The organism is Streptomyces beigongshangae (assembly GCF_019710745.1).
Lineage (GTDB): Bacteria > Actinomycetota > Actinomycetes > Streptomycetales > Streptomycetaceae > Streptomyces > Streptomyces beigongshangae.
On the sequence record NZ_JAHKJW010000042.1, the window covers coordinates 1 to 57,671 of the forward strand.

Consider the following 57,671-nt stretch of genomic DNA (forward strand, 5'->3'; position numbering starts at 1 on the left):
GGCCGTACGCACCGGGTCCCCGGCCCTGACCGCGAGCGCCGCCGGGGCCCGTTCGCACAGGCCGAGGCAGGGGCTGCGCCGGACGCCCACCCCGCTGCCGGGGCCGAGGCGGGCCTCGGCCCCGGCGCACAGCTCCGGGGCGCCCGCCGCCGCGCACGCCAGGTCCGTGCACACGTGCAGCACGGTGGCGGGGCGCGGCTTCACCGAGAACATCGCGTAGAAGGTGGCGACCCCGTACGCCTGTGCCGGCGGCACGGTGAGCCGCCGGCACAGGTAGCCGAGGGCGCCCTCGCTGATCCAGCCGACCCGGTCGTTGAGGGCGTGCAGCCCCGGCAACAGCAGATCGCGGCGCTCCCGGGCCTCCCGTCCGCCGCGTGCCCACCTGAGATCGGCGTCGGACCGGTCGGCGCCCTCCCAGGAGGACTCCGGGGGGCCGAGCAGCGCGTCGACCGCCGCCCGCTCCTCGTCCGTCGGCTTGCCGTCACCGAAGTGCAGGTCCACTGACGATCACCTCGTTCGCGTCGCGGCCGGCAGCTTCTCGATCCGGATCGCCGACGCCTTGAACTCCGCCGTCCCCGCGATCGGGCAGTTCGCCTCGATGGTGAGGGAGTTGGTGTCCACCTTGTCGGGGAAGTGCATGGTCATGAACGCGAGCCCCGGCCGCAGCGCGGTGTCGATCCACACCGGCGCCGTCACCGAGCCGCGCCGCGAGGACACCCGGACCCGCTCGCCGGCCGCCACTCCGTGGCGCTCCGCGTCCTCCGGGCACAGCTCGACGAATTCGCCGCGCCGCAGCGGCGAGGCGAAACCACCGCTCTGCACCCCGGTGTTGTACGAGTCCAGCCGCCGCCCCGTGGTCAGCCGGATCGGGTACTCCTCGTCCGTCAGGTCCGCGGGCGGGTCGTGCCGGACCAGCCCGAAGGGCGCGGGACGCCCTCGCGCGGCCGGGTCGGACTCCCACAGCCTGCCGTGCAGATAGGTGGGTCCGAGCCGGTCCGTCTCCGGGCAGGGCCACTGGAGGCCCCGGTGCTCCTCAAGGCGCTCGTACGTCATCCCGTAGTGGTCCGGGGACACCGACCGCAGCTCGTTCCAGACGGCCTCGGAGTCCGCGTACTTCCACTCGTGGCCGAGCCGGGCGGCCAGGTCGCAGAGGATGTCGATGTCCTCGCGGGCCTCCCCCGGCGGGGTGACCGCCCGGCGCACCCGCTGGACCCGGCGCTCGCTGCTGGTGGTCGTGCCCTCGGTCTCCGCCCAGCCCGCGGTCGCGGGGAGGACCACGTCCGCGAGCTCGGCCGTCCTCGTCAGGAAGATGTCCTGGACGACGAGGAAGTCGAGCTTCCGCATCCGGCGCACGGCCTGTCCGCTGTCGGCCTCCGACTGCGCCGGGTTCTCCCCGATGCAGTAGACGGCCCGCAGCGAGCCCTCCTCCATGGCCTCGAACATCTCCGTCAGGTTCAGCCCGTGGTGCGGCTGGATGACGGTGTCCCACGCGGACTCGAACTTCAGCCGGGTGCCGGGGTCGAGGATGTCCTGGAAGCCGGGCAGCCGGTTCGGGATGGCGCCCATGTCGCCGCCGCCCTGCACGTTGTTCTGCCCGCGCAGGGGCTGGAGCCCCGAGCCGAAGCGGCCCACGTGGCCGGTCAGGAGGGCGAGGTTGATGAGCGCGCGCACGTTGTCCGTGCCGTTGTGGTGCTCGGTGATGCCGAGCGTCCAGCACAGCTGGGCGCGCTCGGCACGGGCGTAGGCGTGCGCCAGCTCCCGTATCGCGGCGGCCGGCACGCCCGTCACCTTCCCGGCGAGCGAGAGCGTCCACGGTTCGACGAGCTGCCGGTACTCCTCGAAGCCGGTGGTGGCCCGCTCGACGAACGCCTCGTTCACGAGGCCCGCGCGGATGATCTCGCGGCCGATCGCGTGCGCCATCGGGATGTCCGTGCCGACGTCCAGTCCGAGCCAGCCCTCGGCCCACTCGGCCGTGGAGGTGCGGCGCGGGTCGACCGCGTACATCCGGGCGCCGTTCCTGATCCCCCGCAGGACGTGCTGGAAGAAGATCGGGTGCGCGAAACGGGCGTTGGAGCCCCACATGACGATCAGGTCGGTGTGCTCGACCTCGCCGTACGAGGAGGTGCCGCCGCCCGACCCGAAGGCCGCCGACAGGCCGGCCACGCTGGGCGCGTGGCAGGTGCGGTTGCAGGAGTCGACGTTGTTGGTGCCCATGACCACGCGGGCGAACTTCTGCGCCACGTAGTTCATCTCGTTGGTGGCGCGGGCGCAGGAGAACATGCCGAACGCGCCGCGCGCGGCGCCCAGGCCCCGGGCGGCCCGGTCCAGGGCCTCGTCCCAGGAGGCGCGCCGGAAGGGCTCGTCCCGGGAGTCACGGACCAGCGGGTACTGGAGACGCTTGTAGACGGGGGGAGTCCGGTCTCGCTTCCTCATACGGGGCTCCTCGGGTTCCTCGTGCGGGCCTTCGTGCGGTTGCTCACGCGGCGGTAGCTCATGCGGCGGCAGCTCATGCGGCGGTCCTCAGGGCGAGCAGGTCCGAGATGGCGTGGACGGTGCGGAGCGTGGGCACCGGGACGCCGGTGATCTCCGCGAGTTCGACGACGGCGGCGAGCAGCACGTCGAGTTCGAGCGGCTTGCCGCGCTCCAGGTCCTGGAGCGTCGAGGTGCGGTGGTCGCCGACGCGCTCCGCGCCGGCCAGGCGCCGCTCGATGGAGACGCCCACCCGGCAGCCCAGCGCCTCGGCGACCGCGAGCGTCTCGGTCATCATGATCTCGATGACCCGCCGGGTGCCGCCGTGCAGGCACATCTGCCGCATGGTGGCGCGGGCCAGGGCGCTGATGGGGTTGAAGGAGATGTTGCCGAGCAGCTTGAGCCAGATGTCGTTGCGCAGGTCGGGTTCCACCGGGCACTTGAGCCCGCCGGCCACCATGGCTTCGCCGAACTCGACGCAGCGCACCGAGACCGTGCGGTCGGGCTCGCCGACGGAGAACCGGGTGCCTTCGAGGTGGCGGACCACCCCGGGTCCCGCCAGCTCGGTCGCCGCGTAGACGACACAGCCGACGGCCCGGGAGGGCGCGATCACCGCACTGACCGCGCCGCCGGGGTCCACGCTCTCGACGCGGTGGCCGTCGTACGGGCCGCCGTGCCGGTGGAAGTACCACCAGGGGATGCCGTTCTGGGCGGCGACCACCGCCGTGGAGTCGTGGAGGAGAGGCTCGATGAGCGGCCCGCACGCCGCGTACGAGTTGGCCTTGAGGCCCAGGAAGACGAAGTCGGCCGGGCCGACCTCGGCCGGGTCGCCGGTGGCGTGGGTCCGGGCGGTGAAGTCGCCGCGCGGACTGAGCACGCGCACTCCGTGCCGCCTCATGGCCGCGAGATGCGGTCCACGGGCGATGAGGTGCACATCGGCACCCGCGCGATGCAGCGCGGCACCGACGTAGGCGCCGATCGCACCGGCGCCGAGAACTGCCACTTTCACCGGAGGGCTCCGTTCGGTCGAGGGTACCGAGGAGACGCTGGACAGCGGTGGACCGTGCCGGATCATGTCGACATCATGCCGTCATCGTGTCGACTGAATATTGTCTACAGTATGGGGGTTGGGGCGGCAAGGGTTCGCGCAGCACCCGGCGCGCGGTGACCGCCACCCCGGTGCCGACCGCCACCCCCGGTGCCGACCGGGGCCGGCCGGCTCCGGGGATCGCCGGGTGTTGCCTCACGGACACCCGCCGTGGAACGGCACGGCGCGGCCGGAAAGGCCGTTCGTCGGCCGGAACCGACCGTTCACCGCACCCGGCATACCGTTCACCGCATACGGTCGACGAGTCGGGGTGCCCCGCCTTCCCAACCGGACGGCCGCTTCCTATCGTCCGGATCATGAGTCCCCCTGTAGCCCCACCGGGCTGGAGCCGCTGGCTGGTCCCGCCCGCGGCCCTGTCGGTCCACCTCTCCATCGGGCAGGCATACGCCTGGTCCGTGTTCAAGCCCTCCCTGGAGTCCGCGCTCGACCTCAGCGGCACCCAGAGCGCCCTGCCCTTCCAGCTCGGCATCGTGATGCTGGGCCTGTCCGCCGCGTTCGGCGGCACGCTCGTGGAGCGCAACGGGCCGCGCTGGGCGATGACGGTCGCCCTGGTCTGCTTCTCCTCGGGCTTCCTGCTCTCCGCCCTCGGCGCCGCCACCGAGCAGTACTGGCTGATCGTGTTCGGCTACGGCTTCGTCGGCGGCATCGGCCTCGGCATCGGCTACATCTCGCCCGTCTCCACGCTCATCAAGTGGTTCCCGGACCGGCCCGGCATGGCCACCGGCATCGCCATCATGGGCTTCGGCGGCGGCGCGCTGATCGCCTCGCCGTGGTCCGCGCAGATGCTGGACTCCTTCGGCTCCGACAGCTCGGGCATCGCGCTGGCCTTCCTCGTGCACGGACTGACGTACGCCGTCTTCATGTCGCTCGGCGTACTGCTGGTGCGTGTGCCGCGCCCCGTGAAGACCGCGGCCGACGGCACCCCGGCCCCGCTGGAGGGCGTACAGGTCTCCGCGAACAGCGCCGTGCGCACCCCGCAGTTCTGGCTCCTGTGGATCGTGCTCTGCATGAACGTGACCGCGGGCATCGGCATCCTGGAGAAGGCCGCGCCGATGATCAGGGACTTCTTCGCGGACACCTCCACACCCGTCTCGGTGCCGGCCGCGGCCGGCTTCGTCGCGCTGCTCTCGGCGGCCAACATGGCGGGCCGCATCGGCTGGTCCTCCACGTCCGACCTGATCGGACGCAAGAACATCTACCGCGTCTACCTGGGCGTCGGCGCACTGATGTACGCGCTCATCGCCTGGGTCGGGGACTCCTCGAAGCCCGTGTTCGTCATCGCCGCACTGGTGATCCTCTCCTTCTACGGCGGCGGCTTCGCGACCGTGCCCGCCTATCTGAAGGACCTCTTCGGGACCTACCAGGTCGGCGCGATCCACGGACGGCTGCTCACCGCCTGGTCCACGGCCGGTGTGCTCGGCCCCCTGATCGTCAACTGGATCGCGGACCGGCAGGAGGAGGCCGGCAGGTCCGGGGCGTCCCTGTACGGACTGTCACTGATCATCATGATCGGGCTGCTCGTGGTCGGGTTCGTCGCCAACGAACTCGTCCGGCCCGTCAGCCCCCGCCACCACGTGACCGACCGGAAGGAGACCGCCGATGTCCACGAGCGACAGCAGTCCGCCTGACCGCGGCGTGCCCGACGGCGGCGTGCCCGACGGCGCTCCGGCGGACGGCGCGGCGCCCGACCGACGCCCGCTGATCGCCCTCACCTGGGTCTGGGTGGGGGCTCCGCTGGCCTACGGTCTGTACGAGCTCGTACGGAAAGCCACCCAGTTGTTCACCGGGTAGGCGCTCGCACGCCTGTGGGACGGACGCTCGTACGTCCGCGGGACAGGTGTCCGGGCGTCCGGGGGTCTGACGGAAGCCGACAAGGGCGGCACGGCAATCCTGTGACTTCACATGTCCTCGTACCCGCGAGTACCTGGTCAGACTGGTGAGTCCCGCTACCCATGCACCCCAGGGGGACCGCCCATGACCGGCTCACGTATCACCGCCGTCGGCCACTACCAGCCCGCCAGGGTTCTCACCAACGAGGACCTGGCGGAGCTGGTCGACACCAGCGACGAGTGGATCACCAGCCGGGTGGGCATCCGCACGCGCCACATCGCCGGACCCGACGAGCCCGTCGACGAGCTGGCCGCGCACGCCGCCGCCAAGGCCCTGGCGTCCGCGGGACTCGCCCCCGAGGACATCGACCTCGTCCTGGTGGCCACCTCCACGGCCGTCGACCGCTCGCCGAACATGGCCGCCCGGGTGGCCGCCCGCCTCGGCATGCCGTCGCCGGCCGTCATGGACCTCAACGTGGTCTGCGCGGGCTTCACCCACGCGCTGGCCACCGCCGACCACGCCGTGCGGGCCGGCGGCGCGACCCGGGTCCTGGTCATCGGCGCCGACAAGATGTCCGAGGTGACCGACTGGACGGACCGCACGACCTGCGTCCTGGTCGGGGACGGGGCGGGGGCCGCCGTCGTCGAGGCCGCCGAGGAGAGCGCCATCGGGCCGGTGCTCTGGGGATCGGTGCCCGAGATGGGGCACGCGGTACGCATCGAGGGCACCCCCGCGCGGTTCGCCCAGGAGGGCCAGAGCGTCTACCGGTGGGCCACCACCAAGCTGCCGGCCATGGCGCGCAAGGCATGCGAGCGGGCCGGCCTGACGCCCGAGGACCTCGCCGCCGTCGTGCTGCACCAGGCCAACCTGCGGATCATCGAGCCGCTCGCCGGGAAGATCGGCGCCGTGAACGCCGTCGTCGCGCGGGACGTCGTCGAATCCGGCAACACCTCCGCCGCCAGCATCCCGATCGCCCTGTCCAAACTCGTCGAACGCGGCGAGATCTCCACCGGCGACCGCGTCCTCCTCTTCGGCTTCGGCGGCAACCTCTCGTACGCGGGTCAGGTCGTCCACTGTCCCTGACCTGCTGTCGCGGTCCGGTGTGACGAGGCCGACGCCCCCTTGGCCTGGTCATTGTGCGCCGTAGACTGTAGACGAAAGACAATCGATGCCGAATACGGTTACCGGAGCGGATGCCGGGTGCCGGATGCCGGGCTGCCGTGCCGCCGCGCGCAGACGCCGCGGCCGCCGCGGCCGCACAGGAGGGGGACCGCGATGTTGTCGACCGGACTGCCGCAGGGATCGGTGCCGAAGCTCGAACGGCCGGGTCCGCTCAGGGACCGCGTCTACGAGGCCCTGCTCGAACTGATCACGACGCGCGCCCTGCAGCCCGGCCAGCACCTCGTCGAGAGCGAGCTCGCCGGACACCTCGGGGTCTCCCGGCAGCCCGTGCGCGAAGCCCTGCAGCGGCTGAACACCGAGGGGTGGGTCGACCTGCGGCCCGCGCAGGGCGCGTTCGTGCACGAACCCACCGAGGCGGAGGCGGACCAGCTCCTCACCGTGCGCACGCTCCTGGAGGCCGAGGCGGCCCGGCTCGCGGCGGCCAACACGGGCACGTCGGGCATCGCCGCCCTGGAGGAGCTGTGCGCCCGGGGCGAGGAGTCGGTCGCCGCCGACGACGTGGACGCCGCGGTCGCGACCAACGCCCGCTTCCACGCCAAGGTCATGGAGCTCGCGGGCAACGCGGTCCTGGCCGAACTGGCCGCGCAGGTCGACCGGCGCGTGCGCTGGTACTACACCCCGGTCGCCCGGCAGCGCGGGCGGCAGTCCTGGATCGAGCACCGCGACCTGATCGCCGCGATCTCCGCCCGCGACGAACAGCGCGCGACCGAGGTCATGCGCGCCCACACCGAGCACACCCGCAGGACGTACCACGCACGGCCGCGCGACTAGCGACCCCGCAACGGGGCCGTACGGAGCCGCACGGAGCCGGGGGCCGGGGCCGGCTGGGGAGGGCGGCCGGGGCGGCCGGGGGTGGTCGGGCTCGTCAGAACGCGTCCGCGTGCTCCCGCGCCCACTGAAGGAACGTGCGCGGCGGGCGGCCCGTGACCTCCTCGACCGTCGGCAGGACCTGCGACTCGTCCAGGACGCCGTCGCCGAAGAAGCGCAGGAACGCCTCGGCGTACGGGGCGGGGAAGGCCGCCCGCAGGGCCTCCCGCGTCTCCTCGTCCGTGAGCCCGACGGCCCGCAGGTCCCGGCCCAGCACCTCGGCGAGGACGGCGACCCGGTCGCCGGGCAGCAGGGACTGGGGCCCCGTCAGGCTGTAGGCGCGGCCCCCGTGCTCGGACGACAGCAGCGCCCGCGCGGCCACCCGGGCGATGTCGTACGGATCGATGTCCGCCGTGCGCACGCCGGGGAACGGCACGCGCACCTCGTCGCCCTTGCGGAGCTGGTCCGCGAACGACAGCGCGTTCGACATGAAGCTCGCCGGCCGCAGGAACGTCCAGGCGAGCCCGGACTCCCGCACCTCCTCCTCCGCCGCCCGCAGATAGCGGGTGACCGCGTTGTGGTCCGCGGCCTTCGCCGCCATGCCCGACAGCATCACCACCCGCTCCACCCCCGCGGACCGCGCGTCGGCGAGCACGGCACGCTGTCCCTCGTACCCCGGCATGAGGAACAGGGCGCGCACCCCGTCGAGCACCCCGCGCAGCGTCCGCGGACTGTTCAGGTCCGCCGCGACCGCCTCCGCGCCCGGCGGCAGTCCGGCACCCTCGCCCGAGCGGCTCAGCGCGCGCACCGGCTCGCCCTCGGCGGCCACCGCGCGCACGACATGGGCTCCCACGTTCCCCGTGGCACCCGTCACCAAGATCACGTGTTTTCCCCCTTCCGCCGCGGACCACGGCGGCCCCGGCCACGCCGTCCATCCTGCTGCGCCGGGCGGCTCCCGGCCACCGTCCGCCCTTCCTTTGTCCTGTGAGTGGAAAAAGTCGTGGGCAATTCCTGCGCAAGTTCTTCCCAGGTGCGGCAGCCACTGCTACGTTCCCCTCGAAAGACAACGACGGCGGTGCCGATGAGGCGGGGAGGGGCTCGTGAGACGTATGACAGCGCGACCCGGGAACGCCCATCAGGCGCGGCTGCTCAGACTGCTGCGCGACGGCGGCCCCAACTCGCGGGCACAGCTCGGGGACCAGGTCGACCTCTCCCGGTCCAAGCTGGCCGTGGAGGTCGAACGGCTCCTGGAGACGGGCCTGGTGGTGGCCGACGGACTCGCCGCGTCCCGCGGCGGCCGCCGGTCCCACAACATCCGCCTCGCCCCCGCGCTGCGCTTCCTGGGCGTCGACATCGGGGCCACCTCGATAGACGTCGCGGTCACCAACGCGGAGCTGGAGGTGCTGGGCCACATCAACCAGCCCATGGACGTGCGCGAGGGCCCGGTCGCGGTCTTCGAGCAGGTCCTGTCCATGGCGCAGAAGCTGAAGGCGTCGGGGCTCGCCGAGGGGTTCGACGGCGCCGGCATCGGGGTACCCGGACCCGTTCGCTTCCCCGAGGGCATCCCGGTCGCCCCACCGATCATGCCGGGCTGGGACGGGTTCCCGGTGCGCGAGGCGCTGAGCCAGGACCTCGGCTGCCCCGTCATGGTCGACAACGACGTGAACCTGATGGCGATGGGGGAGCAGCACGCGGGCGTGGCCCGCTCCGTGGGCGACTTCCTCTGCGTCAAGATCGGTACCGGTATCGGCTGCGGGATCGTCGTCGGCGGTGGGGTCTACCGCGGTACGACGGGCAGCGCGGGCGACATCGGCCACATCCAGGCCGTACCGGACGGCCGTCCGTGCGCGTGCGGCAACCGGGGCTGCCTGGAGGCCCACTTCAGCGGTGCCGCACTGGCCCGTGACGCGATGGAGGCCGCCCAGCAGGGGGTCTCCGAGGAACTCGCGGCACGGCTGGAGGCGGCGGGCGCCCTGAGCGCCGTCGACGTCGCCGCCGCTGCCGCCGCGGGCGACGCCACCGCGCTCGACCTGATCCGCGAGGGCGGCAACCGCACCGGCCAGGTCATCGCCGGACTCGTCAGCTTCTTCAACCCGGGCCTGGTGGTGATCGGCGGTGGGGTGACCGGACTCGGCCACACCCTGCTCGCCGCGATCCGCACCCAGGTCTACCGCCAGTCGCTGCCTCTCGCGACCGGCAACCTGCCCATCGTGCTGGGGGAGTTGGGCCCCACCGCCGGAGTCATCGGCGCGGCCCGGCTCATCAGCGACCACCTGTTCTCACCCGCGTAACACCCGCGTCCGTACACCCACATCTGCACACCCGCACCCGTACACACCCGCGTCCGTACACCCGCACCCGCACACCCTCACCACCCGACCGCTCCGCCCTGCCCTGCTCCGCCCTGCCCTGCAACCGGCCCGCATGCCGAGGGGAACCGTCATGGCACCAGAACCACCCCTTCTCACGATGTCCGGAATCACCAAGTCGTTCCCCGGTGTCCGGGCCCTCGACGGCGTCGACCTCGACGTCCTGCCCGGTGAAGTGCACTGCCTGCTCGGCCAGAACGGCGCGGGGAAGTCCACACTCATCAAGGTCCTGGCCGGCGCCCACCAGCCGGACGACGGCACGATCGGCTGGCGCGGCGAGCAGGTCGTGCTCCGCTCGCCCATCGCCGCCATGCGCCTCGGCATCGCCACCATCTACCAGGAACTCGACCTGGTGGAGGGCCTGTCGGTCGCCGAGAACGTCTACCTCGGCCACGAACCGACGTCCGCCGGGTTCGTCGTGCGCGGCAAGGAGGCCAGGGCGTCGACCGCCGCCCTGCTGAAGCGGCTCGGCCATCCGGAGATCGACCCCGGGCGGCTGGTCGGCGAGCTGTCCGCCGCCCACCAGCAGATCGTCTCCATGGCCCGGGCGCTCTCCCACGACGTACGCCTCATCGTCATGGACGAGCCGTCCGCGGCCCTGGACCCCGACGAGGTCGACAACCTCTTCCGCATCGTCACCGACCTCACCGCCGAGGGCGTCGCCGTCGTCTACATCTCGCACCGCCTGGAGGAGATCCGCCGCATCGGCGACCGGGTCACGGTGCTGAAGGACGGCCGCGCGGTGGCCGGCGGCCTGCCCGCCGACTCCACGCCGACCCGCGAGGTCGTCGCGCTGATGACGGGGCGCAACGTCGAGTACGTCTTCCCGCCGCGCCCCGCGCCCCGGGACCTGCCCGCTCCGGTGCTGGAGGTCCGGGGACTCTCCCGCGAGGGCGAGTTCGAGCCGCTGGACCTGGTCCTGCGTCCGGGTGAGATCGTCGGTCTCGCGGGACTCGTCGGCTCCGGCCGCTCCGAGATCCTGGAGACCGTCTACGGCGCCCGCAAGCCGAGTACCGGCCAAGTCCTGGTCGACGGGAAGCAGTTGAAGCCCGGCAGCGTCCGGACGGCCGTCGCCGCCGGTCTCGGCCTCGCCCCCGAGGAGCGCAAGGCGCAGGCCCTGCTGATGCTGGAGTCCGTCACCCGCAACGTCTCCGTGTCCTCCATGTCCCGCTTCTCGTACGGCGGCTGGCTGGACCGGAACGCCGAACGGGACGCGGCGCGCAAGGCGACCCGCGAGCTGTCGCTGCGCCCCGACAACCCGTCCGCCCTCATCCGCACGCTCTCCGGCGGCAACCAGCAGAAGGCGGTCCTCGCCCGCTGGCTGCTGCGCGGCTGCCGGGTGCTGCTGCTCGACGAACCGACCCGCGGCGTCGACGTCGGCGCCCGCGCCGAGCTGTACGCCGTCATCCGCCGCCTCGCCGACGAAGGCCTGGCCGTGCTCATGGTCTCCAGCGAAGTACCCGAGGTCCTCGGCCTCGCCGACCGCGTCCTGGTGCTCCGCGAGGGCCGGGTCGTCCACACGGCGCCCGCCCAGGAACTCGACGAACACCGCGTACTCGACCTCGTCATGGAAGGAAGCCCGGCGTCATGACGCAGCCCGTGTCCCCGCCCAGGGACGACACCCCGAAGCTGTCACCGCAGGTGGAACCCAGTCCGTGGCGGGTGGTCGTGGCACGTGCCGACGTCCGCACCCTGTCACTGCTCGGTGTGCTCGCCGCCCTGATCCTCATCGGAGGCATCACCAAGCCCGACGAGTTCCTCGACACCCGCAACCTCCAGCTCGTCCTCACCCAGGCATCGGTGATCGGCGTCGTCACGGTCGGGATGACCTTCGTCATCACCTCCGGCGGCATCGACCTGTCCGTCGGCGCGATCGTGGCGCTCGCCTCGGTGTGGGCGACCACCGTCGCCACCCAGGAGTACGGCTTCACAGGCGTCCTGTTCACCGCGGTGATCGTCGGTGTCGGCTGCGGCCTGGTGAACGGACTGCTGATCGCGTACGGCGGCATGGTGCCGTTCATCGCGACCCTCGCCATGCTGGCCTCGGCCCGCGGCCTCGCCCTCCAGATCACCGACGGCAACACCCAGGTCGTCACCATCGACGGCATCCTCGACCTCGGCGAGCGGGACTCCTACGTCCTCGGTATCCCGCCGCTGGTCCTGATGTTCGCGGTCGTGACGGTCATCGGCTGGCTCGTGCTCAACCGCACCACCTTCGGACGGCGCACGGTGGCCGTCGGCGGCAACGCGGAGGCGACCCGGCTCGCCGGCATCGACGTACGCCGCCAGCGCCTCTACCTCTATCTGCTCTCCGGACTGTGCTGCGGCATCGCGGCCTTCATGCTGATCGTCCTGTCCGGCTCGGGCCAGAACACCAACGGCAACCTGTACGAACTCGACGCGATCGCCGCGGCCATCATCGGCGGCACCCTCCTCAGCGGGGGGCGCGGCACCATCGTCGGATCGGTGCTCGGGGTCCTGATCTTCACCACGATCACGAACATCTTCGCCCTGAACAACCTGCAGAGCGACGTCCAGCAGATCGCCAAGGGCGCGATCATCGTCGCCGCCGTGCTCGTCCAGCGCCGCACCGCGAACACCACGTAGCGCCGCGCGGCACCCGACCAGCACTCGATCACCGCTTGATCAGTACTCCATCACTGCTCGATCAGCACGTGATCGGCACCCCGCACCACCCCGTACGACCCGAGGGACACGCCTTGAGGAAAGGGACCACCGCCATGCCAGAGCTCACGAGCCGCAGAGGACTTCTCTTCGGCACCGCCGCCGTCTCGGCCGGTGTCCTCCTCGCCGGTTGCACCAGCAACGAATCCGACGACGAGCCGGCCTCCAACGACCAGCCCGCCGCCGACGACAAGCCCGGCAAGCAGGTCACCATCGGCTTCGCGGGTCCGCAGGCCGACCACGGCTGGCTCAACGCGATCAACGACAACGCCAAGAAGCGTGCCGAGAAGTACGAGGACGTGACGCTGGAGATCACCGAGGGCTCCAACGACACCGCGGCCCAGATCGGCCAGATAGAGACGCTGATCAACAAGAAGGTCGACGTCCTGGTGATCCTGCCGGCCGACGGCAAGGCCCTCACCCAGGTCGGTCTCAAGGCCATGCGCGCCGGCATCCCGGTGGTCAACCTCGACCGCGTCTTCAACTCCCCGCAGGCCTACCGCTCCTACATCGGCGGCGACAACTTCGGCATGGGCCTCAACGCCGGCCACTACATCGGCGAGCAGCTCAAGGACAAGAAGAACGCCAAGGTCATCGAACTGGCCGGACTCGACAACCTGGAACTCACCAAGCAGCGCACGGCCGGCTTCGACGCGGCCCTGAAGAACTACCCGAACATCAAGAAGGTGGCCCGCCAGGCCGCCGAGTTCACCGTCGAGTCGGGACAGGCCAAGATGTCCCAGCTCCTGCAGGCCCAGTCGAAGTTCGACGCGCTGTGGAACCACGACGACGACCAGGGCGTCGGCGCCCTGCGCGCCATCGAGCAGGCCGGCCGGGACGACTTCATCATGGTCGGCGGGGCGGGCGCGCTCTCCGCCATGCAGGCCATCGAGGCGGACAACGGCGTCCTCAAGGCCACCGTCCTGTACCCGCCCACCATGGCCGCGTCGGCGATCGACCTCGCCCGCGCGCTCGGCCAGGGCAAGGGCGTCAGCGGCCTCGCGGAGTTCGAGATCCCCTCGTCCCTGACGCTCTACTCGGCGGTCGTCGACAAGGAGAACGTCAAGACGTACCTGCCCACCGGTTTCAAGTAGAGCCGGACCCCGTCGGGGCCGCCCAGCAGGGGCGGCCCGTCAGGGGCGCGGGGAACTGCGCGGCCGGCCACGACGGACCCGCAGGTCCCCAGGGCCCTTCAAGGGGCGTGAGGAACTGCGCGGCCGGCCACGACGGACCCGCAGGTCCCCAGGGCCCTTCAAGGGGCGTGAGGAACTGCGCGGCCGGCCACGACGGATCCGCGGTTCCTTCTCCGCGCACAGCGGAGCGCCCCCCCACCGCGCCACGACGAAGAGGAGGACCTCCGTATGGCACAGCCGCAGCAGCCCGACGAGGCACAGGCCGGGGCACGGCCCGGGGCGGCGGCCGGACGGCCCCCGCTGGGCGTGGGCATGGTCGGATACGCGTTCATGGGCGCCGCCCACTCCCAGGGGTGGCGCACCGCGGGCCGCGTCTTCGACCTGCCGCGCCGACCCGTGCTCGCGGCCGTCTGCGGCCGTGACGCGGAAGCCGTGCGGGGGGCCGCCGACCGGCTCGGCTGGGCGGCCACCGAGACCGACTGGCGCGCCCTGATCGCCCGCGACGACGTCGACATCGTCGACATCTGCACCCCCGGCGACAGCCACGCCGAGATCGCCGTCGCCGCACTGGAGGCCGGCAAGCACGTGCTGTGCGAGAAACCCCTCGCCAACACGGTCGAGGAGGCCGAGGCGATGGCCGGGGCCGCCGAGGCCGCCGCCGCCCGCGGCCAGGTCGCGATGGTCGGCTTCAACTACCGCCGGGTGCCCGCCACCTCACTCGCCCGCAGGATGGTCGCGGAGGGCCGCCTGGGCGCCCTGCGGCACGTACGGGTGACGTACCTCCAGGACTGGCTGGTCGACCCGCAGTTCCCGCTCACCTGGCGGCTGCGCAAGGAGTCGGCGGGCTCGGGCGCCCTCGGAGACCTGGGCGCGCACATCGTCGACCTCGCGCAGTACCTGGCGGGGGAACCGGTGACCGGGGTGTCCGCCATGACCGAGACGTTCGTCAGGGAGCGGCCGCTGCTCTCCGGGGCGTCCGACGGTCTCTCGGCGACGGCCGACGGTGCCGGGAAGGGGCCCGTCACGGTCGACGACGCCGCCCTCTTCACCGCACGGTTGGCGTCGGGAGCCCTCGCCTCCTTCGAGGCCACCCGGTTCGCGACCGGCCGCAAGAACTCCCTGCGCATCGAACTCAACGGCGAGAAGGGCTCGCTGGCCTTCGACCTGGAGCGCCTCAACGAACTCCAGTACCACGACGGCACGGAACCCGGCACGTACGCGGGCTTCCGCCGCATCCTGGTCACCGAGCCCGACCACCCCTACCTGGACGCCTGGTGGCCGCCGGGCCACGGCCTGGGCTACGAGCACACCTTCGTGCACCAGGCCCGCGACCTGGTCCACGCCATCGCCGGGGGCAGCCGGCCGCTGCCCTCCTTCGCCGACGGACTGCAGGTGCAGCGCGTGCTCGCCGCCGTCGAGGAGAGCGCCGAGAAGAACTCCGTCTTCACCCCCGTAGCGAGCTGAGGAGGACCAGTACCGTGCCGCGCACCTTCACGCTGTTCACCGGCCAGTGGGCCGACCTGCCCCTGGAAGAGGTCTGCCGCCTCGCCCGCGACTTCGGCTACGACGGCCTCGAACTCGCCTGCTGGGGCGACCACTTCGAGGTCGACAGGGCCCTGGCGGACCCCGGGTACCTGGACTCCAGGCGGGAACTGCTCGACAAGTACGGCCTCAAGTGCTGGGCCATCTCCAACCACCTGGTCGGCCAGGCCGTCTGCGACGCCATCATCGACGAACGCCACCAGGCGATCCTCCCGTCCCGCATCTGGGGCGACGGCGACGCGGAAGGCGTACGGCAGCGGGCGGCGGCCGAGATCGCCGACACCGCGCGCGCCGCGGCGGCCTTCGGGGTCGACACCGTCATCGGCTTCACCGGTTCCGCGATCTGGCACCTGGTCGCGATGTTCCCGCCGGCCCCCGAATCGATGATCGAGCGCGGCTACGAGGACTTCGCCACCCGCTGGAACCCGATCCTCGACGTCTTCGACGCCGAGGGCGTACGGTTCGCTCACGAGGTCCACCCCAGCGAGATCGCGTACGACTACTGGACGACCCAGCGGGCGCTGGAGGCGGTCGACCACCGGCCCGCCTTCGGGCTGAACTTCGACCCGTCGCACTTCGTGTGGCAGGACCTGGACCCGGTCGGCTTCCTGTGGGACTTCCGCGACCGGATCTACCACGTGGACTGCAAGGAGGCGCGCAAGCGCCTCGACGGCCGCAACGGCCGCCTCGGCTCGCACCTCCCGTGGGGCGACCCGCGCCGCGGCTGGGACTTCGTGTCCGCGGGCCACGGCGACGTCCCCTGGGAGGACGTGTTCCGGATGCTGCGCTCCATCGACTACAAGGGACCGATCTCGGTCGAGTGGGAGGACGCCGGCATGGACCGGCTCCAGGGCGCCCCCGAGGCGCTCACCCGGCTGAAGGCATTCGACTTCGAACCGCCGACGGCCTCGTTCGACGCGGCGTTCGGCGGCAACGACTGAGCCTTTGAACGACTGAGCCTTCGAAGGAACGGGCCCTTCGCACCGGGGTCCACCAGTTCCGGGGTGCCCGGCGCACCCCGGCGTATCGCACCCGCATGAACCACCAGCCCCATCCTGGAGGCATCCGTGCACGCGAACGACCACACGAACGACCACACGAGCACCACCAGAACCGAGGGCCACGGAGAGCGCCCGAAAATACGATTCCGCAAGGCCCTCGCGCTGCTCACCGGCGCCCTCCTCGCCGGTGCCTCGCTGACCCTCGCCACACCCCCGGCGGGCGCGGCCGTCGCGGACCCCGGCGCGGCACCCGCCGCGCCGGCCGCCGCCGAGGACTTCCAGCAGGTCACCCTCGCCAAGGGCGAACCGGAGGTCGGCGAGCCCATGTCGCTCGCCGTCCTCCCGGACCGCTCCGTGCTGCACACCTCGCGCGACGGCGAACTGCGGATCACCGACAGCGCCGGCAACACCCGCCTCGCCGGCGAGCTCGACGTCTACTCGCACGACGAGGAGGGCCTGCAGGGCGTCGGCGTCGACCCCGGCTTCGCCGACAACCGCTTCATCTACCTGTACTACGCCCCGCCGCTCGACACCCCGGCCGGCGACGCCCCCGAGACGGGCACCGCGGCCGACTTCGCCCCCTTCGACGGCGTCAACCGGCTCTCCCGCTTCGTCCTGAACGCCGACGGCACCCTCGACAACGCCAGCGAGAAGAAGATCCTCGACGTCCCCGCCACCCGCGGCATCTGCTGCCACGTCGGCGGCGACATCGACTTCGACGCGGACGGCAATCTCTACCTGTCGACCGGCGACGACTCCAACCCGTTCCAGTCGGACGGCTACACGCCCATCGACGAGCGCGCGAACCGCAACCCCGTCTTCGACGCCCAGCGCACCTCCGGCAACACCAACGACCTGCGCGGCAAGATCCTGCGCATCAAGGTGAACGCCGACGGCTCGTACTCCGTCCCCGACGGCAACCTCTTCGCGCCGGGCACGGAGAAGACGCGTCCCGAGATCTACGCGATGGGCTTCCGCAACCCGTTCCGCTTCAGCGTCGACAAGAAGACCGGCATCCTCTACGTCGGTGACTACGGCCCGGACGCGGGCGCCGCCGACCCCGCGCGCGGACCCGCCGGACAGGTCGAGTTCGCCCGCGTGACCGAGCCCGGCAACTTCGGCTGGCCGTACTGCACCGGCGACAACGACGCCTACGTCGACTACGACTTCGCGACGAAGACCTCGGGCGCCGCCTTCGACTGCGCCGCGCCGAAGAACACCTCGCCGAACAACACCGGTCTCACCGACCTGCCCCCGGCCCAGGCCGCCTGGATCCCCTACGACGGCGGGTCCGTGCCCGAGTTCGGCACCGGCTCCGAGTCCCCGATGGGCGGTCCGGTCTACGACTACGACGCCTCGCTCGACTCCCCGGTCAAGTTCCCGGAGGCGTACGACGGGGACTTCTTCGCCGGTGAGTTCGGCCGCCAGTGGATCAAGCGGATCTCGTCGGACGACAGCGGCACCGTGCAGTCCATCGCCGACGTGCCGTGGACCGGCACCCAGGTGATGGACATGGCCTTCGGCCCGGACGGCGCGCTGTACGTCCTCGACTACGGCCTGGCCTGGTTCGGCGGCGACGAGAACTCCGCGCTGTACCGCATCGAGAACGCGACCGACGGCCACTCGCCCGTGGCGCAGGCCGCCGCCGACAGGACGTCCGGACAGGCGCCGCTCAGGGTGCGGTTCTCCTCCGCGGGCACCACGGACGCCGACGGCGACGCCCTCACCTACAGCTGGGACTTCGGTGACGGCACCACGTCCACCTCGGCCAACCCGACGCACAGGTACCGGACCAACGGCACCTACACCGCGACCCTGACGGCGAAGGACCCGGACGGCCGCACCGGCAGCTCCAGCGTGCAGATCGTCGTCGGCAACACCGCGCCCACGGTGACGCTCCAGCTCCCCGAGGACGGACAGCTGTTCGCCTTCGGTGACGCGGTGCCCTTCAAGGTGAAGGTGACCGACCGGGAGGACGGCACCATCGACTGCGCCAAGGTGAAGGTCACCTTCATCCTCGGCCACGACAGCCACGGCCACCCCGTGACCTCGGCGAACGGCTGCTCCGGCACCATCCAGACCAGCGCCGACGGCGGCCACGACGAGAACGCGAACATCTTCGGCGTCTTCGACGCGGAGTACACCGACGGCGGAGGCGGCGGCCAGCAGGCCCTCACCACGCACGACCAGGCCGTCGTCCAGCCCGAGCACCGCCAGGCCGAGCACTTCGGCGCCTCCGAGGGCGTACAGGTCACGGACCGGGCCGGCGCGCACGGCGCGAAGACCGTCGGCGACATCCACGACAAGGACTGGATCTCCTTCGAGCCGTACGTCCTGGGCAACGCCACGAAGCTCACGGCCCGGGTCTCCTCCGCGGGCGAGGGCGGCAGGCTGGAGGTCCGCGCGGGCTCGCCCACCGGGCGTCTGCTGGGCAGCGCGGCCGTCCCGGTGACCGGCGGCTGGGAGACCTTCCAGGACGTCAGCGCATCCCTGTCCAGGGCACCGCGCGGCACGACCACGCTCCATCTCGTCTTCAGGGGCAGCCGCACCGGTGCCCTCTACGAGGTGGACGACTTCACCTTCACGACCCGCGCGACCCGCTGAGAAAGGCCCGCCATGCAAGCAACAGGACGCATCGTCACCGCGGTCGTCGGCGCCGCCCTGCTCATCGGGTGCGTGTCGGGACCGGCCTCGTCGAAGCAGTCGCAGGAACCCACGGGAGGACCGACGGGATCCCAGGGCCGTCCGGGGAAGGGGTACACATCCCTCTTCGACGGGAGCGCCGAGTCGCTGGCGGACTGGAAGCAGGCCGGACCGGGCTCGTTCTCCCTCTCGGACGACGGGACCCTCACGTCCTCCGGCGGCCTGGGCATGCTCTGGTACGGCGCCCAGGAGTTCGGCTCGTACTCGCTCAAGCTCGACTGGCGGATGGCGAGCGCCGGCGGTGACGACAACTCCGGTGTGTTCGTGGGCTTCCCGGCCTCCGACGACCCGTGGTCTGCCGTCGACAAGGGGTACGAGATCCAGATCGACGCGTCCGACGCCCCCGACCGCACCACCGGGGCCGTGTACAGCTTCCAGTCCGCCGACCTGGCGAAGCGCGACCGCGCGCTGAACCCGCCGGGGGAGTGGAACACGTACGAGATCCGCGTGGAGGGCGAACGGCTCCGCGTACGGCTCAACGGCGTGAAGATCAACGACTACACCAACACCGATCCGGTGCGCAGTCTGCGGGACGGCCATGTGGGCATCCAGAACCACGGTGCCGAGGACAAGGTCTCCTTCCGCGACATCCGGATCAAGCACCTGCCGGCGCGAACCGCCGCGCAGGGCGACTGAGCGACGGCGGGCGGGGGACGCCGGACCCCCGCCCGCCGTCTTCACCCCCACCCCTCCGGCACCGTCCCCGCCGATTTTCCCCGGATGCCCCACAGTTCCCGGAACGCGTACGACCACGCCTCCGGTCCGCGTGCGGATTCGTGCATGAGTCCGCATGAGTTCACGCATGGATCCACGCATGAGTTCGCGCACGAATTCGCGTACGAGCACGAGTTCGCGTACGAGCACGAGTTCGCGTACGAGCACGAGTTCGCGTATGAGAGGGAGGCCGCCCATGTCCGCCGAACCGTCTGTTTCCCCTTCTCGGATCGGGGTGTGGCTGATCGGAGCGAGGGGCTCCGTCGCCACGACCGCCGTCGCGGGCTGCGCGGCCGTCACGGCCGGGCTCCATCCGCCGACCGGCATGGTGACCGAGACCGGCCTCTTCCAGGACGCCGGCCTGCCCCCGCTGTCCTCGCTCGTCTTCGGCGGCCACGACGTGGTCGACTGCCCGCTGCCCAAACGGGCCGAGTCCCTCGCCGCCGGCGGGGTCCTGCCCCACGACCTGCCGTCGGCCGTGAGCGCCGAACTGGCTGCCGCCGACCGGGAGATCAGGATCGGCGGCCCGCTGCGCGGCGACACCCGCAGCGAGGACGAACTGATCGCGGACCTCTCCCGCGACATCCGCGACTTCGTCCGCCTGGGCGGCCTGTCCGGAGCCGTCGTGGTGAACGTGGCCTCCACGGAACCCGTCCCCGAGGGCGACGCCCTCCCCGCCAGCTCCCTGTACGCGGCGGCCGCGCTGCGGGCCGGCTGCCCGTACGTCAACTTCACGCCGTCCATGGGCCTGCACCACCCGCGGCTCGCGGCGCGGGCCGCCGCGTCCGGGCTGCCGTACGCCGGCCGGGACGGCAAGACCGGCCAGACCCTGCTGCGGTCGGTCCTCGGCCCGATGTTCGCGCAGCGCGCGCTGACGGTCCGGGCCTGGTCCGGTACGAACCTGCTGGGCGGCGGTGACGGCGCGGCCCTCGCCGACCCGGCCGCCGCCGCCGCGAAGAACGCGGGCAAGGAACGCGCCCTCGCCGACACCCTCGGCACGGTCCCCCAGGGCGAGACGCACATCGACGACGTACCGTCCCTCGGCGACTGGAAGACCGCCTGGGACCACATCGCCTTCGACGGCTTCCTCGGCACCCGGATGGTCCTCCAGACGACCTGGCAGGGCTGCGACTCCTCCCTGGCCGCCCCGCTGATCCTGGACCTGGCCCGTCTGATGGCCCGGGCCCACGAGGCCGGTCTGTCCGGACCGGTCGGCGAACTCGGCTTCTACTTCAAGGACCCGCTGGGGGAGGGGCCCGCCGCCCTGGGCGAGCAGTACGCGGAGCTGGTGCACCTGGCCGGCCGCCTGCGGGCACCGGGGCGAGGGCCGGGCGCTGGGGAGCGACCCATCGAGGACCGCCTCGCCGGGGAGCGCCGATGAGCGGCGCTCCGCGCGGGCTGAGTGTTCTGAGCGGGCTGAGTGCTCTGAGCGGGCTGAACGGGCTGATACGGCCCGGGCGGCGCGGGGTGCTCGCGCGGCGGAAGCCGCGGTCGCCGCGGTCGCCGCAGCCGGGGCCGCCCTCCCGTGCGGCGGTGAAGAGGGGCGGGGACCTGCGCGCCTGGGCGGAGCTCCTGCGCCTGCCCGCCCTGTTCACCGTCCCCGGCGACGCGCTCGCGGGCGCCGCGGCCGCCGGGGTCCGCCCGAACTCCCGCACCCTGCTGGCCATCGGCTCCTCCCTGTGCCTGTACGAGGCCGGTATGGCCCTGAACGACTGGGCCGACCACGCCGAGGACGCCGAGGAGCGCCCGCACCGCCCCCTGCCCTCCGGCCGTATCCGCCCGGCCGCCGCACTGACCGCCGCCGGGGTCCTGACGGCGGCGGGGCTGGCCCTGGCGTCCCGGGCCGGCCGCCGGCCCCTCGCGGTCGCCGGGGCCCTGGCCGCCACGGTCTGGTCGTACGACCTGGTCCTCAAGCGGACCCCCGCCGGTCCCCCGGCGATGGCCGCGGCCAGGGGCCTGGACCTCCTCCTCGGCGGGGCCGCCTCCGGCGGCGACACCCGCAAGGCCGTACCGTCCGCCCTGACCCTGGCCGCCCACACCCTGGCCGTCACGACGGTCTCCCGCCACGAGACCCGGGGCGGCTCCCCCCTGCCCCCGCTGACGGCCCTGGCCGCGACAACGGCCCTGACCTGGTCCCTGACGCGGGACACCGGCAAGGACACGAGCAGGGACACGGCCTTCACGGACCGCCCGTCCCTCACGGACCGCCCGTCCCTCAAGCCCGTCCTGAACATCGCCTCCCTCGGCGGAGCGCTCACCGCCCTCTACGCCGCGACCTCCGCCCGCCCGCTCGTCCACGCCGTCCTCAACCCGTCGCCCCCGCTCACCCAGAGAGCCGTCGGCGGCGGTGTCCGGGCCATGATCCCGCTCCAGGCGGCGCTCGCGGCCCGCTCCGGGGCCCCCGTCACGGCCCTGCTGACGGTGGCCCTCGCCCCGGCCGCCCGCAGGTTCGGCCGGAAGGTGAGCGTGACGTGAACCCACAGCCGGGCACCCGTCCCGCCGCCGGACCGGCCCCCCACCCCCTCCGCTTCTCCTACGGCACCAACGGCCTGACCGACCTCCGTCTGGACGACGCCCTCTCCCTCCTCGCCGACCTCGGCTACGACGGTGTGGGGCTGACCCTCGACCACATGCACCTCGACCCGTTCGCCCCCGACCTCGCGGCCCGCACGCGTCGGCTCGCCCGCAGACTGGACGGACTCGGCCTGGGCGTGACCCTGGAGACCGGCGCCCGCTACGTGCTCGACCCGCGCCGCAAGCACGGCCCGTCCCTGCTGGACCCGGACCCGGAACAGCGGGCCCGGCGCGTCGACCTCCTCGTCCGTGCCGTGCGGATCGCGGAGGAAGTCGGCGCCCACGCCGTGCACTGCTTCAGCGGCGTCCTCCCGAAGAAGCCGTCCGGCACCGCGCACGGCAGAGACGCTGAGAACGCCGAGGACACCGAGAACGCCGAAGAGGCAGCCTGGAAGCGCCTCGCCGAAGCCCTCGCCCCCGTCGTCGACGCCGCCACCGCCGCCGGCATCCCGCTCGCCGTCGAACCCGAACCCGGCCACCTCCTCGCCACCCTCGACGACTTCCACCGCCTGCGCACCTCGCTCGGGAGCCCGGACGCCCTCGGCCTCACCCTCGACATCGGCCACTGCCAGTGCCTCGAACCGCGCTCGCCCGCCGACTGCGTGCGCGAGGCCGCCCCCTGGCTGCGGCACGTCCAGATCGAGGACATGCGCCGGGGCGTCCACGAGCACCTCCCCTTCGGCGACGGGGAGATCGACTTCCCGCCCGTGCTCGAAGCCCTCGCCGCCACGGGCTACCGGGGTCTGGTCTCCGTCGAACTGCCCCGCCACTCCCACGCCGGCCCGCAACTCGCCCAGCAGTCCCTCCCGTTCCTCCGGCAGGCCGCCCCCGGAGAGGGCGGCGACGCCTCCGAAGGGAGAACCCCGTGAACGACCTCCACGACGCCCCCGGCACGGCCCACACCGCCCGTACCGCCCCCACCGCCCCGGCGGAGACCCCGCCCGTCCTCGCCGTCCTGCACTCCCGCCTGAACTCCTCCCTGGGCGGTGCCGCCCGCGCCTGGCTGGACCAGGCCCTCGACGAGGCGGCCGCCCACCCGGGCACCGACGGCCCCGTCCCCGTGTGGGAACTGCGGATGGCCGAGGCGGGCCGCCGCTGCGGACCCGAGCACGCGGAGGCCGCCCGAGTCCTCCTCCTGCACGCGGCCCGGGCCGACGCCCCGACCCTCGCCCGCGTCTACCGACAGGGCACCGCCGACGAACGCCGCGCCGTCCTGGAGGCCCTGCCCCACCTCGTGGACGGTCCCGAGGCCCTGCCGGTCGTCGAGGACGCCCTGCGCACCAACGACACCCGCCTGGTGGCCGCCGCCGTCGGCCCGTACGCCGCCCGGCACCTGGATGCCCACAGCTGGCGGCACGCCGTCCTGAAGTGCCTGTTCACCGGCGTTCCCGTGGACACCGTGGCAGACCTCCCCCGTCGTGCCCGCGCCGACGCCGAGCTGGCCCGCATGCTCGTCGACTACGCCGCCGAGCGCACCGCCGCGGACCGCCCGGTCCCCGACGACCTGCACCGCGTCCTGGCCCTCACCGGTCACCCGGCCACCCCCACCGGAACCGACACCGGCACCGGCACCGACGGCAAGGAGTCCTGATGCGCATCTTCGACCCCCACATCCACATGACCTCACGGACCACCGACGACTACGAGGCCATGTACGCCGCGGGCGTCCGCGCCGTCGTCGAACCCGCTTTCTGGCTCGGCCAGCCCCGCACCTCACCCGCCTCCTTCTACGACTACTTCGACGCGCTCCTCGGCTGGGAGCCCTTCCGGGCGGCGCAGTACGGCATAGCCCACCACTGCACCATCGCCCTCAATCCCAAGGAGGCCAACGACCCCCGCTGCGTCCCCGTCCTCGACGAACTGCCCCGGTATCTCGTCAAGGACCACGTGGTGGCCGTCGGCGAGATCGGCTACGACTCGATGACGCCCGCCGAGGACACCGCGCTGGCCGCGCAGCTCCAGCTCGCCGCCGACCACGGGCTGCCCGCCCTCGTCCACACACCGCACCGCGACAAGCTGGCGGGCCTGCGCCGCACCCTCGACGTGGTCCGGGAGTCCGCGCTGCCCCTGGACCACGTCCTGATCGACCACCTCAACGAGATCACGGTCGAGGAGGCCAAGGACGCCGGCTGCTGGCTCGGTTTCTCCGTCTACCCGGACACCAAGATGGACGAGGAGCGCATGGTGGAGGTGCTGCGGAAGCACGGACCGGAGAAGGTGCTGGTCAACTCCGCCGCCGACTGGGGCAGGAGCGATCCCCTGAAGACCCGCAAGGTCGCCGACGCCCTGCTGGCGGCCGGTTTCACCGACGACGACGTGGACCGGGTGCTGTGGCGCAACCCGGTCGACTTCTACGGCCTCAGCGGCCGTCTCGACCTGGACGTCGCCGGTACGGACGCCACCCACGAGGGCAACTCCATCCTCCGGGGCGTCCCCAAGACCGCGGAGGCGTGACCGATGCGCTTCCGCCACCCCGACGGCTCCACCGTCCACCTCGCCTACTGCACCAACGTCCACCCCGCCGAGACCCTCGACGGCGTCCTCGCCCAGCTCCGGGACCACTGCGAACCCGTACGCAGGCGGCTCGGCCGCGACCGGCTCGGCATCGGGCTGTGGCTCGCCAAGGACGCCGCCCGCGCCCTCGTCACCGACCCGTCCGCCCTGCGCGGCCTGCGCACGGAACTCGACCGGCGCGGCCTGGAGGTCGTCACCCTCAACGGCTTCCCGTACGAGGGATTCGGCGCCGAGGAGGTCAAGTACCGCGTCTACAAGCCGGACTGGGCCGACCCCGAGCGGCTGGACCACACGACCGCCCTCGCCCGCCTCCTCGCCGGGCTCCTCCCCGACGACGTCACCGAGGGCACCGTCTCCACGCTCCCGCTCGCCTGGCGCACCGCGTACGACGGCGACCGGGCCGCGCTGGCCCACGCGGCCCTGCGCACGCTCGCCGAACGCCTCGACGCGCTGGAGGAGCTGACCGGGCGCTCCGTCCGGGTCGGCCTGGAGCCGGAACCCGGCTGCACCGTCGAGACCACGGCCGACGCCATCGCCCCGCTCACCGCCGTCGGCCGCGACCGCATCGGGATCTGCGTCGACACCTGCCACCTCGCCACCTCCTTCGAAGATCCGCACACCGCCCTGGACCGGCTGGCCGCCGCCGGCGTCCCCGTCGTCAAGTCCCAGCTGTCGGCCGCCCTGCACGCCGAACACCCCCACCTCCCCGAGGTCCGCGAGGCCCTCGCCGCCTTCGACGAACCCCGCTTCCTGCACCAGACCCGCACCCTCACCGCCGCCGGGCTCCGCGGCACCGACGACCTCGGCGAGGCCCTCGGGCAGGACGCGCTGCCCGACGCCTCCCCCTGGCGCGCCCACTTCCACGTGCCGCTGCACGCGGCCCCCGCCCCGCCCCTCACCTCCACCCTGCCGGTCCTCAAGGAGACCCTCGCCCGCCTGGTCGGCGGCCCGCAGCCACTGACCCGCCACCTGGAGGTCGAGACCTACACCTGGCAGGCGCTCCCGCCGGAACTGCGCCCCCGCGCCCGGGCCCAGCTCGCCGACGGCATCGCCGCCGAACTCGCCCTCGCCCGGGACCTGCTGACCGACCTCGGCCTGAAGGAGCTGCCGTGAGCACCGACGAGACCCCGGCCGCACCGGCCGCCGCCGACAGCCCTCCGTCCCCCACCCCGCTCCTCGTCCTGGACGTCGTCGGCCTCACCCCCCGTCTCCTCGACCACATGCCGCACCTGAAGTCCCTGGCCCGGTCCGGGTCGAAGGCGCACCTCGGGACCGTCCTGCCCGCCGTCACCTGCGCCGCCCAGTCCACCTTCCTGACCGGCACCCACCCGTCCGAGCACGGCATCGTCGGCAACGGCTGGTACTTCCGCGACCTCGGCGACGTCCTGCTGTGGCGCCAGCACAACGGCCTGGTCTCCGGGGACAAGCTCTGGGACGCCGCCCGGCGCGCCCACCCCGGCTACACGGTCGCCAACATCTGCTGGTGGTACGCCATGGGCGCCGACACCGACTTCACCGTCACCCCCCGTCCGGTCTACTACGCCGACGGCCGCAAGGAACCCGACTGCTACACCCGGCCCCCGGCCCTGCACGACGAACTCACCGAGAAACTCGGCACGTTCCCGCTCTTCCACTTCTGGGGCCCCGGCGCCGACCTGGTCTCCAGCCAGTGGATCATCGACGCCACCCGTCATGTCATCGCCACCCGCCACCCCGACCTGACGCTCTGCTACCTCCCTCATCTCGACTACGACCTGCAGCGCTTCGGCCCCGACGACCCGCGCTCCCTGAAGGCGGCCGCCGATCTCGACAGGGCCATGGCCCCCCTGCTCGACGACGCCCGCGCGGAAGGCCGTACGGTCGTCGCCCTGTCCGAGTACGGCATCACCCGCGCGGACCGCCCCGTCGACATCAACCGCGCACTGCGCCGCGCCGGGCTCCTCGAAGTGCACACCCAGGACGGCATGGAGTACCTCGACCCGATGGCCTCACGTGCCTTCGCCGTCGCCGACCACCAGATCGCCCATGTCTACGTACGCCGCCCCGAGGACCTGGAGGCCACGAAGGAGGCGCTCGCCGGGCTGCCCGGCATCGAGGAGCTCCTCGACGACGAGGGCAAGAAGGCCCACCACCTCGACCATCCGCGCTCCGGCGAACTCGTCGCCGTCGCGGAGCCGGACGCCTGGTTCACGTACTACTACTGGCTCGACGACGCCCGCGCGCCCGACTTCGCGCAGCTCGTCGAGATCCACCGCAAACCCGGCTACGACCCGGTCGAACTCTTCATGGACCCGCTCGACCCGTACGTCAAGGTCAAGGCGGCGGGCGCGCTGGCCCGCAAGAAGCTCGGCATGCGCTACCGCATGGCGGTCGTGCCTCTCGACCCCTCGCCCATCCGGGGCAGCCACGGCCGCCTCCCCCTGAGCGACGACGAAGGTCCGCTCCTCATCTGCTCCACCCCCCGTGCCGTCGGCGACCGCGTCGCGGCCACCGATGTGAAATCCCTGCTGCTCGACCTGGCCGGTCTCGGGTGACGACACCCGTGACCGGCCGGACGGGCGATCACGAAAAGTGAAACACACGGCACCGACAGTGCGCCCGGCCTGTGGACAACCTCGTACGACACGACACCTGACGAGGCCGGGCGCCCATCACTGACGGCCGGACACCTATCCGAAAGAGAGACACCGTGACCGCGTTCAACGACGAATCCGGAACCGGCGACGCCCTGCGTCGCGCCCTCGGCGTCAACCGCCGCCGCTTCCTCAGCACCTGCACCGCCGTCGCCGCCGGCGCGATCGCCGCCCCGGTGCTGGGCGCCGCACCCGCCCTGGCCCAGGACCGCGGCAGAGGCCACGACCACGGACACGACCACGGACACGGCCGGGGCGGCCACGTGCTCGTCCCGCCGCACAAGCGCGGCATCATCCTCTACACCGTCCGCGACGCCACGGGCCGGGACCCGCTCGCCTCGGACCTGCCCTCCGGCTTCCGCGAGGTCTTCAAGCAGCTGGCCCGCCACGGATACCGCCAGGTGGAGTTCGCCGGCTACAACCAGCACGCCAACGCGCCCGGCGGCGCGAGCCTGGAGTCCGTCGCGGGAGCCAGGCTGCTCCGCTCCTGGCTCGACGACTACGGACTGCGCGCCCAGGGCAACCACGGCTTCATACCGCCCTCCTGGCCGCTGACCAGCACCGACCTGGACACCTTCAAGAAGCACCTGGAGATCGCCAACATCCTCGGCCTGGACCACATGGGCACCGGCGGCGACCCCACCGGCAGCTCCTACCGGGCCGACTGGGACGTGGCCGCCGACAAGTGGAACGCGCTGGGCGCGATCGCCCGCCGCGAGGGCGTCAAGCTGTACACCCACAACCACGACTCGGCGTACGGTTTCCTGCTCGACGGAGGCCCGCTGGACGACCAGGGCCGACCCACCCGGAGCTCCGGCATCCGCAAGCTGGAGTACTTCCTGAAGGTCACCGACCCGAGGCTGGTCTGGCTGGAGATGGACATCTTCTGGGCGCACGTGGCCCAGTACAAGTTCCACACCTACACCGCCCACGACGGCTCCACCCGTAAGCAGGTCTTCGACCCGGCCGGGCTCGTCGCCCGGCACAACAAGCGCTACCCCCTGTTCCACGCCAAGGACGGTGTCGTGAGCACCACGAACGGCATGGGTTACGACATGGTTCCCTTCGGCACCGGGGTCATCGACTACCGGACGTTCTTCTCGCGGGTCGGGGAGCGGAACTACCACAATCCGATGATCGAGGACGACAACTCGCCCAGTGCCACGGACCCCGCGCAGTCGCTGCGCGAGGCCAAGATCAGCTATGACAACCTGGCGGCCCTCCGCTCGAAGCGCCACTGAGCCCGGACGCACACCGGACGCACAGCGGGCGGTCCTTCCCACACGGTGCGGGGAGGACCGCCGTCCTTCTCAGGGTTCGGAAGCGGGTCGTAGGGATTCTCCAGGACGTCGGGGACGAGCGCGGCGAACAGAGCAGGGAACAGAACCTCCACCGAAGCCGAAGCCGAAGCCGAAGCCGAAGCTGAAGCTGAAGCTGAAGCTGAAACTGAAGCCGGAGCCGGAGCCGGGGTGGACCACGAAGCCACCGGGACGTGCGGAGCGTCAGGCCGTTTCCTCGCCGATCGGGTGCGGGTTGGGCACGATGCGCTTGACGGCGGGCCGGCCGGGCGCGCGGAGGAAGAGCGCGAGGACCGCGGAACCGAGCCCGATGCCGCCGGCCAGGGCGAAGGCGCCCCCGTAGCCCCATGCGCTCACCACGACGGCCCCCACACCGGAGCCGACGAGACCCGAGATGAGCTTGGAGCTGTAGACCATGCCGTAGTTGGAGGCGTTGTTGTTCTCACCGAAGTAGTCCGCCGTCATGGCCGCGAACAGCGGGAAGATCGCGCCGCCGCCGAAGCCCGAGATCATCGAGCAGACCAGGAAGAACGGCATCGAGCCCAGGTTCCCGGAGAAGAACACGCCGAACTGCGAGCAGCCGAGGACGATACAGACGATGACGAGGGTGTTCCGGCGGCCGTAGCGGTCCGAGATCCAGCCGATGACACCCCGCCCGGTGCCGTTCACGATGGCCTTGAGCGACATGGCGGTGGCCACGATGCCGCCCGCGAACCCCATCTCCTTGCCGAAGGGGACCTGCATGGCGATGCCGAAGATGTTGATGCCGGCCGTGCACAGCAGGCAGAACCACATCATCCACAGCACGGGCGTCCTGGCCGCCTCGCGCGGCGTGTACTGCTTGACCGCCGGCGGGTTCTTCGCCAGCGCCCGCACGACCCGGGGGTCGGTCGAGGTCTTCAGCGGGTCGACGTGCGCGGGCCACCAGTTCTTCGGCGGGTCCTTGAAGAACCAGCCGGCGAACGCGACGACCGTGCAGCAGATCACGCCGACGAAGACCAGCACCGTCTCGTAGTTCGACAGGTCCATGTACGAGGTGAACAGGAACACGAAGGGCACGGAGCCGTAGGCGAAACCGCCGTTGACCATGCCGGTCTTGCCGCCCTTGCGCTCCGGGTACCACTTGCCGACCATGTTCACACAGGTCGCGTAGACGAGACCGGCGCCGATGCCGCTGAACATGCCGAAGCCGATGTACGCGACGATCACGTGCGGCGCGAACGCCAGCGAGAGGTAACCCAGCAGCGTGCCGCACGCGCCGAGCATCATGGCGTACCGCGCGGGCAGTCTCCCGCTCTCGCGCAACTGGCCGGCGGGGAAGGCCACGGCCGCCTGGAAGAACACCCAGACGCCCATCAGCCAGAAGATGTGCCCGCTGTTCCAGAGGTGGGCCTCGTGCAGGGTGTCCTCGGCGGAGGTGAACGCGTACTCCGAGGAGCTGATGCCGAGCATGCCCATCCAGGGGAAGAGCACCATGGTCCAGCGTGGTCGCCCCATGATGTCCCGGTCGGTCTCGCCGATCCGGTACAGGCGGCCGTTGCGGTCCGTCACCTCCCTGTAGGGGACGGATGTCGTCATGTCGGTGGTCGTCATGTCGCGTAGCACCCCTCGCGTCGAAAGATCTGGCCAGCGCCCCCTGTCCAATGCCTTTCGTGTGCGCACGGGTCCCGGGGCGGGCCGACGCGCACCGTCGGCCCGCCCTCGCACCGGGTCACGTCATGAACCGCCTCCCGACGACCCGGCCGCCCGCGCCCACCGGTACTTCGCGCCCAGCACCGCCACCGGCTTCTCCGTCGTGTACGGGTAGGCCACGACCCCGCGTTCGAAGAGGTACTGGCATGCCTCCTCGACCTCGACGTCGCCCGCCAGCGACGCCACGACGGGCTTCTCGATCCCGCGCTCCCTGAACTCGGCCACCACACGCGCGGTGAGCTCGGCGAAGACCATGGGAGGGGTCACGATGGTGTGCCAGTAGCCGAGGACCAGCGCATGGATCCGCGGGTCCGCCAGACCGAGCCGGATCGTCGCCTCGTACGTCGAGGGGGGTTCGCCGCCCGTGATGTCCACCGGGTTGCCCGCGGCCCCGAAGGGCGGGATGAACTCCCGGAAGGCCGCGTCCAGGTCCGGCGGGATCTCCATCAGGGAGAGCCCGTTGTCGGTCACCGCGTCGGACAGCAGTACGCCGCTGCCGCCGGCCCCGGTGATGATCACGACGTTGTCGCCCCGCGGTGTCGGCAGCACCGGCAACGCGCGCGCGTACTCCAGCATCTCGTTCAGTCCGGGCGCCCGGATGACACCGGCCTGCCTCAGGATGTCCTCGTACACGGCGTCGTCGCCCGCCAGGGCACCCGTGTGCGAGCCCGCCGCCCGGGCCCCGGCCGCCGTACGGCCCGCCTTCAGGACGACCACCGGCTTCTTGGGGACGGTCGCCCGCGCGGCCTCCACGAAGGCACGCCCGTCCTTGAGGTCCTCCAGGTGCATGGCGATGCACCGGGTGTGCGGGTCCTCGCCGAACCAGGTCAGCAGGTCGTCCTCGTCGAGGTCCGACTTGTTGCCGAGTCCCACGATCGCCGAGACACCCGTCCTCGTGGCGCGCGCGAACCCCAGGATGGCCATCCCGATGCCGCCGGACTGCGAGGTGAGGGCGACGCCGCCCTTGACGTCGTAGGGCGTGCAGAAGGTGGCGCACAGGTTCTGCCACGTCGAGTAGTAGCCGTAGATGTTCGGCCCGAGCAGCCGGACGCCGTACCGCTCGCCGACGGCCACGATCTCGTCCTGGAGTGCCTGCTCACCGGTCTCCGCGAACCCGGAGGGGATGAGCACGGCGTTGGGGATCCCCTTGCGCCCCACCTCCTCCAGGGCCGCGGCCACGAACTTGGCGGGGATCGCGAACACCGCCACGTCCACCTCACCGGGAACGTCGGTGACGCTCTTGTACGCCTTGCGGCCGAGGATGTCGTCGCCCCTGGGGTTCACCGGATGGATCTCTCCGCAGAACCCGCCGTCGACGAGGTTGCGCATGACCGAGTTGCCGATCTTGCCCTGCTCGTTGGAGGCGCCGATCACGGCCACCGACGACGGCTGCATCAGCCGCCGCATCGAGGTGAGGATCTCCTCGCGACCGTACCTGCGGCGGGGCCTGGCCACCGACTCGGCGAGTATGACGCGGATGTCCGCGGCCATCGCGCCCCGCGGGGTGGCGATCACCGGGTTCAGGTCCACCTCGGCGATCTCCGGGAAGTCCGAGACCAGCTCCGAGACCCGGCGGATCTGCTCGGCCACCGCCTGCCGGTCCACCGCCGGTGCGCCGCGCACCCCGCGCAGGACCTCGGCGGCCCGGATCGAGTCCAGCATCGACAGGGCCTCGTCGGGACCGACGGGCGCCAGCCGGAACGTGACGTCCTTGAGGACCTCCACCAGCACCCCGCCGAGCCCGAACGCCACGACCTTCCCGAACGTCGGATCGGTCACCGCCCCGACGATGACCTCCTGTCCCTGCGGGAGCAGTTCCTGCACCTGTACGCCCTCGATGCGGGCCTTCGCGTCGTGGGCGCGGGCGTTCCCGACGATCCGGTGGAAGGCGGCACGCACGTCCGCCGCGCCCTCCACCCCGACGACCACGCCGCCCGCGTCGGTCTTGTGCAGGATGTCGGGGGAGACGATCTTCATCACGACGGGGCCGCCGAAGCGCGCCGCGCAGGCCACCGCCTCGTCGACGTCGGTCGCCAGCTCCTCACCGGGGACGGCGATCCCGTACGCGTCGGCGAGCACCTTGCCCTCGGGCGCGGTCAGCGCCGTCCGCCCCGAGGCCCGTACGGCGTCGAGGAGCGCACGCACCTTCCGCCCTCGCTCGTCCGGCGCCCGGTTGTCAGGCGCCCGGTCGCCGGCCAGTTCCCGGTGGCCGGCCGATCCCCGGTGGTCGGTCGGCACCCGGTCTTCGGCCGTGTCTTCGGTCATGTCTTCGGCCATCGGTCAGACCACCCCGTTCGACTTGAGCAGGCGCAGCTCCTCGTCGCCGAGCCCGAGCTCGCCGACGTACACCTCTTCGTTGTGCTCGCCGAGCAGCGGCGAACTGGTCACGTCCACGGGGGAGTCGGAGAGCTTCAGCGGGCTGCCCACGGTCACGAACTCGCCCCGCTCGGGGTGCGGCACCGTCACGACCATCTCGTTGGCGACCAGCGACCGGTCCTCGATGATCTCCTTGGTGGACAGGATCGGGCCGCACGGGATGTTGTGGGCGTTGAGCTGCTCCAGCACCCGCCACTTGGGGAGCGTGGACGACCACTCCTCGATCAGCTGGAACATCTTCGTCAGCTGGGGCAGGCGGGCCTCCGGGGTCGCCCAGCCGGGGTCGTCCGCCAGCTCGGGCCGGCCGATCAGCTCGGTCAGCGGCCTCCAGCCGACAGGCTGCACGATGACGTACACGTAGTCGTTGGGGCCGCCCGGCGCGCACCTGACGGCCCAGCCGGGCTGGCCGCCGCCGGACGCGTTCCCGGACCGGGGAACCTCGTCGCCGAAGTCCTCGTTGGGATATTCGGCCAGCGGACCCCGCCCGAGGCGCTGCTGGTCCCGCAGTTTCACCCGGCACAGATTCAGCACGGCGTGCTGCATCGCCACGTTCACGCGCTGCCCGCGCCCCGTGCTCTCCCGCTGGAACAGGGCGGCGAGGATCGCGGCCACCGCGTGGACGCCCGTGCCCGAGTCACCGATCTGGGCCCCCGTCGCCAGCGGCGGCCCGTCCTCGAAGCCGGTGGTCGACATCGACCCGCCCATGGCCTGGGCGACGACCTCGTACGCCTTGAACCCGGTGTACGGGCCGTCCCCGAACCCCTTGATGGAGGCATAGACGATCCGCGGATTGATCTCCTGGATGCGGTCCCAGGTGAAGCCCATGCGGTCGACCGCGCCCGGTCCGAAGTTCTCGACCATGACGTCCGAGCGCCGGATCAGCTCGGTGAGGAGCTCCTTGCCGCGTTCGGTCTTGGTGTTGAGGGTGATGCTGCGCTTGTTGCAGTTGAGCATCGTGAAGTAGAGGGAGTCGACGTCCGGGAGGTCGCGCAGCTGCTTGCGCGTGATGTCCCCCGTGGGCGCCTCCAGCTTGACGACGTCCGCGCCGAGCCAGGCGAGCAGCTGGGTGGCGGAGGGCCCGGACTGGACGTGCGTCATGTCGAGGACGCGGACGCCCTCCAGCGCCTTGCCCGAGGTCGCCGGCGCGGCCGCCGCCGGTGCCGTCGCAGTCGCCGCTGTCGTCCCTGTCGTCCCTGTCGTCCCTGTCATCGGGGTCATCGGGGTCATCGGGGCCACCTCACTTGTACATCGTCTGGTTCATGGTTCCGGGGGCGTACGCGTCCGGGTCGACCCAGACGTTGACGAGCGACGGCTTGCCCGACTCACGGGCGCGCCGCAGCGCCGGGCCGATGTCGGCGGGGTCGCGGACCTCCTCGCCGTGACCGCCCAGCATCTGCGCGAACTTGTCGTAGTGGACGTCGCCGAGGGTGTTGCCGACCCGCTCGCGCTCCGGGCCGTACTTGGCGGCCTGGCCGTAGCGGATCTGGTTCATGGAGGAGTTGTTGCCGACGACGCCGACGAAGGGGAGGTCGTAGCGGACGAGGGTCTCGAAGTCCCAGCCGGTGAGGGAGAAGGCGCCGTCCCCGAACAGGGCGACGACCTCCTTGTCGGGCCGCGCCTTCTTGGCGGCCAGCACGAAGGGGACGCCGACGCCGAGCGTGCCGAGCGGTCCCGGGTCCATCCAGTGCCCGGGTGACTTGGGCTGCACGACCTGCCCGGAGAAGGTGACGATGTCGCCGCCGTCCCCGATGTAGATCGAGTCCTCGGTCAGGAAGTCGTTGATCTCGCTGACCAGCCGGTACGGGTGGATCGGCGAGGCGTCCGACCGCAGGCTCGGCAGCCGCTTCCCGATGGCGGTCTGCTCGGCGGCCCGCAGCTCGTCGAGCCACTCCTTGCGCTTCGGCGCGCCCCCGTTGACGCGTCCCGAGACGGCCTCGGTGACCGACTTGAGCACCAGCCCCGCGTCCCCGACGACGCCGAGGTCGATGTCCCGGTTCTTGCCCACGGTGCGGTAGTCGAGGTCGATCTGCACGACGGTCGCCTCGGGGGAGAGCCGCTTGCCGTAGCCCATGCGGAAGTCGAAGGGGGTGCCGACGATGACGATGACGTCGGCGTGGGAGAAGGCGTACCGCCGGGAGAGCTGGAAGTGGTGCGGGTCGCCGGGCGGCAGCGTGCCGCGTCCGGCGCCGTTCATGTAGGCGGGGATGTTGAGGGTGCGGACGAGGTCGACGGCGGATTCGGTGCCGCGGGTCGTCCACACCTGGCTGCCCAGCAGGATCGCCGGCTTCTCGGCGTGCACGAGGAGGTCGGCGAGCTTCTCGATCGCCTCGGGGTCACCGGCCGAGCGGGTCGAGGCCCGGTACCGGCCGGGAGCGGGCACCCGGGCCTTCTCCACCGGCACCCTGGCGTCCAGCACGTCGCGCGGGATCTCCAGGAAGGACGGCCCCGGCGCCCCGTGGTAGCACTCGCGGAACGCCATGGACACCATGTCGGCGGCCCGCGCGGTGTCCGGCACGGTCGCCGCGAACTTGGTGATCGGCGTCATCATGTCGACGTGCGGCAGGTCCTGCAGGGACCCCATCTTGTGCTGCGTATGGGCCCCCTGGCCGCCGATCAGCAGCATCGGGGACTCCGCCCGGAACGCGTTGGCGACACCCGTCACGGCGTCGGTCGTGCCGGGGCCCGCGGTGACGACGGCGCAGCCGGGCCTGCCGGTGATGCGCGCGTAGCCGTCGGCGGCGTGGGCGGCGACCTGCTCGTGGCGTACGTCGACCACCTCTATGCCCTCGTCGACGCAGCCGTCGTAGATGTCGATGATGTGGCCGCCGCAGAGCGTGTAGACGACCTCCACACCCTCCGCTTTGAGTGCCTTGGCGACCAGGTGCCCACCGGAGATGAGGTTCTGGCTGTTGTCGTCGGGCATGGCGAAGTCCTGTCCCTTCGTAGGGGATTGGGCGCGCCGAAGCGCAGCTCATGCGTGCAGCTCATGCGTGCAGCTCGTACACGCAGCTCATGCGTGCAGCCCATACGGGGTGCGCGCACTGTTCGTGGAGGCCGTCGCAGTATATTGCATACAGTCGACGAATACTGTATGAAGCTTGTTATCCCGCATCCGGTGGGTGGTGTCCAGGGGGCGTGCGGCACTTTTCGGAGGGAGCCGGGATGGACCTGTTCGAACATCAGGCAAGGGAACTCTTCGAGGAACACGGCATCTCGGTGCCGAGGGCGGAAGTCACCGACTCGCCCGAGGAGGCGCGCGAGATCGCCCGCAGGCTGGGCGGCCGCGTCGTGGTCAAGGCCCAGGTCAGGACAGGCGGACGGGGAAAGGCCGGCGGCGTGAGGCTCGCCGCCGACCCGCCCGCCGCCGAACTGACGGCGCGCCAGGTACTCGGCATGGACATCAAGGGCCACACCGTCGGAAAGGTGATGCTGGCCCGGCCGGTGGACATCGACGCCGAGTTCTACGTCGGCTACGTACTGGACCGTGCGGCCGGCCGGTTCCTCGCCATCGCGTCGGCCGAGGGCGGCATGGACATCGAGGAGGTCGCCGCCACCCGGCCGGACGCCGTGGCCCGCCTCCCCGTCGACCCGGCCGAGGGGGTCACCCCGGCGAGGGCCGCCGAGATCGCCGGAGCCGCCGGACTGCCCCCGCAGACCGTCGACACCCTGGTCAGGCTCTGGGGCGTACTCGTCCGCGAGGACGCCGTCCTCGTCGAGGTCAACCCCCTCGTCCGTACGGCCCAGGGGCAGATCCTCGCCCTCGACGGCAAGGTCACGCTCGACGACAACGCCCGCTTCCGGCAGACCCGCTGGGGAGACCGGGAGCCGGCTCCCGAGGACCCGCTGGAGGCGGCCGCCGCGGCCAGGGGCCTCAACTACGTGAAGCTGGACGGCGAGGTGGGCATCATCGGCAACGGCGCCGGCCTCGTCATGTCGACCCTCGACGTGGTCGCCGGCTGCGGCGCCCGCCCCGCCAACTTCCTCGACATCGGCGGCGGCGCCTCCGCCCGGATCATGGCCGACGGCCTCTCCGTCGTCCTCTCCGACCCGGCGGTCAGGTCGGTCCTCGTCAACGTCTTCGGCGGCATCACCGCCTGCGACGCGGTCGCCGACGGCATCGTGCAGGCACTGGACTCGGTCCGGCCGACCAAACCGCTGGTCGTCCGCCTCGACGGCAACAACGCCGCCCGCGGCCGCGCGATCCTCGACGAACGCGCGCACCCGCTGGTCCAGCAGGTCACCACCATGGACGGCGCCGCACGCCGCGCCGCCGACCTCGCCCACGCAGCCGACGCAGCCTGAAGGAGCGGGACATGGCCATCTACCTCACCAAGGAGAGCAAGGTCCTCGTCCAGGGCATGACCGGCGGCGAGGGCATGAAACACACCCGGCGCATGCTCGCCGCGGGCACCGACGTGGTCGGCGGCGTCAACCCGCGCAAGGCGGGCCGGAGCGTGGACTTCGACGACCGCGCCGTCCCCGTCTTCGGCTCCGTGCGCGAGGGCATCGAGACGACCGGCGCCGATGTCTGCGTCGTCTTCGTCCCGCCCGCGTTCGCCGAGGGGGCCGTCGTCGAGGCCGCCGACGCCGGTATCGGACTGGCCGTCGTCATCACGGAGGGCATCCCGGTCCACGACGCGGTCGCCTTCACCGCGTACGCGAAGGCCAGGGGCACCCGGATCATCGGCCCCAACTGTCCCGGCCTGATCACCCCCGGCCAGTCCAACGCGGGCATCATCCCCGCCGACATCACCAAGCCCGGGCGCATCGGCCTGGTCTCCAAGTCGGGCACCCTCACCTACCAGCTCATGTACGAGCTGCGGGACACCGGCTTCTCGACCTGCGTCGGCATCGGCGGCGACCCCGTCATCGGCACCACCCACATCGACTGCCTGGCCGCCTTCCAGGACGACCCCGACACCGAACTCATCGTCCTGATCGGGGAGATCGGCGGCGACGCCGAGGAACGCGCCGCCGCATACGTCCGCGACCACGTCACCAAGCCCGTCATCGGCTACATCGCCGGCTTCACCGCACCCGAGGGCAGGACGATGGGCCACGCGGGCGCCATCGTGTCCGGCTCGTCCGGCACGGCCAGGGCGAAGAAGGAGGCCCTGGAAGCGGCGGGCGTACAGGTGGGGGAGACCCCGACCGGGACGGCCCGGCTGGTCCTGGCCCGCCTCGAAGCGGAGCGTGGTCACTGATCGGTGACCCGACGAGCCACGTACGACCGCCCCCGACTGCGCACCGAGAGCGGAGCAACCGAATGGCCCCCACCCCCTCACCCACTCCCTCATCCGCACCCACCCTCACCCTCAAGGCCGGCACCGCGTGGGCCGACGCCTGGCGGCGCTGTCTGGCCGTCGCACCCGAGGCATTCCGGGACGACCGGGTCCTCAACCTCTGGGGTGCCGCCTGGCGGGCGGACGGCCGGGCGCTGCCCGCCACCAGTCCCGTCGACGGCGGCCCCGTCGCGGGCCCGCCGCGCCTGGACGGAGCCACGGCCCACCGGGCCGTCCGCGCCGCCCTCGACCACCACCGCGCCTGGCGGCACGTCCCCCTCGAAGAACGCCGGGCCCGCGTCGCGGCGACCCTCGACGCCCTCACCGAGCACCGCGAGCTGCTCGCCCTCCTCCTCGTCCGGGAGATCGGCAAGCCCTGGCGCCTCGCGCAGGCCGACGTCGACCGGGCCGTCGACGGCGTGCGCTGGTACGTCGACGGCATCGAGCCCATACTCGCGGACCGGGTCCCGCTGGACGGACCCGTCTCCAACATCGCGAGCTGGAACTACCCCATGAGCGTCCTGGTCCACGCCCTGCTGGTACAGGCACTGGCGGGCAACGCGGTCATCGCCAAGACCCCGACGGACGGCGGCGTCGCGTGCCTCACCCTGGCCTGCGCGCTCGCCGCCCGCGAGGGGATACCCGTCACCCTCGTCAGCGGCGGCGGACGCGAGCTGTCTCAGGCGCTCGTGCGCGCGCCCGAGATCGGCTGCGTCTCCTTCGTCGGCGGCCGCGACACGGGCGCCGCGGTGGCCACCGCCGTGGCCGACCTGGGCAAACGCCACGTACTGGAACAGGAGGGCCTGAACACCTGGGGCATCTGGAACCACACCGACTGGGACACGCTGACGGCGGCGATCCCCAGACTCTTCGACTACGGCAAACAGCGCTGCACGGCGTACCCGCGCTTCGTCGTCCAGCGCGACCTGTTCGACGAGTTCCTCGCGGCCTACCTCCCGGCGGTCCGCACCCTCCGCGTCGGCCACCCCCTGGCGGTGGAGCGGCCGGACGACCCGTACCCGCGGCTGGACTTCGGTCCGGTGATCAACGCGGCCAAGGCGAAGGAACTGCACGACCAGGTGGCGGAGGCGATCGACCGCGGCGCCGTCCCCCTGTACCGCGGCAGCCCCGCCGACGCCCGGTTCCTGCCCGGCCAGGACACCACGGCGTACGTCCAGCCGGTCACGCTCCTGAACCCGCCCCCGTCCTCCCCACTGCACCACGCGGAACCCTTCGGCCCGGTCGACACGATCGTCCTGGTCGACACGGAGGCGGAACTGCTCGCGGCCATGAACGCGTCGAACGGCGCACTGGTGGCGACCCTCTCCACGGACGACGAGGCCACGTACGACCGCCTGGCCCCGCAGATCCGCGCCTTCAAGGTCGGCCACGGAAAACCCCGCTCGCGAGGCGACCGCGACGAGCTGTTCGGCGGCTTCGGCGCGTCATGGCGGGGCGCGTTCGTGGGCGGCGACCTCCTGGTGCGCGCGGTCACACAGGGCCCGGCGGGGGAGCGCCTGCCGGGGAACTTCCCGGAGTACCACCTGATGCCGTAGTCGGCGGCGCGCTGTCTTCCGTACGGCTTCCCCTGCCGCCCTCCTCGCCTCGCCGGAGGCCCTGCCGGAGGCTTCGCCGGGGCGAGGAAACGCAGGTGAAAGCCACTCCGAAAGCTTGGTATTGTTGTCCGTGTCGCCCCGGGGAACACCCCCGTCCAGGCGGCGGACACCTGGTCCGGGTGGCGGAATGGCAGACGCGCTAGCTTGAGGTGCTAGTGCCCTTTATCGGGCGTGGGGGTTCAAGTCCCCCCTCGGACACACAGTGGGGCGTTCACGAGATCGTCCCGAAGCGTTCACGAATTACCGGTCGAGTCATGTGACTCACCGGTATTTCGTCGTTTCCGGGGCCTCAAGCCTCGTGATCGGCTCGATGAGGGGGTGGGGCGGTGGCGGTCCAGGTACTGCGCCTCTCACCTGCGGAAACAGGACATGCCTGCGCGACGGCTGGTAGCCGTGGAGCAGGCATGTGGGGTTTCCAGGGGGCGGAGCGCGGCGGAGGTGCGTCACTCGCGTGGCGGAGGCTCGACCTGCTCGGTCGGAAGCGGTCGCGCCTGGGGCGGGCCGGAGGGCTCACCGGGTCGGGTCGCGGCGCTCTGCGCGCTGGCTTTGCGGGGCTGGATGCCCTGGTCACGGAGGAACCGTCGGATGGCTCTGAGGTTCGCCACGAAGATGATGACGGCATTGAGCAGGGTCTGCGCGACGCGTCCGTGCGGCAGGCGGAGCTGGGGATCGTCGATGCTGTCGAGGGCGGACTTCTTGAGGTTGCCGTTGCCGCCCTCGTTCTGACTGCGCAGTCCGGACCAGGCTTCCTGCCACAGAAGGGTGAACAGGGGGTATTTCTGTCGCCACTTGGCCAACACGGTGCCCGGGACGGTGATGCTCTTCCCCCTGCAGATGTCTGGGTAGACAGGGGTGTCCCGCTTGGGCCTGGGGATGGTGGGCAGGCAGGCAGGGCGGGCGGTCGTTAAGTTCAGGCTCCTCCATCTCCGCCGCGCGGACGCGTTGTCCGAAACCGTGCAGGGCCGAGCTGTACCCGATCAGCGTGCCGTGCCGTCCATGTCTGCCAGTTCGGCGTAGGGGCGCGGGTACGGGCATCCGGAGGGCCGAGCGGGGCACGCGACGACCCTGGCAGGCGAAGGCGGTTCCACTCGACCGCAGTTGGCCCTTCTCGGCCCTTGATAGCGTGTGTGTGGCGGAGCGCACACAGGCTGGGGGCAGCATGGGGTTGGCAAACCAAAAGATCGCTTCTCAAATCGAGGACCTGCTGCAGGGCAAGGTCGTCATCCCCTCCATCCAGCGCGACTTCGTCTGGATGAGGCCCGACGTACGCGATCTCTTCGATTCCCTCTACCGGGGCTACCCCGTCGGTGCCCTGCTGCTGTGGAAGACCAATCTGACCGTCCCCTTCAAGACGGCTGCCGTCGTCCAGGCCGACAAGTCGGCGCACCAGCCTCTTTACCTCCTGGACGGGCAACAGCGGTTGACCTCCCTGGCCTGGGTGTACCGGCCGGAGTCAAAGGCGGACGGCCGGCTTATCGACCTGCGCTTCGACGTGCGCACCGAGGAGTTCGTCAACCCGAGCGCGATCCAAAGCAAGGATCCGCTCCTGTTCCGTGTTTCCACCTTGCTGCAGGAGAACGTGCAGTACCACGAGGTGCTCAGAGCGGCCGGGATCGATTACTCCGCCCCGCAGTTCGGCGCATGGATGCAGCGCTTGCAGAAGGTGCACGACATCCGCAAGCAGGAGATCGCCGTCATCACCTACGAGTCCGACGACTACGAGGAAGTCGCTGAACTCTTCGCCCGGTTGAACAAGGGCGGTCGAAGGCTGTCCAAGGGCGACCTCGTCTACAGCGCCATCGCGGCGCGGTGGTCCGACGGTCTGGACACCATGGATGCCTTCCACCAGGAGCTGCAGGACAGCAACTTCGCCCTGAACAGGGAAGCCGTCCTGCGTCTCACGAGCCTCCTCGCGGGAACCGGCGCCCATCACATCAAGCTCATCGGGGCGGACATGGACGAGGCCGCGCTGAAGGAGGCATGGCACGCCACCGAGAGGGCGCTGCGCTTCGCCATCGACTTCCTGAAGGGCGAGTGCGCGATCCCCCGGTCCGAGGTCCTCTCGTCACCGAACGTCACTATCGTGCCTGCCCTGCTGCTGCACCACCGGGACGGCAAGCTGCGTCCGGGGGAGGCTCAGCTACTGCGTCGCTGGGTGTACACGGCGATGGCGTTCAGCCACTACTCTCTGCAGGTCGAGGGCAAACTCGACGCGGAGGCAAGGCTGATCAAATCGCGTGAGGGAGAGGGCCTGTTCACCGAGCTCATTCGCCGGGCCTCCGGCACCCGGTCCCGGGACAGCGCCCTCCACCCGAGAGACCTGGAGCAGAAGTACTCCACGCATCCGTTCTTCAAACTGTTCTACATCGCCGCATTGCGGGGCACGGCACGGGACTGGGCGACCAATATCGCCATCAGCGACCAGCCGATGAACAGCAACGCCAAGATCGAATTCCATCACGTGTTCCCGCGCGCCCGGGTCCAGGGGACATACGCGAAGGAGGAGTGGAACAGCCTCGCCAACCTGGCCTTCGTCACCGGTCAGACGAACAAGATGATCTCCTCCAGGCTGCCCGTTGACTACATGGCGGGGATCGCGCCGGAGCGCCTGGCCGAACAGTGGATCCCCGGCGAGCCGGAGCTGCGGTCCCTGGACCGTTTCCCCGACTTCCTGGCCGCACGCCGGAGTCTGCTGGCCAACGTCCTCAACGATCTGCTCGGTCTTCCCCGCTACGACGCACAGGCCACCCACCGGGACACCGACGAGCTGCCTGCCGACGAGCAGCTGATCGTGGAGGGCCCGACCGCACCCACGCTCGTCGGGGCGGAGGTCCAAGAACTTCGCACGAAGCACGGTGTTGAGATCCACGCAGTCTACGAAGGCCGGTGCGTCGACGCCTACTACGATCCCGCGTCCCGCGTCGTGAGGATCCCCTCCGGTCCGGGCCGAGGCGAGTACGAGACTCCCAGCGGGGCGGCGGTCGCCCTGGTCCACGCCCTGAACCCGCACGTCAATCCGAATCGGAACGGATGGACGTTCTGGACCGTCACTGCCACGGGGCTGTTGCTGCAGAGCATTCGGTAGTGGACGGCTCCTCCATCCGCCTGCCTATGTCAGGCCTCCGCGCTTGTGAGGTTTGACGTAGGTGTGTCCCTTCGGCAGATGATGAGTCCCGGTTAGGCCGGCGCTGCGATGAGCTTCGGCGTACGCTGCCAGGGCCGCAGCGCTGGCTTGCTTGCCAAGGTGCTCGATCTTCATCAGATGCCCTGCGACGCCATGCCGTGAAGAGGCGCTCGGCAGATGTACGATCCGCTGCTTCTTCGGCTTGGGCACTACGAAGGGCGTGTAGCAGACGAGGCGGACCGTTCTCTCGCCCGGACGGGCCGGAAAATGAAGAACGCCGTCGGCCGCGCAGCTTCCTGTTTCCCAGGTGAGGCGTCTTCGGTTGATGAGCCCGTTCACCGAAGCGCGGATCGCGTCGCTCGAGTACTGGTGGGATATGGCACGGCTTCGAACGCCGCGGATCAGGTTCTCCACCGGCAGAAGTGCGCTGCCCGCCTCGTCGAGATAGCCGAGTTTGCGGATTGTCTCCTGCACCAGCACATCGAGCGAGACAGCGATGCCCGCTGGGCTGTGGGCCAGGCTCGTCGGGAGTTCACGGGCGATGATCCGGGGGTCGTACGTGTAAGAGAACCGCCTCTTCGCGATGAAGACAGGACGTTCCAGGAGGGTGAGAGACAGACGGAGCCGACTGCGGTCCAGATTGGCCGTGACCCGTGTGCCGGGCAGGAGTTCCGACGGCCATCGGATGCCTCGGAGGTGCTCTTTGGTGACCTTCTTGCGTAGTGAATCCAGCAGCACAGTGGGGAAGCCGCGGCCGTGGTCAAGGTGCACGACTTTGGCCGTCCGGATCCGACGCGCGGCCTGCGAGGGCAGCGGACACTGTCCGTGTTCCAGGTGATGTCGACGGATCACGAATGACCACCGCAGTTCGGGGGGTGTCTCGACCACGTCGTGGGGTAGGCCCGGGTCCGGTTGCCGGATCAGTACCGTCTCGTCGAGCCTGGAGGTCGCTGCACCTTCTGCACCGCCAGGCGCCGGGGCGGCGCTGACGGCCGAGGCGGGAGGCTCATAGGTACTGGCCACCTCAGTGAGTCTTTGAAGGTGGCAGTCCGCGCAGTGGGCTAGTTGCCTGCCCGCACTCGTGGTCTTGATGGCGACCACTGTGTCCGTGGTTCTCCTGCCGCATTGATGGCAGGAGAAGGAAACCGGTGCGGAAAGCTTCTGCAAGGTCCAGCGGACATGAGTACGCGTGCTCTGCAAGATCTCTGCACCCTGGAAGTGCGCTTCCTGAGCACTCACGATCGGCCCCCTTTTGCCACGCGAACTCCGCCGTGCCCCGCCCTCCCCCCAGTCGTGACGGTGCGCCACGTTGACGCCGACTGCGGAGGCGCCAGCGGGCGGCGATCCCCTTGTTCCGTGTCCTGTGCGGGACACGAGCCTCTGACCAAGAGTTTGCCTGACGCTTGTCAACAGGACCAGACAGTGAGGAACTCGCTCCGCACCCCCGCCTCCATCAAAAACGGACTGGGCTTCCCTGACCAGGGGACGTACAGGCTGTCGCGGGCCCTTGTGCAGCCGATGAACAGCGGGCAGCGTTCCGACAGCATGTCCGTCTTGTGCTGATCGGAGACCACCTCGGGCGGTGTGACCGCCTTCGGGAACGGCAGCGCGTTCTCGGTGACGCCGATGACCGCGACGCAGCGGAACTCCAGGCCCTTGAACGAGTGCATGGTCCCGACGCGCACGGTCGTCCCGTCCTGGGTGGAGGCGTCGGCGGCGTGCAGGGTGGCGGCGGGAACGCCGGCGTCCTTCAGTCGAGCGACCGCCTTCGCGCACGCAACTGACACCGATCGGCTACTTCCCGTGCTGCGGCAGGCCTTGCTTCTCATGGCACTCCGCGACGGTTCTTCGCTCCCGGACCCCACCTCAATCGAGTCGCTGCCCGAGCTGTCTGACGCAGTGATGGAGCATCCAACCCTCAGCCTGGAGAAACTTCTCCGTGACTCCAAGCAGGAGTTTGAAGCACAAGAAGAGTCCCTGCGGACGATCTGGTGTGACGAGGACGACGAGCCCGAACTTGAGGACCACCTTCACGAGGCATGTTTGGATGCCGTCCGTGATCGCGCGACCCGTGCTGGCCGGCAGCTCATGGAACTGTGTGAGTACATCAGCGAAGTGCTCCGCCCAGAGCTGGTTATCAGCACGGAAGCTGGCAATTCCGAACGGAGGCCCTGCCGTCGTTGCTCTTGACGCCTCACCGAGTAGTGGGGGTGCGTGCGTGGTTGGCGTCGAGGTCGGCGAGTTCAAGTTGGCCTGATTGTCGCCTGCGTTCCAAGGAGTGAGGCATGGCGCAACGACTGGTGATCTGGAACTGGGGCGACTGGAAGCCCGGCAAGAAGCATGGCGTCACGGTCCTCGACCTGGAGCCGACTGTGCTGGTGCAGGAGCACCAGCAACTGGCGGAGGCGATCGGCCGCGGACGCATCGTGTCGCACGACGTCGTGCCGCATCAGCACGGGTTGTTGGTAACCCTCGTAGTGGATGGCTGAGCGTCGTATGGGTTCTGCGCCGCGCTGTTGGGCGTGGCCATAGTTGCGGACGCCGAAGTACGGCGGGCTGGTGATGATGGTGTTGACGGACGACGCGGGCAACTCGGTAAGCCGGTCGCGCACGTCGCCAATGAGGATGCGGTTACGGGGGAGCTTCGGCTGTTCGCTGGTCGCGGACCGCTTCGAAGATTGCCTTCGTGTGGACGGCGGCCAGAAAGCGGCGGTCGGTAGCCGGGTGGCAAGGCGAGATGCCCGCAGACTCCGCCGCACGCCGGGGAATGCGACTCGCGGAAGTAGCGCATCAGCGGCGGGCGACGCGTCCGTTTGCGAGTGACGGGACTGAGGGACAGCCGGGGCCGAGGGGACTGCGGACAGCCCTGGCCATCCGGGTGTCAGTGCCCGCACCTAGGGTGCCGGGCATGATCACGTTCACTGTCGAAGAGTCCTGGGACCGCATCGAGAGCTGGCTCGCGCGGCACGCCCCCGTCACCCACGGACTACTGCGACCGCCGGCCGTCCCGGCGGACATCGCCGCGGCCGAACTCCGGCTGGGGGTGGCCTTCCCGCCCGACCTGAGGGAGTCGCTGCTGCGGCACGACGGTGTGGAGCTCCAGGAGGGAACGCTCCGGCTGGACTACTACGGACCACTGTCCGGAGTCGGGGAGATCGTCCGGAGCGCCGAGTTCCTGCGCGAGGTCGGGGAGGACGTTGCCGAGGAGGAGGCGGAACTCGACGAGGAGGAGCGCGACGAGTACGCGTACTGGCCGCACGAACGACTGCTGATCACCCTCGGCATCGGCTGGCAGTCCTCCGACGGACTCTTCTTGGTCACCCGCCCCGGCCCGCACCACGGGCGAGTCGGCCGGTACTTCGACGAGACGGGCTCGGCCTTCACCCCCTGGTCGGGACTGCGGCACGTCCTCTGCGACTTCGCCACGGCCCTGGAGAAGGGCCTGCCCTTCGACGGGCGGACACCCCTGGCCCACGAGGGCCGGCTGATCTGGGACAGCGCCGTGACGGTCGTTGCCGACCCGACCTCCGCCCTGGACGTCGCCGCCAGGACCCCCGAGCCGCAGGTCCCCGCGGCCGAGCCGGCCCCGCCCGTCCCGCAGCCCGACGGGGCATACGCCGTCATCACCTTCGGGAGTGGCGGATTCTTCGGACCCGAGCCCGCACCGCCCACGCAGCCGGACGTCGTGTTCGTGGCGGGCATCGACCCCGGGGAGCTGCTGGACCGGCTGGGCTCCGTGCCCGCGACCGCCAGGCCGCGCAGCCGGGAACAGGCGCAGCTGTCCGCCGGCGCGCCCTGGGCCGCGCATCGCCCGATGGTCCGGGCCGGGTCCTGCGGCGATGGGTGGTCGTACGCCACGCAGGAGGGCGGTGACGCCCAGTTCGGCCGTCCCGAGGTGCTGGGGCGGCTGTCCCGCGGAACCCGGGTGGTGCGGCTGGCGAAGCAGGGACACGAGGTGCGCGTGAGCGTCGTGGAGGACGGCGCGGAGCGGCCGGAGGCAGGCCACCGGGTCGAATCACCGCGCGAGGACTACGTGACCGGCCCCGACGGGCAGCCCGCACTCGGACGCGGCGGACAGCAGTGGCAGCGGATCGGCGTCGATCCCTGGCCCGGCTCGACGGCCGCCTACACGCGACTGCTGGCAGGCCTGACGGCGGAGCACGGCATCAGCTGGGACCCGGCGGACGACGCGGCAACACCACTGGCCAGCGCGCTGCTGCTGCCACTCCTCGACGAGGTGCCGGAGGCGCGGCACCCGGTCACCGTCGTACGCGACTTCGACCTCGGTGCCGTCGTGGAGCGGACCCCGCCGGAGCGGTTGCACTCCGCGATGGCGGCACAGCTCGCCCGGCTGGCGTCGGAGACCAGCATCGACGGCTACCCGGAGATCGCCCGGGCGCTGGAGCAGGTCGGCCGGGGCGAGCCGGTGGACCTGACGTCCGACGGGGCCCTGGACCTGCGGATGCGGACCATCCATGCGGAGGCCCGGGCCGTCCGCGGACTGCTCGACGCGGCCCGCCACCAGCCGGACCCGGCGCCCGTCACCGCGGCCGACCTCGCCGCGTGGCACGGACGGGACGCGGCGGCCGGGGCCCTGCGCCGGTTCCTGCTGCTACCCCTGCCCGCGGCGGCCGAGACAGTCCTGAGCCTGCGCATGTCCGTGCACTGGCGCGACGAGCTGGCGGCAGACCTGGCCGACTAGGACCTGTCCGGCCGATCATGGCTGATGATGGGAGTGGATCTGTTCTGAGCGCATAGGGAGGGGGTGTCGGTGGAGCGCGATGTCCAGCTGGTGCGGGACTTGGTGGCGGCTGTGCCCGGCTTTGAGGACCTGCTTGAAGCGCACGTCTTCAACGAGGACGGTGTCCTGCCCGACCTCTTCTTCTGGGATGTGGTTCAGGAGACCGTGGCGTCGTTCCTCGAAGGGGACGAGACGGACTGGCGAGTCACCCTGCGATTCCTGGAAGAGCAGTTTCGACTCGGTGACCCCGAAGTGGCCCGGGTGATCACCACCGCATTCCTCTTTAGTCTGCCGTGGCCGGGCCAGCCCGGATATGGCCTTGTCGAGCGCCTTGGTCCCGCCATGAGCACGCGGTTCACTGCGATCCGGCCGTCTGGCTAGGACCTGTCCGGGCGATCTCACGGCTGGGCCTTGACCTCAAGTTGGCTTGAGGTCTCAGAGTGATCTGCATGGATACCGAAACCGCAGATATCAGAGCCATCGAACAGGTCGTCACCACTGTCGAACGCGCTCAGCGCGCCAAAGACGTCGAGGGGTTCCTCGCGCTCTTCCACCCCGACGCTCTCTGGACGACCGGCCACGGCAAGGTCCTGATCGGCTTTGACGCGATCGCCGAATTCACCCGCGCCGTGCTGCCCGCAGCCAGCTGGGATGGTGAGATCACCCATAAGGCAGTCCACACGCAATTCCTGCGGCCCGACGTCGCGGCCGTCAAGGTTCGGCAGGTCTACCACTCGCCGGAAGGCGAAACGGAAGGCGCTCCGCTCTATGTCATGACGAAGCAGGATGACGGGAGGTGGCTGCTGCACGCATGTCAGAACACCGAAGTGCGGGTTGAATAGAACAAGAATAATCATGTAACTGATTCGTGTTCGGATCGTCGTCCTGGGCATGACGCGTGGCGATCTGACAGATGCGGAGTGGGAGCGGCTGCGGCCGTTTCCACTTGTAGCGGCAGAGCACCGGAGACAAGGGAGGAACGGCCGTGGTCGTCGGCCTTCTGACCGCATCAAGGGCGCGCGCCGCGTGGATGACGCACGCCCCTGATGCGCATGGTGTGATGCAGATCAACACTTGGGCAGGAAGTTCTGCACGCGTCCGGTGGTCATGTACTTGTCGCTGACGAAGCGGTTGCCGGGGTTCGAGTAGATCCGGGTCCATATGTTGTAGCCGCCCACGACCGATTCGTACGACGAGATGAGGGAGCACCTGCGGGAGGCCAAGGAGCGGTTCGCCGCAGACCGCAGGAACGCGACGATGACCGTCCTCAAGGACGGCCTCGGGAACATCGGTACAGCGGTTATCGGTGAGAACGATCATGATCAGGGCGTGAGTGTGCTGACCCGGTTCTCGTACTCGCGGCGGGCCTTGCGCTGGGCCGGGACCGCAGGGCGGCCCTGGCCGCCGTCGAGCGGCTGGCAGCGGGCGAGAAGCTGGTGGTGTACGGCGGGGACGGCGCTGACGCGCAGCGTGTCTCTCGGGCGAGTTCGCGGATTCCGGCGGTGTGCTGCGCGTCAGCCGTGCCACGACGTCGGGTGCTGGTCGGGATCCATCTCGATCAGTACGACCGGTCCCGCCCGACGGCGGCGACGAACCCGGACCAGGCGTCGCGGGTAAACGCGAGTTGTGGACCGCTCAGCTCCTTCGAGTCCCGCACACGGATCGCAGCCCGATCGACCGCAACCTCGACGCACTCGCCGCCCTCGTCCCCGCTGTGCGTGCTCTTGAACCAGGTCAGATGTATGGACCGTTCGGTGTTCATAGCTCTCCCAGCATCGTCTCGACCAGGCGTAGGGATTCTCGGGTGCTGAGCGCCTGTCCCCGGATGCTGCCATATTTCGCGGCGAGAACCCGTACGCTCTCCGGATCGGTGATCAGGCGGCTCGTGTGCTGGACTTCCAGGTAGGCCATACGCGGCTTGCCCTTGATTTCGAGCAGGGTGAACGGGCCGCCCATCCCGGCGTGGTCCTCGCTGAGCGTGGGCATCACCTGGATCTCGACATGCCGCAAGTGGGCCAGCTCCACCAGGCGTCCCAACTGCTCGCGCTGGACCTTCGGACCGCCGAAAGGCTGTCGTAGCACGGCTTCCTGCACGATCGCGCTCACGGTCGGCGGAGGCCAGCGGACAAGGATCTCCTGCCTGGCGAGCCTTGACGTGACGCGCTGCTCGATCGACTCCTCGTCGAAGAACGGTTGCCTGCTTGCGAACACGGAGCGTGCGTATGACTCTGTTTGAAAGAGGCCGGGCACAGCCTGATTGGCGAAGTAACACAGCTCAACCGCTTGCGCCTCCAGTACCGCATAGTCCCGGAACCACTCCGGATGCCGCACCCGTCTCCGCGCCTTCGCCCGCTCCACGTCCTCCGCCGTCACCGCCAGCAGCCCACCGCACTCCAGGAGTTCGTCCACGGCCGCCAGGAACTCCGGCTGCGGCGTCCGGCGGCCCCGCTCGACCGACGAGATCTGCTCCTCGCCGTAGCCGAGCCGCTGGCCCAGTTCCTTCTGGCTGAACCCCGCCCGCTCCCGTGCGGCCTTGATCTGGCGTCCGAGGGCGCGGAAGAGGTCCGACACCTCCGCCGTGCCCTCGGCCTCCCCGCCGTCGCCCGGCTCGGGTCGTCCCGTCATTCCGCACCACCGCTCTCGTCCTGGTCACCGATCCGGCCGGGGTTCACCGACCGCCGAGTGTCCGAGGGGACGGCCGTACGCCCGTACAACCGCCCCGGTCGCCCGTACAGCCCGCCCTGTACGGGCGGACAGTAACCCTCCGTACAGGGCTCGTCACCCCCGAGGGTAGGTCGGATCGGCCACGCTCGGTGAGGTGAACAAGGAATCAGCCGCCGTGACCCGCGAACCGCTCGCGCCCACCGGCCACTTCAGCTTCAGCAGCCTCTTCGTCACCACCGAGTACGGCGCACACAGCGTTCGCCATGCCGCCGAACGCTGGCTTGCCGACCACGTACCGCAAGCCGTACCGGGCGGGGGAGCGGATACGGACGCGGCGAGCCTCCTCGTCGCCGAACTCGCCACGAACGCGGCCCTGCACGGACGGGTGCCTGGCCGTGACGCCCGTCTGGACCTCACGCTCGATGCCGCGTCCCTGCTCATCGAGGTGACCGACGCCCGAGGTGACCGCCTTCCGGGACGGCCACCGGTGGCGGACGCCGACGGGGAGTCGGGCCGGGGCCTGCTCCTCGTCGAGGCCCTGGCCGACGGCTGGGGCATTCGTCCCCATCACCCCGCCGGCAAAACGGTCTGGGCCACTCTTGCGCTGTGACCGATGGGGTCAGCCATGCATCGGTAATAACAGGCCCTTCGGATTATGCGTTAAGTGATCATTTAGAAAAAGTCGCGCCAGAGAGAAAGAGGATCAGTCTGCGGGTGCGGCCAGAGAGGCAGGAGGGATGTGATCCAGGACCGCGCGCCGCAGTTGTTCCAGTTTGGGCGGCAGCAGGGTGGTCAGGTCGTAGCGGGCCCGGCCCGTGCGGTAGCTGAGGAGCAGGCCCTTCTCCTCCAGGGGGAGACCGGGCGGGCGCAGGACGGCCCGGCCTTCCTGGTGGCGGGTGCCGTCGTGGTTGACGAACAGGCTCACCCACAGCCGGCTGGTGCCGTGGGCGCGTTCGACCAGTTCGGCGCGGACCGCGAGCCAGCGTTCCAGCGCGGCCCGGGTGAGGGGGGAGAGGGCGTACCAGACGTCGTCCGTGCTGTCGCCGCCACCGTTCTGGGGGCGCCGCTGTACGTACACCGCCGTGCGGTCGGGGGTGAGGTGGGACAGGCGCAGCGCGGTCAGTTCTCCGGCGCGTGGAGCCGCGTCCAGGACCAGGGACAGCACTGCGGTGAGCCTGGTGTGGCCCGGTGACATCGCGGTGGCGAGGTCCTGGTCGAGGCGGCGGCGCAGGGCGGTGAGGGTGCCGTGGTCGGGGGTGGGGCGGGGCGGGATCCGTCCGCCACCACCCAGGTGCAGCGGGGGCAGCCCGTGGGCGGCGCGCAGCAGGTGCAGGCACCGGTACCGGGCCGCGTTGGTGGCCTGCGAGGTGGGCGGACGCCCGCCGCCGACCTGGCGCTCGCGCAGCGCACCGGACTCGGCGAGGCGCAGGTAGGTGGTCAGGGCCTCCTTCTCCAGGAGGCGCCGCAGGCTGCGCCGGGCGCCCACCGGCAGTCCGCCCCGGTCCAGGGCCCGGTGCAGTTCCCCGCGGACCATCGTCAGCTGGCGCCGCCGCGCCTCGCCGACCCGCAGGTCGTCGAGGAGCGTGTCGAGCGTGGTGATCGAGGCGTACTCCGGCACGTGTCCGATTGTCCCGGACAGCGGTTCCGCCGGGAATCCCGGGGTAGTCGGGACCGGGTCCCGACCCCTTGATCCTGGATGCACGAGGCGCAGCCGGGTGCGGGCGGCCGGGGCGAGGCGCGGGAGTGGAGGAGTGTCCGTGGACTGGCTGTTCATCGTGAAACCCGAGGGTGCCTCCGCGGACGGCGGCTCCTCGGCCAAGGACCGCATGCTGGCGCTCGCCGAGACCGCGCCCCGCCGGGAGTGGTGCCTGTCGAGGTGGCGGCGCATGGCGCCCGGTGACCGGCTGTGGATCTACTTCGCCTCGCCGGTGCGGGAGATCGCCGCGGTGGCCGACATCGAGGACGAGCCGTACGAGGTGACGGGGAGTCCTCGCCAGCCGTGGAAGTTCACGGCGACCCTGGACCCGGCCGCGACCCGTCGGCTGCACCGCGACCCCGTCCCGCTGCACGTCCTGTCCAACCGGAACCCGCAGGGAGTCACCCGGGTGAAGGAGAAGGACCTGGGGCTGCTGCTGGACCACGCGGGTCTGTGACGACCTCGGGCCCGGGACCTCGGACCCGGCGTCTCGGGCCCGGGATCACGGACCCGGGGTCCAGAGAATGTGCTTCCGTTTGTCGTCCGCGCATGCGGCCCTGTCCCTGGCCCTGATCCGTGCCTGCGGCCCCGGGGCGGGGGAGGCGTTCTCGACCCGCTCGACGTGGGGCGGCGGCGGTCGGCCGTTCCGCAGCCGGTTCGCCAGGAAGCGCAGGGTGTTGACCGTGACGACGGCGGGCGCGACGATCGCCACCGTGCGCGGGAAGGCGGGTTCGAGGGACAGGGCCAGGACGACCGCCGTCACACCGTTCTGCTGAGCCAGTGCCACCAGGGACACCCGGTCGTAGTGGTCCAGGCTTCGGGTGAGGATCCACCCGACGGCCGTCTGCGCGCCGAAGGCAGCCGTTCCCAGGGCGATGCCGGGACCCGGCTCGACACCGTCGACGAGCGGCATGCCGAGAGCGAACAACGCCGCGGCGGTCGCGGGAGCGGTCGGCCCCCCCGAGGAGTGCGCTCCCGCGCAGTTCGACGAAAGATCTACGCTGCAACCGAACGCTGATCATGACGGCGTGGGGAAGTGCCTGGTCACGCCCACGTCGGCCTGGGTGTGAGGATGAACAGGAATGGCCGAAACAGTCCACGATGCCGTCACCCGCGTGGTGGTGATGGAGAGCATTCCTCTGGTTCTCAGCGGCCTGCGTTCCGCGCTCGAAGGCGACGGGATCAGCGTCGCCGCGGCGACTTCCGACCCGCAGGCCGGCGTACGGGCGGTGCGGGAGGCGAAGCCCGATGTGGTCCTCGTCGATCTCGACCTGCCGGGCCGCGCGGGAATCGGGCTGCTGCAACGGCTGCGCGGACAGAGCCCGGTGTCACGGCTGGTCGCCATGGTCTCCCCGGATCACGACGACGACAACCTGCTGTTGACCGCGCTGATGGCGGGAGCCACGGCCTATCTGGTCAAGAGCACGGAGACGGTGGACCTGCTGCGCACCGTACGGGCCGCGCAGCGAGGGTACGTGACGCTGGGCCCCCGGTCCGGCAGCGAACTCTTCGCCCTCCTCAAACGCCTGGCGGAGGCCGACGAGACGCTTCCGTTCCCGGCGCTGACGAACCGGGAGCGGGAGGTGCTGCGACTGGTCTCCCTCGGTTACGGCAACCGCCGCATAGCGCAGGAGCTGTTCATCTCGGAGAAGACCGTACGCAATTACGTCTCCGCCATTCTGCCGAAGATCAACGTGGCGAACCGGCTGGAGGCCATCGTGTCCGCGCGGCTGGCCGGTCTGGAGACGGCGTACCCCGGGACGGACTCGGTGAAGGTGTAGGCGTGCCCCGGTGCGGGCGGCGGTGCCCGCGGGGTGGACCGGCACCCCGCGGGCGGGGCGTCAGCCGCCCTGGAGGACCAGACCGGAGGACTCCAGCAGGCGCAGGCTGTCCCCGACCTGACGCTCGACCTCCCCGGAGCCGGCCGGCAGACCCGCCGCCCGGGCGTACGCCGTGTGCAGCGAGGCGAGGTCGCGTCCGTCGCACAGGGAGTAGACGGTCCACGAACGCGCGTTCAGCCAGTGCATCCGGGCCGACCGCGCCGGGCTGACGACGAGTTGCCCGAGGCCGGGCAGGGCGCACGCGTCGACCGGCGCGACCCGTTGCGGGGCGCGTCCTGGGACGGCGACCTCCTGCGGTTGTCCCGGTTCCGCCCGGCGGGTCGTCACCGCGTCCCGGTCCCGGGGCCGCGGCGCGTCCTCGTCCACCAGGCGCAGAGCGGTGAGGAGCCAGCGGGCGAACCGGTGTCCGTTCTCGGTGAGTGCCTCCTCCGGCAGCGACAGGACGCACTCGGCGAGGTAGCGGGCCCGCTCCTCGCTGGTGCGGTACTGCCCGCCGAGGGCGGCGGGCGTGCCGGGGCTGGGCTCGTCGAGGTCCTCGGCCGGCGGGGGCGGGCCGAACCTCTCCCGGACCGTCTCGCCCGCCGCTTCGGCCGCCGCCCGGAAGACCAGCAGGTGCACGTAGAAGTGCAGGGCGACGAAGACCCGGATGACCGTCCAGGAACCGATGCGCCACGGGATCGGGACCTGCTCGGTGGCGTTCTTGACGACGGAGCCCGTACGGAGCGCGTCGAAGAGCTTCAGGTGGGCGCCCTCGTGCAGCAGGCTCTCGGCGGCGAGCCACGGGGACGCGCAGCGTTCGGGCGCGAGCAGCACCGTGGAGGGGAGCGGGTCGCCGCCCGACATGGACTGCAGGGGGCCCTCCTCGTTCTCCCGGTGGGTGAAACCCACCATGGTGACGTGCCCCAGCACTCCGGCTCCCGCGGCCGGCAGCAGCGTCGCGAGGAGTTCCGCGCCGTCCCGGAGGCCGGTGAGGACCTCGTCCGTGGGTGTCACGGGGCCCGTCGCCCGGTTGTCACCGAGCGCGTCCCGGTACAACTGCATGAGGCGTTCGGCGAGCATCTCCTGCGGACCGCTGTCGCTGCTCGGCGCGGGCTCGGCCAGCACCCAGGCGTCCCCGAGACCGGGCCAGGCGGGCCGGTGCGGGCGCATCAGGGCTTCGCAGGGACCCGTGACGGACGAGGTGTCGGCCGCCGGGGTGGCCGCGTGACCGCTCAGGTGGGGGGCGAGCGAGCTGGGTTCGGGCCGGCCGCTGTCCAGCCGGGCCAGGTCGACCTCGAAGCAGTTGCGCAGCACCGGGTCGTACAGCAGCGGACGGAGGCGTTCGTCTGATGCGGCGGCCGTCTCCCGCAACACGTCCGCCGCTCCGTCGTCATGCCGCGCCAGCATGGTGAGGCCCAGCCGGAACCGGGCGAGGTTGCGCTCACCGATGGCGGTGGAGTCGCCGAACTGCCGGTCGGCGCAGAGCATGGTGTCGGCCCGGGCCACCCGGTCGGTGACCGGCTGGGCGGCGGAAGGTGTGGAGGACAACGACGGACCGTCCTTCGGAGCGAGGTGGCGGACGTGGACATCAAAAAAACCGGCACCGGGCCCTCTCACGGGTCCGATGCCGACCGAAAGCGCCGCTGGTCAGGCGGTGCGGACCGCCTGGTACGACGGGAGCCAGGCGCGCTCCTCCGGTGCGTCCACGGCAACCAGCGCCGACTCGTCGTCGAGGTAGGTCTGCGGCGCCAGCTCGGGGGTCTCGATGAGGTCCACCAGCATGTTGTCAGTCCTTTCGGTGATGTGCGGACAGAGCGTCCCCGGAAGGGGATCACCCTGCCGGGAACATCATCTTCCGGTACGCGACGTCCCACACCGAGGGGAGCGATGTCCCGAATCCTGTCCCGGCGCACCGGCAGAAACGGCTGATGGGCCCATGTTCCGGGCGCGACGGTGGTCGTCCGCCCGAAGCGGTGACGAGGAGGAGTGCGCGAACGGCAATGGCCAGTTCCCTCCACTGATTGTCTAAATGCGTATTTGTTGCGGCGGACCGGGCCAATGAGCATGTTGGCGTGAATCCAGACAGGAGTGAGTCACTCGATGTGCGAGGCGTGCGCGACACCGCCGCTCTCGCCGCTCTGTTGCGTGATCTCAAGGTCCGTTCCGGTCTGACCCTGCGCGAGTTGGAAGGACGGGCCCAGGGCCGGGGCGACGTCCTGGCGCGCAGCACGGTCAGTGACATGCTCCGCGGAACCCGTCTGCCGGGCCCCGGGACACTGGCTGCGTACGTCCGGGCCTGCGGTGCGGCGGAGGAGGACGTGCCTGTCTGGCTGGAGGCCAGACAGCGGGCGGAGGCGGCGGGCACGCGGCCCTCGGAACCCGCTGCGGAGCCTGGTTCCGCAGACACCGGCGAGCCGGTGCGGCGCACCCGTCCGTGGGCGACGACCGTGCGGCTCGGCGGAATGCGGTGGTGGGTGAGAGGACGGATGAGATGGCGGGTCCTGGGCGGGGCGGCCACGGCGGGGCTTGCCGTGGTCTCGATATGGACGCTCTCGGCGGCGGGGGACGGCCCTCCGTCCTCACCCGCCCCCTCCGACGGCCCGCAGGCGGCATCCAGGCCCCTTCGGGGTTTCGCGGAGATCCGCCCCGCCCGCTCGCCCCATCTGTGCCTCACCGAGGGACGGGACACCCGGGGTGAGTACCTGCACGCGGTCGCGGCACAACTGCCGTGCGAGGAAGCCAGGCCACCCCACACGTATCTGAGGCCTGTCGACCCGTCCGCGTCGCGGACGACGTACTACATCGAGTGGCAGCACCCGCAGCAGGGCCGGGGATGCCTGACCATGCGCCGGGAGGGTCCGGGGCAGGACCTGCTGGAACCGTGGCCGTGGAAGAGCTGCGACGCCACTCGGCCTTACCAGCACTTCCACATCGAGTCCGCCGACGGTGCCGCCGACCGCTACCTCCTGCGGTTGGAGGACCCCCGGCGTTGTGTGGGCCTGCGCGGCAACTCCACCAGGACCGGGGCCGATGTCATGGTGGAACCCTGTGACGGGACGGCCGACCAGGAGTTCCTGATCAGCTCGGTTGCCTGATCACGCGCAGACGGTGGTGTGTCCGGCGTCGTCGCGGTGCCCCGGAGCTTTCCTCCGCCATGGGCACCTGAAGATCGGGGTCCGGCCTCACGCTCGTGAAAGCGTGAGGCCGGGCAGGTCGCGGGGCGACATCAGCATCTGGCGGCGCTGCCCCTGTCGATTGCCACGTAAGGGCTGTGGATCCAGCCGAAGGTCGTGGAGTACCAGAGGTTACCCACGTCGTTCGTGTACTTGCAGTAGACCTCCACGCGACTGTCGTAGGCGCGGTGACCCGTTACGCGGCATGCCGCCGCCGGACCGTTGTGCACCGCCGCCTTGTCCTTGGTGATGAGGCCGGACGCTGTGAGTACATCCCTCACGGCCCAGCCGCAGGGCTCCGTCGGGGCGGGCTGTGCCGCCTGGACCGGCGAGACCGAAAGCATCAGGACCATGCCGGTCCCCGCGGCAGCTGACATCCAACCGGGTTTCACGTGTGTACCTCTCCGTGAGGGTCGTACGAGGATGTGCGCTGCTGGTCGCTCACTTCGAACCACCCGGAACAGTTGGTGCTGACGCCGCCGTTGCACACCTTGTAGCGGGCGATGTGCCGGTAGTCCGTGCCGTTGACGTAGCCGGCGATCTCCTCCGGCGGCCCGTCGTAGCCGTTGCTGTTGTGCGCCACGAGTTGTGTGGCGCCCCAGCCCGTCGCGGTCAGCGGCTGCGCGTACAACCGCGGGCCCAGCCCGTCCTTGGCGTAGTCGTGCAGTGTGCCGGTGACATGGATGTAGTAGCCCCCACCGGACGACCACAGGCAGTTCTCGCTGAAGTCGGCGTAGGCCCCGCCGTCCGACGACCAGTCTCCTGACGAACCGCACGGGTATGCGGCGGAGTTCTCAGCCGCCTGCGAGGGAGCGGCGCCGAATGCCAGAGCCGCCATCACCCCGACACCTGACAGAACTGCGGAAGAGCGAAGTTTCACCGTTCCTCCATTCGGAAGGGAATCTCTCTGCGAACCGCGGCGCAA

At 70.9% G+C, this 57,671-nt stretch carries 49 protein-coding genes, 1 tRNA gene and 2 pseudogenes; 34 read left to right on the plus strand and 18 right to left on the minus strand.

Annotated elements, in window-relative coordinates; translation table 11 throughout:
• From KM933_RS27570 to KM933_RS27580, 3 genes are all read right to left on the minus strand, one after another.
• On the minus strand, positions 1–501 hold a 501-nt coding region (locus tag KM933_RS27570), incomplete at its 3' end, for an NADH-quinone oxidoreductase subunit NuoE family protein (protein ID WP_221357036.1).
• Positions 502–507: 6 nt separating this feature from the next.
• Positions 508–2,433: a molybdopterin oxidoreductase family protein gene (locus KM933_RS27575; RefSeq protein WP_221357038.1), complete on the minus strand. Its 1,926-nt coding sequence runs from the start codon at positions 2,431–2,433 to the stop codon at positions 508–510.
• A 73-nt stretch (positions 2,434–2,506) separates the two neighbouring features.
• On the minus strand, positions 2,507–3,478 hold the full coding sequence (locus KM933_RS27580; RefSeq protein WP_221357040.1) for a 2-dehydropantoate 2-reductase: 972 nt from the start codon (positions 3,476–3,478) through the stop codon (positions 2,507–2,509).
• 395 nt (positions 3,479–3,873) lie between these two features.
• Here KM933_RS27580 and KM933_RS27585 point away from each other — a divergent pair, with 395 nt between their 5' ends.
• The 4 genes from KM933_RS27585 (at position 3,874) to KM933_RS27600 (ending at position 7,360) form a co-directional block, all read left to right on the plus strand.
• The gene (locus tag KM933_RS27585; protein WP_221357042.1) at positions 3,874–5,205 is read left to right on the plus strand and encodes an OFA family MFS transporter; all 1,332 of its coding nucleotides are present in this window, start codon (positions 3,874–3,876) and stop codon (positions 5,203–5,205) included.
• 22 nt (positions 5,206–5,227) lie between these two features.
• On the plus strand, positions 5,228–5,368 hold the full coding sequence (locus KM933_RS27590; protein WP_430727377.1) for an MFS transporter small subunit: 141 nt from the start codon (positions 5,228–5,230) through the stop codon (positions 5,366–5,368).
• Positions 5,369–5,551: 183 nt separating this feature from the next.
• Positions 5,552–6,490, plus strand: a complete 939-nt coding sequence (locus KM933_RS27595) for a beta-ketoacyl-ACP synthase III (protein ID WP_221357044.1) — start codon at positions 5,552–5,554, stop codon at positions 6,488–6,490.
• A 192-nt stretch (positions 6,491–6,682) separates the two neighbouring features.
• Positions 6,683–7,360: a GntR family transcriptional regulator gene (locus KM933_RS27600; protein ID WP_221357046.1), complete on the plus strand. Its 678-nt coding sequence runs from the start codon at positions 6,683–6,685 to the stop codon at positions 7,358–7,360.
• 94 nt (positions 7,361–7,454) lie between these two features.
• Here KM933_RS27600 and KM933_RS27605 read toward each other — a convergent pair whose 3' ends face one another.
• Positions 7,455–8,279 carry an NAD(P)H-binding protein gene (locus tag KM933_RS27605; RefSeq protein ID WP_221357048.1) on the minus strand — a complete coding sequence of 275 codons (825 nt, stop codon included), beginning with the start codon at positions 8,277–8,279 and terminating at the stop codon, positions 7,455–7,457.
• A 226-nt stretch (positions 8,280–8,505) separates the two neighbouring features.
• On the opposite strand from KM933_RS27605, the gene KM933_RS27610 reads away from it, so the two are divergent.
• The 16 genes and pseudogenes from KM933_RS27610 (at position 8,506) to KM933_RS27685 (ending at position 28,505) form a co-directional block, all read left to right on the plus strand.
• The gene (locus KM933_RS27610) at positions 8,506–9,687 is read left to right on the plus strand and encodes an ROK family transcriptional regulator (protein ID WP_221357051.1); all 1,182 of its coding nucleotides are present in this window, start codon (positions 8,506–8,508) and stop codon (positions 9,685–9,687) included.
• A gap of 151 nt (positions 9,688–9,838) precedes the next feature.
• Positions 9,839–11,356, plus strand: coding sequence for a sugar ABC transporter ATP-binding protein (locus tag KM933_RS27615; RefSeq protein WP_221357053.1), 1,518 nt, complete (start codon positions 9,839–9,841; stop codon positions 11,354–11,356).
• Complete coding sequence (locus KM933_RS27620) at positions 11,353–12,372, plus strand: ABC transporter permease (protein WP_221357055.1); 1,020 nt, start codon at positions 11,353–11,355, stop codon at positions 12,370–12,372. The genes KM933_RS27615 and KM933_RS27620 overlap by 4 nt, the downstream gene beginning before the upstream one ends.
• A gap of 134 nt (positions 12,373–12,506) precedes the next feature.
• Entirely contained in the window at positions 12,507–13,544 is a 1,038-nt protein-coding gene (locus tag KM933_RS27625; RefSeq protein WP_221357057.1) for a substrate-binding domain-containing protein, read from the plus strand.
• A 267-nt stretch (positions 13,545–13,811) separates the two neighbouring features.
• Complete coding sequence (locus tag KM933_RS27630) at positions 13,812–15,047, plus strand: Gfo/Idh/MocA family protein (RefSeq protein WP_221357059.1); 1,236 nt, start codon at positions 13,812–13,814, stop codon at positions 15,045–15,047.
• A 14-nt stretch (positions 15,048–15,061) separates the two neighbouring features.
• Positions 15,062–16,066, plus strand: coding sequence for a sugar phosphate isomerase/epimerase family protein (locus KM933_RS27635; protein WP_221357060.1), 1,005 nt, complete (start codon positions 15,062–15,064; stop codon positions 16,064–16,066).
• Between the two features lie 126 nt (positions 16,067–16,192).
• The gene (locus KM933_RS27640) at positions 16,193–18,730 is read left to right on the plus strand and encodes a PQQ-dependent sugar dehydrogenase (protein WP_221357062.1); all 2,538 of its coding nucleotides are present in this window, start codon (positions 16,193–16,195) and stop codon (positions 18,728–18,730) included.
• Positions 18,731–18,868: 138 nt separating this feature from the next.
• Positions 18,869–19,465, plus strand: a pseudogene (locus KM933_RS27645) (3-keto-disaccharide hydrolase); the annotation flags it as partial.
• Between the two features lie 274 nt (positions 19,466–19,739).
• The gene (locus KM933_RS27650) at positions 19,740–20,924 is read left to right on the plus strand and encodes an inositol-3-phosphate synthase (protein ID WP_221357064.1); all 1,185 of its coding nucleotides are present in this window, start codon (positions 19,740–19,742) and stop codon (positions 20,922–20,924) included.
• Positions 20,921–22,018 carry an SCO3242 family prenyltransferase gene (locus KM933_RS27655; RefSeq protein WP_221357066.1) on the plus strand — a complete coding sequence of 366 codons (1,098 nt, stop codon included), beginning with the start codon at positions 20,921–20,923 and terminating at the stop codon, positions 22,016–22,018. Before KM933_RS27650 ends, KM933_RS27655 begins: the two co-directional genes overlap by 4 nt.
• Entirely contained in the window at positions 22,015–22,986 is a 972-nt protein-coding gene (locus tag KM933_RS27660) for a sugar phosphate isomerase/epimerase family protein (RefSeq protein WP_221357068.1), read from the plus strand. The genes KM933_RS27655 and KM933_RS27660 overlap by 4 nt, the downstream gene beginning before the upstream one ends.
• Complete coding sequence (locus tag KM933_RS27665) at positions 22,983–23,708, plus strand: EboA domain-containing protein (RefSeq protein WP_221357070.1); 726 nt, start codon at positions 22,983–22,985, stop codon at positions 23,706–23,708. Before KM933_RS27660 ends, KM933_RS27665 begins: the two co-directional genes overlap by 4 nt.
• Positions 23,708–24,571, plus strand: coding sequence for a TatD family hydrolase (locus KM933_RS27670; protein WP_221357072.1), 864 nt, complete (start codon positions 23,708–23,710; stop codon positions 24,569–24,571). Before KM933_RS27665 ends, KM933_RS27670 begins: the two co-directional genes overlap by 1 nt.
• 3 nt (positions 24,572–24,574) lie before the next feature.
• Positions 24,575–25,744 carry a metabolite traffic protein EboE gene (gene eboE, locus KM933_RS27675; RefSeq protein ID WP_221357074.1) on the plus strand — a complete coding sequence of 390 codons (1,170 nt, stop codon included), beginning with the start codon at positions 24,575–24,577 and terminating at the stop codon, positions 25,742–25,744.
• Entirely contained in the window at positions 25,741–27,165 is a 1,425-nt protein-coding gene (locus KM933_RS27680) for an alkaline phosphatase family protein (RefSeq protein WP_221357077.1), read from the plus strand. Before eboE ends, KM933_RS27680 begins: the two co-directional genes overlap by 4 nt.
• Positions 27,166–27,320: 155 nt before the next feature.
• Entirely contained in the window at positions 27,321–28,505 is a 1,185-nt protein-coding gene (locus KM933_RS27685) for a sugar phosphate isomerase/epimerase family protein (RefSeq protein ID WP_221357079.1), read from the plus strand.
• A gap of 261 nt (positions 28,506–28,766) precedes the next feature.
• Here the strand turns inward: KM933_RS27685 and KM933_RS27690 are convergent, their stop codons facing one another.
• From KM933_RS27690 to KM933_RS27705, 4 genes are all read right to left on the minus strand, one after another.
• Positions 28,767–30,155, minus strand: a complete 1,389-nt coding sequence (locus tag KM933_RS27690) for an OFA family MFS transporter (protein ID WP_221357081.1) — start codon at positions 30,153–30,155, stop codon at positions 28,767–28,769.
• A 123-nt stretch (positions 30,156–30,278) separates the two neighbouring features.
• Positions 30,279–32,519, minus strand: coding sequence for an acetate--CoA ligase family protein (locus KM933_RS27695; protein ID WP_260334237.1), 2,241 nt, complete (start codon positions 32,517–32,519; stop codon positions 30,279–30,281).
• Positions 32,520–32,534: 15 nt separating this feature from the next.
• Positions 32,535–33,857, minus strand: coding sequence for a formyl-CoA transferase (gene frc, locus KM933_RS27700; protein ID WP_260334238.1), 1,323 nt, complete (start codon positions 33,855–33,857; stop codon positions 32,535–32,537).
• Between the two features lie 10 nt (positions 33,858–33,867).
• Positions 33,868–35,553: a thiamine pyrophosphate-binding protein gene (locus tag KM933_RS27705; RefSeq protein ID WP_221357083.1), complete on the minus strand. Its 1,686-nt coding sequence runs from the start codon at positions 35,551–35,553 to the stop codon at positions 33,868–33,870.
• A gap of 239 nt (positions 35,554–35,792) precedes the next feature.
• Here KM933_RS27705 and sucC point away from each other — a divergent pair, with 239 nt between their 5' ends.
• The 4 genes from sucC (at position 35,793) to KM933_RS27725 (ending at position 39,726) form a co-directional block, all read left to right on the plus strand.
• Positions 35,793–36,932 (plus strand): ADP-forming succinate--CoA ligase subunit beta, encoded by a 1,140-nt coding sequence (gene sucC / locus KM933_RS27710; RefSeq protein WP_221357085.1) that lies wholly within the window; start codon positions 35,793–35,795, stop codon positions 36,930–36,932.
• 11 nt (positions 36,933–36,943) lie between these two features.
• Positions 36,944–37,834 (plus strand): succinate--CoA ligase subunit alpha, encoded by an 891-nt coding sequence (gene sucD, locus KM933_RS27715; RefSeq protein WP_221357087.1) that lies wholly within the window; start codon positions 36,944–36,946, stop codon positions 37,832–37,834.
• Between the two features lie 62 nt (positions 37,835–37,896).
• Positions 37,897–39,468: an aldehyde dehydrogenase family protein gene (locus tag KM933_RS27720; RefSeq protein WP_221357089.1), complete on the plus strand. Its 1,572-nt coding sequence runs from the start codon at positions 37,897–37,899 to the stop codon at positions 39,466–39,468.
• Between the two features lie 173 nt (positions 39,469–39,641).
• A tRNA-Leu gene (locus KM933_RS27725) sits at positions 39,642–39,726 on the plus strand.
• 245 nt (positions 39,727–39,971) lie between these two features.
• Here KM933_RS27725 and KM933_RS27730 read toward each other — a convergent pair.
• Complete coding sequence (locus KM933_RS27730; protein WP_221357091.1) at positions 39,972–40,328, minus strand: hypothetical protein; 357 nt, start codon at positions 40,326–40,328, stop codon at positions 39,972–39,974.
• Positions 40,329–40,657: 329 nt separating this feature from the next.
• On the opposite strand from KM933_RS27730, the gene KM933_RS27735 reads away from it, so the two are divergent.
• Positions 40,658–42,613 (plus strand): GmrSD restriction endonuclease domain-containing protein, encoded by a 1,956-nt coding sequence (locus KM933_RS27735; protein ID WP_308013564.1) that lies wholly within the window; start codon positions 40,658–40,660, stop codon positions 42,611–42,613.
• 24 nt (positions 42,614–42,637) lie between these two features.
• On the opposite strand, the gene KM933_RS27740 is transcribed toward KM933_RS27735, so the two are convergent.
• Entirely contained in the window at positions 42,638–43,891 is a 1,254-nt protein-coding gene (locus tag KM933_RS27740) for a hypothetical protein (protein ID WP_221357093.1), read from the minus strand.
• Positions 43,892–44,058: 167 nt separating this feature from the next.
• Positions 44,059–44,427 (minus strand): annotated as a pseudogene (locus tag KM933_RS27745) (3'-5' exonuclease); the annotation flags it as partial.
• Between the two features lie 28 nt (positions 44,428–44,455).
• Here KM933_RS27745 and KM933_RS27750 point away from each other — a divergent pair.
• The 5 genes from KM933_RS27750 to KM933_RS27770 all read left to right on the plus strand — a co-directional run bounded on the left by KM933_RS27750 (position 44,456) and on the right by KM933_RS27770 (position 48,235).
• On the plus strand, positions 44,456–44,842 hold the full coding sequence (locus tag KM933_RS27750) for a hypothetical protein (RefSeq protein ID WP_221357206.1): 387 nt from the start codon (positions 44,456–44,458) through the stop codon (positions 44,840–44,842).
• Positions 44,843–44,937: 95 nt separating this feature from the next.
• A complete protein-coding gene (locus tag KM933_RS27755; RefSeq protein WP_221357105.1) occupies positions 44,938–45,141 on the plus strand; it encodes a hypothetical protein in 204 nt (67 codons plus the stop codon).
• A gap of 419 nt (positions 45,142–45,560) precedes the next feature.
• A complete protein-coding gene (locus tag KM933_RS27760) occupies positions 45,561–47,354 on the plus strand; it encodes an SMI1/KNR4 family protein (protein WP_221357107.1) in 1,794 nt (597 codons plus the stop codon).
• A gap of 69 nt (positions 47,355–47,423) precedes the next feature.
• A complete protein-coding gene (locus KM933_RS27765; RefSeq protein WP_221357109.1) occupies positions 47,424–47,774 on the plus strand; it encodes a hypothetical protein in 351 nt (116 codons plus the stop codon).
• A 68-nt stretch (positions 47,775–47,842) separates the two neighbouring features.
• Positions 47,843–48,235 (plus strand): SgcJ/EcaC family oxidoreductase, encoded by a 393-nt coding sequence (locus tag KM933_RS27770; RefSeq protein ID WP_260334239.1) that lies wholly within the window; start codon positions 47,843–47,845, stop codon positions 48,233–48,235.
• Between the two features lie 716 nt (positions 48,236–48,951).
• Here KM933_RS27770 and KM933_RS27775 read toward each other — a convergent pair.
• The gene (locus tag KM933_RS27775) at positions 48,952–49,155 is read right to left on the minus strand and encodes a DUF397 domain-containing protein (RefSeq protein WP_221357120.1); all 204 of its coding nucleotides are present in this window, start codon (positions 49,153–49,155) and stop codon (positions 48,952–48,954) included.
• Positions 49,152–50,018, minus strand: coding sequence for a helix-turn-helix domain-containing protein (locus KM933_RS27780; RefSeq protein WP_221357122.1), 867 nt, complete (start codon positions 50,016–50,018; stop codon positions 49,152–49,154). The genes KM933_RS27775 and KM933_RS27780 overlap by 4 nt, the downstream gene beginning before the upstream one ends.
• Positions 50,019–50,211: 193 nt before the next feature.
• Here KM933_RS27780 and KM933_RS40365 point away from each other — a divergent pair, with 193 nt between their 5' ends.
• The gene (locus KM933_RS40365) at positions 50,212–50,667 is read left to right on the plus strand and encodes an ATP-binding protein (RefSeq protein WP_221357132.1); all 456 of its coding nucleotides are present in this window, start codon (positions 50,212–50,214) and stop codon (positions 50,665–50,667) included.
• Positions 50,668–50,760: 93 nt separating this feature from the next.
• On the opposite strand, the gene KM933_RS27790 is transcribed toward KM933_RS40365, so the two are convergent.
• Positions 50,761–51,675 (minus strand): hypothetical protein, encoded by a 915-nt coding sequence (locus KM933_RS27790; RefSeq protein ID WP_308013565.1) that lies wholly within the window; start codon positions 51,673–51,675, stop codon positions 50,761–50,763.
• A 139-nt stretch (positions 51,676–51,814) separates the two neighbouring features.
• On the opposite strand from KM933_RS27790, the gene KM933_RS27795 reads away from it, so the two are divergent.
• Positions 51,815–52,210 carry an EVE domain-containing protein gene (locus KM933_RS27795; RefSeq protein ID WP_221357134.1) on the plus strand — a complete coding sequence of 132 codons (396 nt, stop codon included), beginning with the start codon at positions 51,815–51,817 and terminating at the stop codon, positions 52,208–52,210.
• 45 nt (positions 52,211–52,255) lie between these two features.
• Here KM933_RS27795 and KM933_RS27800 read toward each other — a convergent pair whose 3' ends face one another.
• A complete protein-coding gene (locus KM933_RS27800; protein WP_221357136.1) occupies positions 52,256–52,666 on the minus strand; it encodes a hypothetical protein in 411 nt (136 codons plus the stop codon).
• Positions 52,667–52,835: 169 nt separating this feature from the next.
• Between KM933_RS27800 and KM933_RS27805 the strand changes: the two genes are divergently transcribed.
• A complete protein-coding gene (locus KM933_RS27805) occupies positions 52,836–53,534 on the plus strand; it encodes a LuxR C-terminal-related transcriptional regulator (protein ID WP_221357137.1) in 699 nt (232 codons plus the stop codon).
• Between the two features lie 60 nt (positions 53,535–53,594).
• Here KM933_RS27805 and KM933_RS27810 read toward each other — a convergent pair whose 3' ends face one another.
• A complete protein-coding gene (locus tag KM933_RS27810; protein ID WP_221357149.1) occupies positions 53,595–55,121 on the minus strand; it encodes an aKG-HExxH-type peptide beta-hydroxylase in 1,527 nt (508 codons plus the stop codon).
• Between the two features lie 99 nt (positions 55,122–55,220).
• Entirely contained in the window at positions 55,221–55,355 is a 135-nt protein-coding gene (locus KM933_RS39715; protein WP_260334240.1) for a hypothetical protein, read from the minus strand.
• A gap of 329 nt (positions 55,356–55,684) precedes the next feature.
• Between KM933_RS39715 and KM933_RS27815 the strand changes: the two genes are divergently transcribed.
• Positions 55,685–56,668 (plus strand): helix-turn-helix domain-containing protein, encoded by a 984-nt coding sequence (locus tag KM933_RS27815; RefSeq protein ID WP_221357151.1) that lies wholly within the window; start codon positions 55,685–55,687, stop codon positions 56,666–56,668.
• Positions 56,669–57,134: 466 nt separating this feature from the next.
• Here the strand turns inward: KM933_RS27815 and KM933_RS27820 are convergent, their stop codons facing one another.
• A complete protein-coding gene (locus tag KM933_RS27820; protein WP_260334242.1) occupies positions 57,135–57,584 on the minus strand; it encodes a hypothetical protein in 450 nt (149 codons plus the stop codon).
• Positions 57,585–57,671 lie beyond the last annotated feature (87 nt).

Excerpts from the sequence above, each read along its gene's own strand:
- KM933_RS27595 (WP_221357044.1), top strand. The coding sequence starts at position 5,552 with ATGACCGGCTCACGTATCACCGCCGTCGGCCACTACCAGCCCGCCAGG.
- KM933_RS27695 (WP_260334237.1), bottom strand. The coding sequence starts at position 32,519 with ATGACCGAAGACACGGCCGAAGACCGGGTGCCGACCGACCACCGGGGA.
- KM933_RS27650 (WP_221357064.1), top strand. The coding sequence starts at position 19,740 with ATGTCCGCCGAACCGTCTGTTTCCCCTTCTCGGATCGGGGTGTGGCTG.
- KM933_RS27655 (WP_221357066.1), top strand. The coding sequence starts at position 20,921 with ATGAGCGGCGCTCCGCGCGGGCTGAGTGTTCTGAGCGGGCTGAGTGCT.
- KM933_RS27800 (WP_221357136.1), bottom strand. The coding sequence starts at position 52,666 with ATGCCGCTCGTCGACGGTGTCGAGCCGGGTCCCGGCATCGCCCTGGGA.
- sucD (WP_221357087.1), top strand. The coding sequence starts at position 36,944 with ATGGCCATCTACCTCACCAAGGAGAGCAAGGTCCTCGTCCAGGGCATG.
- KM933_RS27775 (WP_221357120.1), bottom strand. The coding sequence starts at position 49,155 with ATGAACACCGAACGGTCCATACATCTGACCTGGTTCAAGAGCACGCAC.
- KM933_RS27670 (WP_221357072.1), top strand. The coding sequence starts at position 23,708 with ATGCGCATCTTCGACCCCCACATCCACATGACCTCACGGACCACCGAC.
- KM933_RS27630 (WP_221357059.1), top strand. The coding sequence starts at position 13,812 with ATGGCACAGCCGCAGCAGCCCGACGAGGCACAGGCCGGGGCACGGCCC.
- KM933_RS27755 (WP_221357105.1), top strand. The coding sequence starts at position 44,938 with ATGGCGCAACGACTGGTGATCTGGAACTGGGGCGACTGGAAGCCCGGC.
- KM933_RS27705 (WP_221357083.1), bottom strand. The coding sequence starts at position 35,553 with ATGCCCGACGACAACAGCCAGAACCTCATCTCCGGTGGGCACCTGGTC.
- KM933_RS27600 (WP_221357046.1), top strand. The coding sequence starts at position 6,683 with ATGTTGTCGACCGGACTGCCGCAGGGATCGGTGCCGAAGCTCGAACGG.
- KM933_RS27690 (WP_221357081.1), bottom strand. The coding sequence starts at position 30,155 with ATGACGACCACCGACATGACGACATCCGTCCCCTACAGGGAGGTGACG.
- KM933_RS39715 (WP_260334240.1), bottom strand. The coding sequence starts at position 55,355 with ATGCTGGTGGACCTCATCGAGACCCCCGAGCTGGCGCCGCAGACCTAC.
- KM933_RS27585 (WP_221357042.1), top strand. The coding sequence starts at position 3,874 with ATGAGTCCCCCTGTAGCCCCACCGGGCTGGAGCCGCTGGCTGGTCCCG.
- KM933_RS27770 (WP_260334239.1), top strand. The coding sequence starts at position 47,843 with ATGGATACCGAAACCGCAGATATCAGAGCCATCGAACAGGTCGTCACC.
- sucC (WP_221357085.1), top strand. The coding sequence starts at position 35,793 with ATGGACCTGTTCGAACATCAGGCAAGGGAACTCTTCGAGGAACACGGC.
- KM933_RS27805 (WP_221357137.1), top strand. The coding sequence starts at position 52,836 with ATGGCCGAAACAGTCCACGATGCCGTCACCCGCGTGGTGGTGATGGAG.
- KM933_RS27575 (WP_221357038.1), bottom strand. The coding sequence starts at position 2,433 with ATGAGGAAGCGAGACCGGACTCCCCCCGTCTACAAGCGTCTCCAGTAC.
- KM933_RS27780 (WP_221357122.1), bottom strand. The coding sequence starts at position 50,018 with ATGACGGGACGACCCGAGCCGGGCGACGGCGGGGAGGCCGAGGGCACG.
- KM933_RS27610 (WP_221357051.1), top strand. The coding sequence starts at position 8,506 with ATGACAGCGCGACCCGGGAACGCCCATCAGGCGCGGCTGCTCAGACTG.
- eboE (WP_221357074.1), top strand. The coding sequence starts at position 24,575 with ATGCGCTTCCGCCACCCCGACGGCTCCACCGTCCACCTCGCCTACTGC.
- KM933_RS27625 (WP_221357057.1), top strand. The coding sequence starts at position 12,507 with ATGCCAGAGCTCACGAGCCGCAGAGGACTTCTCTTCGGCACCGCCGCC.
- KM933_RS27820 (WP_260334242.1), bottom strand. The coding sequence starts at position 57,584 with ATGGCGGCTCTGGCATTCGGCGCCGCTCCCTCGCAGGCGGCTGAGAAC.
- KM933_RS27720 (WP_221357089.1), top strand. The coding sequence starts at position 37,897 with ATGGCCCCCACCCCCTCACCCACTCCCTCATCCGCACCCACCCTCACC.
- KM933_RS27615 (WP_221357053.1), top strand. The coding sequence starts at position 9,839 with ATGGCACCAGAACCACCCCTTCTCACGATGTCCGGAATCACCAAGTCG.
- KM933_RS27620 (WP_221357055.1), top strand. The coding sequence starts at position 11,353 with ATGACGCAGCCCGTGTCCCCGCCCAGGGACGACACCCCGAAGCTGTCA.
- frc (WP_260334238.1), bottom strand. The coding sequence starts at position 33,857 with ATGACCCCGATGACCCCGATGACAGGGACGACAGGGACGACAGGGACG.
- KM933_RS27760 (WP_221357107.1), top strand. The coding sequence starts at position 45,561 with ATGATCACGTTCACTGTCGAAGAGTCCTGGGACCGCATCGAGAGCTGG.